The organism is Ralstonia sp. SET104, from assembly GCF_003851545.1.
In the GTDB taxonomy this organism is placed as follows: domain Bacteria; phylum Pseudomonadota; class Gammaproteobacteria; order Burkholderiales; family Burkholderiaceae; genus Ralstonia.
In genome coordinates this window covers 1-54,954 of sequence record NZ_BHVX01000017.1, presented here as the reverse complement: position 1 = coordinate 54,954, position 54,954 = coordinate 1, and the positions used below count along the sequence as shown (strand labels likewise).

56 protein-coding genes (1 of these 56 only partly in view) are annotated in these 54,954 nt (G+C 64.6%); 33 read left to right on the top strand and 23 right to left on the bottom strand.

Annotated elements, in window-relative coordinates:
• Positions 1-1,268 carry the 5' portion of a sensor histidine kinase gene (locus PSUB009319_RS19130; RefSeq protein ID WP_260393054.1) on the bottom strand. The gene continues 652 nt to the left of window position 1, outside the view, so only the first 1,268 of its 1,920 coding nucleotides appear in the window; its start codon is at positions 1,266-1,268; its stop codon lies off the left edge, out of view.
• 433 nt (positions 1,269-1,701) lie between these two features.
• Between PSUB009319_RS19130 and PSUB009319_RS19125 the strand changes: the two genes are divergently transcribed.
• Entirely contained in the window at positions 1,702-2,091 is a 390-nt protein-coding gene (locus PSUB009319_RS19125; protein WP_124383780.1) for a hypothetical protein, read from the top strand.
• Between the two features lie 46 nt (positions 2,092-2,137).
• On the opposite strand, the gene PSUB009319_RS19120 is transcribed toward PSUB009319_RS19125, so the two are convergent.
• Entirely contained in the window at positions 2,138-3,424 is a 1,287-nt protein-coding gene (locus PSUB009319_RS19120) for a dicarboxylate/amino acid:cation symporter (RefSeq protein WP_124383779.1), read from the bottom strand.
• A 449-nt stretch (positions 3,425-3,873) separates the two neighbouring features.
• Between PSUB009319_RS19120 and PSUB009319_RS19115 the strand changes: the two genes are divergently transcribed.
• From PSUB009319_RS19115 to PSUB009319_RS19100, 4 genes are all read left to right on the top strand, one after another.
• The gene (locus PSUB009319_RS19115) at positions 3,874-4,203 is read left to right on the top strand and encodes a ferredoxin (protein WP_027678378.1); all 330 of its coding nucleotides are present in this window, start codon (positions 3,874-3,876) and stop codon (positions 4,201-4,203) included.
• A 28-nt stretch (positions 4,204-4,231) separates the two neighbouring features.
• Positions 4,232-4,879: an alpha/beta hydrolase gene (locus PSUB009319_RS19110; RefSeq protein WP_124383778.1), complete on the top strand. Its 648-nt coding sequence runs from the start codon at positions 4,232-4,234 to the stop codon at positions 4,877-4,879.
• 94 nt (positions 4,880-4,973) lie between these two features.
• The gene (locus tag PSUB009319_RS19105; RefSeq protein ID WP_124383777.1) at positions 4,974-6,176 is read left to right on the top strand and encodes a D-alanyl-D-alanine carboxypeptidase family protein; all 1,203 of its coding nucleotides are present in this window, start codon (positions 4,974-4,976) and stop codon (positions 6,174-6,176) included.
• A gap of 20 nt (positions 6,177-6,196) precedes the next feature.
• On the top strand, positions 6,197-6,496 hold the full coding sequence (locus PSUB009319_RS19100) for a YbeD family protein (protein ID WP_124383776.1): 300 nt from the start codon (positions 6,197-6,199) through the stop codon (positions 6,494-6,496).
• Positions 6,497-6,565: 69 nt separating this feature from the next.
• On the opposite strand, the gene PSUB009319_RS19095 is transcribed toward PSUB009319_RS19100, so the two are convergent.
• The gene (locus PSUB009319_RS19095; RefSeq protein WP_124383775.1) at positions 6,566-7,528 is read right to left on the bottom strand and encodes a transcriptional regulator GcvA; all 963 of its coding nucleotides are present in this window, start codon (positions 7,526-7,528) and stop codon (positions 6,566-6,568) included.
• A 151-nt stretch (positions 7,529-7,679) separates the two neighbouring features.
• On the opposite strand from PSUB009319_RS19095, the gene PSUB009319_RS19090 reads away from it, so the two are divergent.
• From PSUB009319_RS19090 to lipA, 3 genes are all read left to right on the top strand, one after another.
• Entirely contained in the window at positions 7,680-8,039 is a 360-nt protein-coding gene (locus PSUB009319_RS19090; RefSeq protein WP_124383774.1) for a DUF2917 domain-containing protein, read from the top strand.
• Between the two features lie 165 nt (positions 8,040-8,204).
• Positions 8,205-8,894 carry a lipoyl(octanoyl) transferase LipB gene (gene lipB, locus PSUB009319_RS19085; protein WP_124383773.1) on the top strand — a complete coding sequence of 230 codons (690 nt, stop codon included), beginning with the start codon at positions 8,205-8,207 and terminating at the stop codon, positions 8,892-8,894.
• A gap of 54 nt (positions 8,895-8,948) precedes the next feature.
• Positions 8,949-9,953: a lipoyl synthase gene (gene lipA / locus PSUB009319_RS19080; protein WP_124383772.1), complete on the top strand. Its 1,005-nt coding sequence runs from the start codon at positions 8,949-8,951 to the stop codon at positions 9,951-9,953.
• 91 nt (positions 9,954-10,044) lie between these two features.
• Here the strand turns inward: lipA and PSUB009319_RS19075 are convergent, their stop codons facing one another.
• The 3 genes from PSUB009319_RS19075 to PSUB009319_RS19065 all read right to left on the bottom strand — a co-directional run bounded on the left by PSUB009319_RS19075 (position 10,045) and on the right by PSUB009319_RS19065 (position 13,214).
• Positions 10,045-10,491 (bottom strand): hypothetical protein, encoded by a 447-nt coding sequence (locus PSUB009319_RS19075; RefSeq protein ID WP_124383771.1) that lies wholly within the window; start codon positions 10,489-10,491, stop codon positions 10,045-10,047.
• A 206-nt stretch (positions 10,492-10,697) separates the two neighbouring features.
• Positions 10,698-10,913 carry a zinc-binding dehydrogenase gene (locus PSUB009319_RS19070; RefSeq protein WP_260393051.1) on the bottom strand — a complete coding sequence of 72 codons (216 nt, stop codon included), beginning with the start codon at positions 10,911-10,913 and terminating at the stop codon, positions 10,698-10,700.
• A gap of 198 nt (positions 10,914-11,111) precedes the next feature.
• Positions 11,112-13,214, bottom strand: coding sequence for a phosphocholine-specific phospholipase C (locus tag PSUB009319_RS19065; protein ID WP_124383769.1), 2,103 nt, complete (start codon positions 13,212-13,214; stop codon positions 11,112-11,114).
• 702 nt (positions 13,215-13,916) lie between these two features.
• Here PSUB009319_RS19065 and PSUB009319_RS19055 point away from each other — a divergent pair.
• Complete coding sequence (locus tag PSUB009319_RS19055; RefSeq protein WP_124383767.1) at positions 13,917-15,881, top strand: NRPS-independent rhizoferrin synthetase; 1,965 nt, start codon at positions 13,917-13,919, stop codon at positions 15,879-15,881.
• A complete protein-coding gene (locus PSUB009319_RS19050; protein WP_124383766.1) occupies positions 15,878-17,125 on the top strand; it encodes a rhizoferrin export MFS transporter in 1,248 nt (415 codons plus the stop codon). The genes PSUB009319_RS19055 and PSUB009319_RS19050 overlap by 4 nt, the downstream gene beginning before the upstream one ends.
• Here the strand turns inward: PSUB009319_RS19050 and PSUB009319_RS19045 are convergent.
• The 5 genes from PSUB009319_RS19045 to PSUB009319_RS19025 are packed head-to-tail and all read right to left on the bottom strand — an operon-like array spanning position 17,113 to position 22,072.
• Positions 17,113-18,399, bottom strand: coding sequence for a VanZ family protein (locus PSUB009319_RS19045; RefSeq protein WP_124383765.1), 1,287 nt, complete (start codon positions 18,397-18,399; stop codon positions 17,113-17,115). The genes PSUB009319_RS19050 and PSUB009319_RS19045 overlap by 13 nt on opposite strands.
• A 12-nt stretch (positions 18,400-18,411) precedes the next feature.
• Positions 18,412-19,089 carry an ABC-type transport auxiliary lipoprotein family protein gene (locus PSUB009319_RS19040; RefSeq protein WP_124383764.1) on the bottom strand — a complete coding sequence of 226 codons (678 nt, stop codon included), beginning with the start codon at positions 19,087-19,089 and terminating at the stop codon, positions 18,412-18,414.
• Between the two features lie 9 nt (positions 19,090-19,098).
• Positions 19,099-20,070, bottom strand: a complete 972-nt coding sequence (locus PSUB009319_RS19035) for an MlaD family protein (protein ID WP_124383763.1) — start codon at positions 20,068-20,070, stop codon at positions 19,099-19,101.
• Complete coding sequence (locus tag PSUB009319_RS19030) at positions 20,070-20,951, bottom strand: ABC transporter ATP-binding protein (RefSeq protein WP_124383762.1); 882 nt, start codon at positions 20,949-20,951, stop codon at positions 20,070-20,072. The genes PSUB009319_RS19035 and PSUB009319_RS19030 overlap by 1 nt, the downstream gene beginning before the upstream one ends.
• A complete protein-coding gene (locus PSUB009319_RS19025; protein WP_124383761.1) occupies positions 20,948-22,072 on the bottom strand; it encodes an ABC transporter permease in 1,125 nt (374 codons plus the stop codon). The genes PSUB009319_RS19030 and PSUB009319_RS19025 overlap by 4 nt, the downstream gene beginning before the upstream one ends.
• Before the next feature lie 182 nt (positions 22,073-22,254).
• Between PSUB009319_RS19025 and PSUB009319_RS19020 the strand changes: the two genes are divergently transcribed.
• The 3 genes from PSUB009319_RS19020 to PSUB009319_RS19010 all read left to right on the top strand — a co-directional run bounded on the left by PSUB009319_RS19020 (position 22,255) and on the right by PSUB009319_RS19010 (position 24,892).
• The gene (locus PSUB009319_RS19020; protein WP_124383760.1) at positions 22,255-23,136 is read left to right on the top strand and encodes a biotin--[acetyl-CoA-carboxylase] ligase; all 882 of its coding nucleotides are present in this window, start codon (positions 22,255-22,257) and stop codon (positions 23,134-23,136) included.
• Entirely contained in the window at positions 23,133-24,014 is an 882-nt protein-coding gene (locus PSUB009319_RS19015; RefSeq protein WP_124383759.1) for a type III pantothenate kinase, read from the top strand. The genes PSUB009319_RS19020 and PSUB009319_RS19015 overlap by 4 nt, the downstream gene beginning before the upstream one ends.
• A 101-nt stretch (positions 24,015-24,115) precedes the next feature.
• The gene (locus PSUB009319_RS19010) at positions 24,116-24,892 is read left to right on the top strand and encodes an SPOR domain-containing protein (RefSeq protein ID WP_124383758.1); all 777 of its coding nucleotides are present in this window, start codon (positions 24,116-24,118) and stop codon (positions 24,890-24,892) included.
• A 10-nt stretch (positions 24,893-24,902) separates the two neighbouring features.
• Here PSUB009319_RS19010 and rfaE2 read toward each other — a convergent pair whose 3' ends face one another.
• Entirely contained in the window at positions 24,903-25,400 is a 498-nt protein-coding gene (gene rfaE2 / locus PSUB009319_RS19005; protein WP_124383757.1) for a D-glycero-beta-D-manno-heptose 1-phosphate adenylyltransferase, read from the bottom strand.
• Positions 25,401-25,474: 74 nt separating this feature from the next.
• Complete coding sequence (locus PSUB009319_RS19000; protein ID WP_374704215.1) at positions 25,475-26,329, bottom strand: ferritin-like domain-containing protein; 855 nt, start codon at positions 26,327-26,329, stop codon at positions 25,475-25,477.
• 417 nt (positions 26,330-26,746) lie between these two features.
• Here PSUB009319_RS19000 and PSUB009319_RS18995 point away from each other — a divergent pair, with 417 nt between their 5' ends.
• Positions 26,747-27,430, top strand: a complete 684-nt coding sequence (locus PSUB009319_RS18995) for a glutathione peroxidase (RefSeq protein WP_124383755.1) — start codon at positions 26,747-26,749, stop codon at positions 27,428-27,430.
• Here the strand turns inward: PSUB009319_RS18995 and PSUB009319_RS18990 are convergent, their stop codons facing one another.
• The 5 genes from PSUB009319_RS18990 to PSUB009319_RS18970 form a co-directional block, all read right to left on the bottom strand.
• Positions 27,431-28,615, bottom strand: a complete 1,185-nt coding sequence (locus PSUB009319_RS18990) for a patatin-like phospholipase family protein (protein WP_185453503.1) — start codon at positions 28,613-28,615, stop codon at positions 27,431-27,433.
• Between the two features lie 3 nt (positions 28,616-28,618).
• Positions 28,619-29,470 (bottom strand): PhaM family polyhydroxyalkanoate granule multifunctional regulatory protein, encoded by an 852-nt coding sequence (locus PSUB009319_RS18985; RefSeq protein WP_124383754.1) that lies wholly within the window; start codon positions 29,468-29,470, stop codon positions 28,619-28,621.
• A 50-nt stretch (positions 29,471-29,520) separates the two neighbouring features.
• Positions 29,521-30,339 carry an enoyl-CoA hydratase/isomerase family protein gene (locus PSUB009319_RS18980; RefSeq protein WP_124383753.1) on the bottom strand — a complete coding sequence of 273 codons (819 nt, stop codon included), beginning with the start codon at positions 30,337-30,339 and terminating at the stop codon, positions 29,521-29,523.
• Positions 30,340-30,407: 68 nt separating this feature from the next.
• Positions 30,408-31,559: an ABC transporter substrate-binding protein gene (locus PSUB009319_RS18975; RefSeq protein ID WP_124383752.1), complete on the bottom strand. Its 1,152-nt coding sequence runs from the start codon at positions 31,557-31,559 to the stop codon at positions 30,408-30,410.
• Between the two features lie 85 nt (positions 31,560-31,644).
• Positions 31,645-32,649 (bottom strand): LLM class flavin-dependent oxidoreductase, encoded by a 1,005-nt coding sequence (locus PSUB009319_RS18970; RefSeq protein ID WP_124383751.1) that lies wholly within the window; start codon positions 32,647-32,649, stop codon positions 31,645-31,647.
• Positions 32,650-32,761: 112 nt separating this feature from the next.
• On the opposite strand from PSUB009319_RS18970, the gene PSUB009319_RS18965 reads away from it, so the two are divergent.
• Positions 32,762-33,670, top strand: a complete 909-nt coding sequence (locus tag PSUB009319_RS18965) for an IclR family transcriptional regulator (RefSeq protein ID WP_124383750.1) — start codon at positions 32,762-32,764, stop codon at positions 33,668-33,670.
• A 3-nt stretch (positions 33,671-33,673) separates the two neighbouring features.
• Here the strand turns inward: PSUB009319_RS18965 and PSUB009319_RS18960 are convergent, their stop codons facing one another.
• Positions 33,674-34,666 (bottom strand): fumarylacetoacetate hydrolase family protein, encoded by a 993-nt coding sequence (locus PSUB009319_RS18960; protein WP_124383749.1) that lies wholly within the window; start codon positions 34,664-34,666, stop codon positions 33,674-33,676.
• Between the two features lie 82 nt (positions 34,667-34,748).
• Between PSUB009319_RS18960 and PSUB009319_RS18955 the strand changes: the two genes are divergently transcribed.
• From PSUB009319_RS18955 to PSUB009319_RS18940, 4 genes are all read left to right on the top strand, one after another.
• The gene (locus PSUB009319_RS18955) at positions 34,749-35,621 is read left to right on the top strand and encodes an IclR family transcriptional regulator (protein ID WP_374704214.1); all 873 of its coding nucleotides are present in this window, start codon (positions 34,749-34,751) and stop codon (positions 35,619-35,621) included.
• Positions 35,587-36,735 (top strand): DUF3108 domain-containing protein, encoded by a 1,149-nt coding sequence (locus PSUB009319_RS18950; RefSeq protein WP_124383748.1) that lies wholly within the window; start codon positions 35,587-35,589, stop codon positions 36,733-36,735. The genes PSUB009319_RS18955 and PSUB009319_RS18950 overlap by 35 nt, the downstream gene beginning before the upstream one ends.
• Positions 36,736-36,737: 2 nt before the next feature.
• Entirely contained in the window at positions 36,738-37,577 is an 840-nt protein-coding gene (gene pcaD, locus PSUB009319_RS18945; RefSeq protein ID WP_124383747.1) for a 3-oxoadipate enol-lactonase, read from the top strand.
• 319 nt (positions 37,578-37,896) lie between these two features.
• Positions 37,897-38,154, top strand: coding sequence for a DUF3567 domain-containing protein (locus tag PSUB009319_RS18940; protein WP_012760982.1), 258 nt, complete (start codon positions 37,897-37,899; stop codon positions 38,152-38,154).
• A gap of 113 nt (positions 38,155-38,267) precedes the next feature.
• Here PSUB009319_RS18940 and PSUB009319_RS18935 read toward each other — a convergent pair whose 3' ends face one another.
• A complete protein-coding gene (locus PSUB009319_RS18935; RefSeq protein ID WP_124383746.1) occupies positions 38,268-38,660 on the bottom strand; it encodes a rhodanese-like domain-containing protein in 393 nt (130 codons plus the stop codon).
• A gap of 163 nt (positions 38,661-38,823) precedes the next feature.
• Between PSUB009319_RS18935 and PSUB009319_RS18930 the strand changes: the two genes are divergently transcribed.
• The 6 genes from PSUB009319_RS18930 to PSUB009319_RS18905 all read left to right on the top strand — a co-directional run bounded on the left by PSUB009319_RS18930 (position 38,824) and on the right by PSUB009319_RS18905 (position 44,994).
• The gene (locus PSUB009319_RS18930) at positions 38,824-39,864 is read left to right on the top strand and encodes a homocysteine S-methyltransferase family protein (RefSeq protein ID WP_124383745.1); all 1,041 of its coding nucleotides are present in this window, start codon (positions 38,824-38,826) and stop codon (positions 39,862-39,864) included.
• A gap of 50 nt (positions 39,865-39,914) precedes the next feature.
• On the top strand, positions 39,915-42,632 hold the full coding sequence (gene metH, locus PSUB009319_RS18925) for a methionine synthase (protein ID WP_124383744.1): 2,718 nt from the start codon (positions 39,915-39,917) through the stop codon (positions 42,630-42,632).
• Positions 42,633-42,870: 238 nt separating this feature from the next.
• Positions 42,871-43,302 (top strand): hypothetical protein, encoded by a 432-nt coding sequence (locus PSUB009319_RS18920; protein WP_124383743.1) that lies wholly within the window; start codon positions 42,871-42,873, stop codon positions 43,300-43,302.
• Between the two features lie 301 nt (positions 43,303-43,603).
• Positions 43,604-44,236, top strand: coding sequence for a response regulator transcription factor (locus PSUB009319_RS18915; protein ID WP_009277190.1), 633 nt, complete (start codon positions 43,604-43,606; stop codon positions 44,234-44,236).
• Positions 44,237-44,339: 103 nt separating this feature from the next.
• Complete coding sequence (locus tag PSUB009319_RS18910; protein ID WP_124383742.1) at positions 44,340-44,780, top strand: response regulator; 441 nt, start codon at positions 44,340-44,342, stop codon at positions 44,778-44,780.
• A 73-nt stretch (positions 44,781-44,853) separates the two neighbouring features.
• Entirely contained in the window at positions 44,854-44,994 is a 141-nt protein-coding gene (locus PSUB009319_RS18905; RefSeq protein WP_024976825.1) for an entericidin A/B family lipoprotein, read from the top strand.
• Positions 44,995-45,077: 83 nt separating this feature from the next.
• Here the strand turns inward: PSUB009319_RS18905 and PSUB009319_RS18900 are convergent, their stop codons facing one another.
• Positions 45,078-46,520, bottom strand: a complete 1,443-nt coding sequence (locus PSUB009319_RS18900) for a CHASE3 domain-containing protein (RefSeq protein WP_124383741.1) — start codon at positions 46,518-46,520, stop codon at positions 45,078-45,080.
• A gap of 228 nt (positions 46,521-46,748) precedes the next feature.
• Here PSUB009319_RS18900 and PSUB009319_RS18895 point away from each other — a divergent pair, with 228 nt between their 5' ends.
• From PSUB009319_RS18895 to PSUB009319_RS18885, 3 genes are all read left to right on the top strand, one after another.
• Positions 46,749-46,922, top strand: coding sequence for a DUF1328 family protein (locus PSUB009319_RS18895; protein ID WP_124383740.1), 174 nt, complete (start codon positions 46,749-46,751; stop codon positions 46,920-46,922).
• Positions 46,923-47,146: 224 nt separating this feature from the next.
• On the top strand, positions 47,147-47,506 hold the full coding sequence (locus tag PSUB009319_RS18890) for a hypothetical protein (protein ID WP_260393044.1): 360 nt from the start codon (positions 47,147-47,149) through the stop codon (positions 47,504-47,506).
• Between the two features lie 38 nt (positions 47,507-47,544).
• Complete coding sequence (locus PSUB009319_RS18885) at positions 47,545-48,108, top strand: bacterioferritin (RefSeq protein WP_124383738.1); 564 nt, start codon at positions 47,545-47,547, stop codon at positions 48,106-48,108.
• A 183-nt stretch (positions 48,109-48,291) separates the two neighbouring features.
• Here PSUB009319_RS18885 and PSUB009319_RS18880 read toward each other — a convergent pair whose 3' ends face one another.
• The gene (locus PSUB009319_RS18880) at positions 48,292-48,612 is read right to left on the bottom strand and encodes a DUF1840 domain-containing protein (protein ID WP_124383737.1); all 321 of its coding nucleotides are present in this window, start codon (positions 48,610-48,612) and stop codon (positions 48,292-48,294) included.
• 175 nt (positions 48,613-48,787) lie between these two features.
• Between PSUB009319_RS18880 and argS the strand changes: the two genes are divergently transcribed.
• The 5 genes from argS to PSUB009319_RS18855 all read left to right on the top strand — a co-directional run bounded on the left by argS (position 48,788) and on the right by PSUB009319_RS18855 (position 54,091).
• On the top strand, positions 48,788-50,578 hold the full coding sequence (gene argS / locus PSUB009319_RS18875) for an arginine--tRNA ligase (RefSeq protein WP_124383736.1): 1,791 nt from the start codon (positions 48,788-48,790) through the stop codon (positions 50,576-50,578).
• 221 nt (positions 50,579-50,799) lie between these two features.
• The gene (locus PSUB009319_RS18870; protein WP_124383735.1) at positions 50,800-51,510 is read left to right on the top strand and encodes an SPOR domain-containing protein; all 711 of its coding nucleotides are present in this window, start codon (positions 50,800-50,802) and stop codon (positions 51,508-51,510) included.
• Between the two features lie 161 nt (positions 51,511-51,671).
• Positions 51,672-52,328: a thiol:disulfide interchange protein DsbA/DsbL gene (locus PSUB009319_RS18865; RefSeq protein ID WP_124383734.1), complete on the top strand. Its 657-nt coding sequence runs from the start codon at positions 51,672-51,674 to the stop codon at positions 52,326-52,328.
• A gap of 111 nt (positions 52,329-52,439) precedes the next feature.
• Complete coding sequence (locus PSUB009319_RS18860; RefSeq protein ID WP_124383733.1) at positions 52,440-53,237, top strand: SDR family oxidoreductase; 798 nt, start codon at positions 52,440-52,442, stop codon at positions 53,235-53,237.
• Positions 53,237-54,091 carry a helical backbone metal receptor gene (locus tag PSUB009319_RS18855; protein WP_124383732.1) on the top strand — a complete coding sequence of 285 codons (855 nt, stop codon included), beginning with the start codon at positions 53,237-53,239 and terminating at the stop codon, positions 54,089-54,091. The genes PSUB009319_RS18860 and PSUB009319_RS18855 overlap by 1 nt, the downstream gene beginning before the upstream one ends.
• Positions 54,092-54,151: 60 nt before the next feature.
• Here the strand turns inward: PSUB009319_RS18855 and PSUB009319_RS18850 are convergent, their stop codons facing one another.
• Positions 54,152-54,403 (bottom strand): hypothetical protein, encoded by a 252-nt coding sequence (locus PSUB009319_RS18850; RefSeq protein ID WP_124383731.1) that lies wholly within the window; start codon positions 54,401-54,403, stop codon positions 54,152-54,154.
• Positions 54,404-54,954 lie beyond the last annotated feature (551 nt).

Below are 54,954 nucleotides of genomic sequence, written 5' to 3'. Positions count from 1 at the left end.
GCCAGTGGCTGGTTAAGTTCGTGCGTGATACCGGCAGCCATCTGGCCGAGCGCGGCGAGCTTGCTGGCCTGCACGAGTTCGTCCTGCGTGGCGCGCAGTTCAGCCTCGGCGCGCGAGCGGTCGACAATCTCATGCTGAAGCTGCTCATTGGTCGCCATCAGGTCGGCGGTGCGGTCTTCGACGCGGCGCTCGAGCTGGTCATAGGCGGTTTCGAGCATTCGGCGGCTGCGCAGCATTTCCATCATGCGCAAGCGGCGCTGGCGCCAGTAGAACAGCAGCAGACACGCAAACGCAAAGGCAAACGCCGCTGCCACGGTAGCGCTGCGCGCGGCGCTCATCACCGGGTCAACGGGGGTGAGGTACATCAACGTCCAGTCGGGTTCGACCAGATCGCGCGAGACCTGCAGATAACGCGTAGCGTTCGTGCGATCGCCCACGCGGATGAGCTCGGCGCCTTCCGGCAATTGACCGGTCAATCGCAGAAAGGCCGGCGTCTCGGGTTGCAGCGGCAGCGGCGTGATGTGCTTGCGGAAATATTGGCGCGTCGCTTTCAACTGCGCCTGCAGCCTGGGCGTGAGCGGCTCGACGGTGCGGTACTGCCAAGCGGGTACAGACGACAGGAAGATCACGCCGTTCTCGTCGGCCACCATCACGGGTTCGGATGCGTCGTGGCTCGCGCGGCCGAACCATTCGAGGTTGAGCTTGACGACTGTCACGCCGATCACGCGCCCATCCTGCATGACGGGCTGCGAGATGTAATAGCCCGGCTCTTCGCGCGTGATGCCGATGCCGTAGAAGCGCCCGACGTGGCCGTCCGCTGCCTGCTGGAAATACGGCCGGAACCGGTATTCTGCGCCGACAAAGCTGTCGGGCTGGTTGTAGTTGGATGCGGCCAGCGCCTTGCCGCTCGGGGCGATCACGTAGGTGGCGGTGGCGTGGGCGCGGTCGTTGACTTCACGCAGATAGCGGTTGGCGCGCTCGACGTTGGCGGGCGTCGGATCCGCCAGCAGATCGTGGATGAACGGATGCAGCGCCACCAGTGCCGGCAGGTATTCGTAGCGGTCGAGCGTGCTCTTGAGGTTGGCGGCATAGCGGTCGACACGTGCGCCGGCGGCCTGCTGCGCCTGCGCGAGCCCCCGGTTCCAGGCCACCACAAACGTGGCGGCGCATACCACGGCCATCACCGCCACGAGCCCGGCCGCCACCAGCCACCAGAACCCGCGTCGCGAGCCGGAGGCGCTGGAGAACGGGAAATCGGGATCGGACATCGGCTGGAAGTGGACGGCGGTGAGTGTCACCTTGCCTTCCGGGGCCGTCGTGCCGAGTTGCTTCACGAGGAAACGCCTCAAAAAGAAGCGGGGCCGTCCGGAAGGACTGGCTCCGCGATCATACGCTTTCCAAATTTGTTCACGATCGAACTGCGCAGCCCGACCTTGGTCTTGTCGCGCCGCCCGGAACCATCCAAGGCTGCACCACCCGTGCGCTATACTTCAACGGTCACGCAAACAACGTGACCCTGGATTGGCGTCCAGGATTGTCACAGGCGGGCAACCGCCGTTTGGCGGTTTTTTTACGCCCGTTCATCAAGCGCCTCTGCGGTCGGGCCTTGGTGAGGGAGCGCTTGCGCTCGCCGGTTGCCTGTGACGCCGGAACGCCAACCTTGCCTTGTGCCCGGCCACCCGATTGGCGTCGGGGGCGGGTATGTCAATCCTGTCACAGGAGGCCGCCACGATGCGCCATGCCCCTGCTCACCCCGAGCAAACGCCGTCACCAATCCACAAGACACACGCCACGATCAACCGCGAACGCGCATCGCTTGAACAGCAACGCGCCGATCTAGTGCGCGCGCTCGTGGCGGCTGAACAATCAGCGATGAGATCTCCGCCCGGCTCACAGGAACAAGGCAAGGCCAGGGCTCGCGTGACACGCCTGCAACAGGCATTGCGGCTGATCAAAGGGCGGCTCGGCATTGCCAGACAGCATCGCGACCTTGGCGACCTTCTGATCCAGATATGCAAGGAGCGCACGACCCGCTGCGAGTGGCAACGCATCGTCGCCGAGGCGCAGCGGCGTTATGAGGCGCAGGAGTAAACCGGTTTGATACGGCGGCGCACTCATCTGTACGCCGCCGCACCGGTCAAACCGCCGGGGTCGCCGGCACGTTCTCGCTGCGCTTGCCCGACATCACCTGGGCCAGCTTGCTGCGATCCAGCTCGCGTTCCCACGCCGAGATCACCACGCACGCCACACCGTTGCCGGTGATGTTGGTCAGGGCGCGGCACTCGCTCATGAAGCGGTCGATACCCAGGATCAGCACCATACCTGCCACCGGAATGTCCGGCACCACGGCCAGCGTGGCAGCCAGCGTGATGAAGCCCGCACCGGTGATGCCCGAAGCGCCCTTGGACGTCAGCATGGCGACGGCCAGGATGGTCAGTTGCTGGGTCCAGGTCAGCTCAATGTTCAGCGCCTGCGAGATGAAGATCACCGCCATCGTCATATAGATGTTGGTGCCGTCCAGGTTGAACGAGTAGCCGGTCGGCACAACCAGGCCCACCACCGACTTCGAGCAGCCCAGCTTCTCCATCTTCTCCATCAGGTGCGGCAGCGCCGATTCCGATGAGCTCGTGCCCAGCACGATCAGCAACTCTTCCTTGATGTACGCCACAAAACGGAAGATGTTGAAGCCCGTCAGCTTGGCAATGGTGCCGAGCACCACCACCACGAAGATGATGGCCGTCAGGTAGAACGTGCCGACCAGCTTGAGCAGCGGCACCAGCGAGATCACACCGTACTTGCCGATGGTGAAGGCCATCGCCCCGAAGGCACCGATCGGGGCCACGCGCGTGATGATGTGCACGATGCGGAAGAACACGTGCGCGATCTGGTCGATGAAGTCCGTCACGACCTGCGCGCGGCTACCCATGGCAGACAGCGCACCGCCAAACAACAGCGCGATCAGCAGGATCTGCAGGATGTCGCCCTTGGCAAAAGCCTCCACGACCGTGCTCGGGATGATGTTCAGCAGGAAGTCCACCGTGCTGGCCGAGTGCGCCTTGGCGGCGTATTGGGCGACGGCCTTGGCGTCGATGGTGTTCACATCAACGTTAAAGCCCGAGCCCGGGTTGAAGATGTGGCCCGCAGCCAGACCGATGATCAGCGCGAAAGTCGAGACGACCTCGAAGTAGAGCAGCGCCTTGCCGCCCACGCGGCCCACCTTCTTCATGTCGCGCATGCCGGCAATGCCGGAGACGACCGTACAGAAGATGATCGGCCCGATCACCATCTTGATCAGTTGGATGAAGCCATCGCCCAGCGGCTTCATCTGCACGGCCAGCTTGGGCGAGTAATGACCCAGCAGCACACCGATGACGATGGCGGCCAGCACCTGCACGTACAGGATTTTGTAGAACGGTTTTTTCATGTCTTCCTCGAGTGTCACAGACCGGCCGTGCGCTCGATTGCTCGCCCGGTCCGACCCGCCCTGGTGTGGTCTCTCTCCTGCCTCGATGCGCCAACGCTTCCGGCGTTTCCCGCAGCAGGTCGCTCCTTATTGCAAGGGCTATGCCAGTGTTAATTTTCCTTGCGGGCACCCGCCAACCCTTGTGCCAGCTTGGTGTGCTTACGATGGCACCCGGCCTATCCGTCGTCAATCCCGGAATCAGCGCTCGCCGGTGTCCAGACATTCGGAAAACATGCTGCAACGCAGCATGGCACCGTTGTTTCGCGCCCGCATTCAGAAGGAGGGGGCCCATCGGGGCCGTATAATGCCGGCTCGTTACGCAAATCCACATGCGTGCACGACGCCAGGAAGCCATTCACGCCCTGCCCGCGCACCGCATCACAGCCCGCGCCGCACCGCGCAGCCCGCCCATGAGCAGCCACTACCAGCACCACGTTTTCTTCTGCCTGAACGAACGCGAGGACGGCTCGCGCTGCTGTGCCGATTTTGGCGCCAAGGCCATGCAGGAATACGCCAAGAAGCGCTGCAAAGAACTCGGCATCAACGGCGAAGGCCGCGTACGTATCAACAAGGCAGGCTGCCTGGACCGCTGCGAACTCGGTCCGGTCATGGTGGTCTACCCCGAGGCTGTCTGGTACACCTTTGTCGACAAGGAAGACATCGACGAGATCATCCAGAGCCATCTGATTGAAGGCAAACCAGTCGAACGGCTGATGGTCGACCGTCCTGCCAACGCGTGAGCCAGCGCTTTACTGCATCTGCTTTTCCATGAACGTTCATACCGAAGAACGCCTGATTCCCGGCCCGGTCGGGCAGATCGACCTCTCGATTGATCTGCCGGACACCGCCCCGCGCGGCCTGGCGCTGATCGGCCATCCGCATCCGCTGTTTGGCGGCACCAAGGACAACAAGGTCGCGCAGACGTTGGCACGCACCTTCGTCGGCCTCGGCTATGCGACGGTGCGCCTGAACTTCCGCGGCGTGGGCAAGACCGAAGGCACGCACGATAACGGCATTGGCGAGCAAGACGACATGCTGGCCGTGATCGACTGGATGCGTGCGCAGACGGCGTGGTCCGCCAACGTGGCCACGCTGCCGTTGGCGCTGGGCGGTTTCTCGTTCGGCAGCTTTGTGGTGTCGCAGGTGGCGCGCCGCCTGGCCGAAGCCGGCAAACCCGCCGAGCGCCTGGCGCTGGTTGGCACGGCCACTTCGCGCTGGGATGTGGCACCTGTACCGGCCGATACCATCATCATCCACGGCGAGCAGGATGACACCGTGCCGCTCATCGACGTGCTCAACTGGGCGCGGCCGCAGGAGCTGCCCGTGATCGTCATCCCGGGCGCCGATCATTTCTTCCACCGCAAGCTGCACCTGATCAAGCAGCTCATTACCGGCGCCTGGGCGCCACAGCCGTAACACTGACCCGTTGATTTTCCGGACGCCACGCCTCCCCCCGCTTTTTTCTGGGCATGTGGCGTCATTGAACTCCAAGCAGACCGCAGGACCCGACATGCAGACCCGCTTCGCCCATTTCACGCCCCTCGCCTTCCAATCCGCCGCCGCTACCGTTGTGGCTGCCGCCGTGCTCGTCACGGCGCTGCCCGCAGCGGCGCAACCCGTGCCCGCGCCGCAAGTCGCGGCCCGCTCGTGGATGCTGACCGACGTGACAAGCGGACAGGTGCTTGGCGGCTCCAACATGGACGAGCGCATCGAGCCCGCCTCGCTCACCAAGCTGATGACGGCCTACCTGGTCTTCGAAGCCGTGCGCGACGGCAAGCTCAAGTACGACCAGATGATCACGCCCACCGAGACCGTGCGCGCCGTCAAGACCGACGAGTCGCGCATGTTCCTGCAAGCGGGCAAGCCCGCCTCGGTGCGCGAGATGACACAAGGGCTGATCATCCAGTCGGGCAACGACGCGGCACTTGTGCTCGCCGAAGCCGTGGGCGGCACCGAGACCAACTTCGTGATGCTGATGAACCGCGAAGCCGAACGCCTGGGCATGAAGAACACGCACTTCATGAACGCGGCTGGCCTGCCCGATCCAAACCACTACTCCACCGCACGTGATCTTTCGATCCTGACGGCGGCGCTGATCAAGAATTTCCCGCAGGACTACAAGTTCTACTCGCAGAAGGAATTCACCTATAACAACATCAAGCAGCCCAACCGCAACCGCCTGCTGTGGCTTGATCCGACCGTCGATGGCGGCAAGACGGGCCACACCAAGTCGGCCGGCTACTGCCTCGTCACATCGGCCAACCGCCCGCTGCCGGACGTGCCGGGCGCAAGCCGCCGCCTGCTGTCGGTCATCGTCGGCACCAAAAGCGACGCCATCCGCACGCAGGAAAGCCTGAAGGTCCTGAACTATGGCTACCAGTTCTTCGACACGGTGCGCCTGTATCAGGCCAAGGAAGCGTTGCAGACGCCCGATGTGTACAAGGGTCAGGCCAAGAGCGTGAAGCTGGGCGTGCTGGAAGAGAAGTGGATCACCGTGCCCAAGGGCGCCGGCTCCCGCCTGAAGCCGGTGCTTGAGCGCCGCGACCCGCTGATCGCCCCGATCGCGCAAGGCCAGCAGCTGGGCACGGTCAAGGTGATGGATGGCTCGACCGTGGTGTCGGAATTTCCTGTGGTGGCGCTGGAAGGCGTGCCCGAGGCCGGCTTTGTCGGCCGCACGATCGACGCGGTCAAGCTGTGGTTTAAAAAGAAGTAATCGCCCTCATTTACTTCGACATGACCTCCTCTCACACATCCCCGCCGGGCCACATCCCGCCCGAACAGTCGCTCATTGAGTACCCGAGCGATTTCCCCATCAAGGTGATGGGGCCGATGCACGACGACTTTGCCCAGACCATTGTCGAGGTCGTCCGCCTGCACGATCCGGAGTTCCACGAGGGACGCCTGGAAAAACGCCCGTCTTCCAGCGGCAACTATCTGGGTCTGACGGTGATCGTGCGTGCGACGAGCCGCGAACAGCTCGACGCGCTGTACCAGGCGCTGACAAGCCATCCGATGGTCAAGATCGTGCTGTAACGCACTGCTGCGCGACCAAGCAAACGCTCCGGTTCTGCCGGGGCGTTTTGTCTTGTACGACGCCAAGCCTCAGCCCTTGGGCACGTGCCCCAGACAGATCGTGTTGTCGTTCATCAGCCCCGCCAGTTTGAGCCTGAAGGCTGCGATCTCGGGCAGCAGCCACGTGCGGAACGCCTGCATCTTGGGTGTCTGCAGCACGCTGTGCGGGCACACGAAGTAGTAGTTCCACGGGCAGGGGATCGTCGTCTCGAACAGGCGTACCACGCGACCGGTCAGCAGGTCATTGAAGGCCAGCGTCGGGCGGATCAGCGCAATGCCCTGTCCGGCCGCCGCCGCCTGTAACAGCAGCGACGAATCCTGGAACATCAGCCCGCCGCGCGGCTCGACAAACCCCTCCACGCCGGCCGCATCAAACCACGGTTTCCACGCCTCGCCCTCGCTGCGCAGCAGGGTCATGCCGGCCATCTCGGCCAGCGTGCGCGGCAGGCGCCCGCCATTGAACGACGGACTGCAGATCGGGAAAAATACGTCGTCCAGCAGCTTTTCCACGTACAGGCCCGGATAGTTGCCCGACCCCATACGCAGCGCCACGTCCATCTCTTCACGCGCAAAGTCGACCAACGCAGGACTGGAGAACAGCTCCACCTCCAGCTCGGGATGGCGCTCGATGAAGGTACCGATATGCGGTGTCAGCCAGCGCGCCGCAAACGATGGCATTGTGCTGATAGCCAGACGGTTGTCGCGGTTGCCGGCGCGCAACTGGTGCGTGGCCTGGGCAATCTGATCGAGCGCCTCGCGCACCCGATCGGCATAGGCACGGCCCGCGTGCGTAAGCATGACGCGCTTGCCGCGCCGCTCGAACAGCGGCACCCCCAACTCCTCTTCCAGTGTGCGCATCTGGTGGCTGACGGCGCCGTGCGTGACAAACAACTCCGTCGCCGCACGCGAAAAACTCTCATAGCGGGCCGCCGCCTCGAACACCCGTAGCGCGCCAAGTGAAGGCAAGCGCATGGGTTCGCGGATTTCGGTCATCTTTCCCTCCGGATTTTCGTGGCGCTGTGCGCTTTCTTATGTGAACTGCACTATCAAGAAGCGCAATATATATCGTTTGGTACAAGGCAACCAAGCGCCTAGACTTCCTTCAACGGCAAGGCCCCGTCCCATTGCCGTGAAGGAGCCGATCATGAAAGCTGTACTAACAAAAATTGTATTCACTCTGCAGCCCGGCGAAGTCATGGCATTGCGCATGCCGGCCAACCAGAATCTGCGCGTCGAAGAAGCCTACGGGCACGACGTATGGATCACGCATGAGAACAAAGCCGGCGACGAATGGCTGCATGCGGGCGGCAGCGTTGCCGTCAAGCGCGGCGAGGAAATCGTCGTTTCGGTGGACCCGAAAGCCCTCGGCCCCGTCGCACTGGCCGTGGAAGCCACCGACGGCCACTTGCCGCGCAAACCGTGGCACGTCACGAATGGCTGGCGCCATACGCTCGCAGCGCTCGGCTGGAACGAGCACGCCGATACGCCCGTCGTAGCCGCCTGAGTCCCAAACCCGTTCCAGCCTCCTTTTGCGGCACCTGTCGCAAAAGCCCGATGCCGACGCCGATGCCTCTCATCGCGTCGGCATCGTTTTTTTTGGCCCGACCCTGCGAGCAAAGCGGGCAAAGGCGCCGGGCGGCTTGGGCGGCGCTGCGCTACACTCGCGGGCATGATTCCGATTGACATCGTCGAACGCGGTTTGCAGGACTATGCAGCCTGCTTCGACGCGATGCAGACGTTCACCGCTCAGCGCGGTCCCGACACCCCCGACACAATCTGGCTGGTCGAACACCCGCCGGTGTTCACGCTCGGGCTGGCCGGCGATCCGGCGCATCTGTTGGCGCCCGGCAACATTCCCCTGGTGAAAGTCGACCGTGGCGGACAGATCACTTATCACGGCCCCGGCCAAGTCGTTGCCTACCTTTTGCTGGATCTGCGCCGCCGCGGGCTGTTCGTCAAGGCGCTGGTTGACGCCATCGAGGCGGCCGTCATCGAGACGCTCGCCACGTATAATGTCGCCTCCGAACGCAAGGCTGGCGCCCCCGGCATCTACCTGTCGAGCGGGCCGCATGCTGGCGCCAAGATCGCCGCGCTAGGGCTGAAGATCCGTAACGGCTGCAGCTATCACGGCGTGAGCCTGAATCTGGCGATGGACCTGTCGCCCTTCACGCAGATCAATCCGTGTGGCTACGCCGGCCTGGAGACCGTCGACATGGTGACCGCCGGCGCCCGTGATGCGTCCGGGCAGGCGGTCGATGCGACCGACTGGCACACCGTTTCCCGCGTACTGGCCGATGCGCTGGTCGCCCAATTGCAACAACGCGCGCAAGCGCAACCCGCCGAGGCCGCTTTCAGCTAGCGACTGGCAAGCAGGACTGACAAGCGTGTGTCACAAGCGCACGCGGAGAACACGATGACCGATTCCGCCACTGGCGCCGCAGTTGACGCCTCCTCTGCCACAACCTTGTCGAACGAACCGTACGACGCCACCCGCAAGCAGAAGTCGCTCGACAAGACCGCGCGCATCCCCATCAAGATCGTGCCGGCTGAGAAGCTCAAGAAGCCGGACTGGATTCGCGTGCGCGCCGCCACCGGCAACTCGCGGTTCTATGAGATCAAGGACATCCTGCGCGCCAACAACCTCGTGACGGTGTGCGAAGAGGCAAGCTGCCCGAATATCGGTGAATGCTTCGGCAAGGGCACGGCCACATTCATGATCATGGGCGACAAGTGCACGCGCCGTTGCCCGTTCTGCGACGTCGGCCACGGCCGCCCCGACCCGCTCGACGTGAACGAGCCGGAGAACCTGGCCAAGACCATCGCCCAGCTCAAGCTCAACTACGTAGTCATCACCAGCGTCGACCGCGACGATCTGCGTGACGGCGGTGCCCAGCATTACGTCGATTGCATCTCCCGCACGCGCGCACTGTCGCCCGCCACGCGCATCGAAGTGCTGGTGCCGGACTTCCGCGGCCGCCTGGAGAAAGCGCTGGACATCCTTCAGGAATGCCCGCCCGACGTGATGAACCACAACCTCGAAACCGTGCCGCGCCTGTACAAGCAGGCCCGCCCGGGTGCGGACTACGCGCATTCACTCAAGCTGCTGAAGGATTTCAAGGCCCGCAACCCGAACGTGCCGACCAAATCCGGCCTGATGGTCGGCCTGGGCGAGACGGACGAGGAAATCCTGGAAGTCATGCGCGACATGCGCGAGCACGACATCGACATGTTGACCATCGGCCAGTATCTGGCTCCGTCGGGTCACCATCTGCCGGTGCTGCGCTACGTGCACCCGGACACTTTCAAGATGTTCGAAGAGAAGGCCTACGAAATGGGCTTCACGCACGCCGCCGTGGGCGCGATGGTGCGCAGCTCGTACCACGCCGATCAGCAAGCACACGAAGCCGGCGTGGTCTGATCGAACAGCGAAAACGCCGCACAAGCAAAAAGGGCCTTGGGTTTAACCTCAAGGCCCTTTTGCTTTGGTGCGGCTTGATCCGGCGCGCAGATCAGGCACGTGAAGCGGCATTCGTCGGATAGGTGGCATCACCGTTCCACGACAGATAGCCGTAGGTGTCAGCCTGACGGTCGGCACCTTGCGTATAGACGTCGTACTTGGCGGCGGCGCCGTCGGTGTACGGATCGGCCTTGGCCAGTGCACCGTCGGTGTACGGGTCAGCCTTGCCGACGGCACCTTGAGTGTACGGGTCGAAGCGGTCGTTCTTCCACGACAGATAGCCGTAGGTATCGGCTTGGCGATCCGCGCCTTGGGTGTAGACGTCGAACTTGGCGGCGGCGCCCTGGGTGTACGGATCAGCCTGGGTCACGGCCTGACCGTTGGTGTACGGCTCTTGAGCCTGCGCGGCGGCCGCCGGAGAGGCCGACAACAGTGCTGCAGAAGCAGAAACAGCGGCCACGGTGGCCAGGAAGATACGACGGGAGAATGCGGTGTTCATGATCGGCTCCTTATTTGCCTGGATGTTCGGTTGCGCTCAGTTCGTTGCGCTTGAGACCAGAATAGATCGTTGCCTCACATGGATAAATGTTAATTACGCGAAAAAACTGTTCTCTGCATATCAACAATCAGTCACTGAACGATTCAGTCGTTTCAAAATGTGTGTCAATCGCCACATAAAGGCGTCTTGCGTGACGGCGCTTGGCTTCACACCGCAACGACGATCCTGCCGAACTGCGGGTTCGATTCCAGGTAATGGTGGGGATCTACGATCGGGTCCAGCGCAAATACGCGGTCAATGACCGGCGTGAGCGCACCCGAGGCCAGCATGGGAAACAACGGGAACAGGGTCGCTCCAGTGCTCAGTGCGCCGTGCTCAATGAGGATGCCGTCTTCCGCCAGCGTCTCTGCAAGCTGCTGCAAGACGCAGCCGGCAATCGGATCCGCCAGTCCAACGCTGCCCGATGTGCTGGCAATCGCGGGGATCGTCGGGTTGAGCGCACTCGCGCTGTATCAGGCGCGCGCGTATACAAAGCAAAGCAGCCCTGACGCAGAGCGTCGAGCCATGAAAACGGCCCGCCGGCAGACTACGCCAGCGGGCCGTTTTTGCTCGGGTACGACTTACGCGCTCAGTGCCGGATCAGACGCGCTGACGCGACCGGTCTCAACGTGGCCGGCGAGGCGGCGCTCGAAACCGGCATCGGTACTGGCCGTGACGCTCAGGTCGTACCAGGCGTGCTGGCCGCGCAGGTCCAGGTACACCGAGGCATCGTCACCGCCACGCACTTCACGCTGAACGCTCTCGCCCGTGTAGGCGCTCTTGATCGTGAAGACGGTGGGCACGCGGCCGTGGTTGATGAGGCGCAACTGCAGGTTGCCGTTGGCAACGTCATAGCCTTCCTTCACCTCCAACGCGCGGCCGTGCGGACGCAGCAGGCCCGACAACGTGAGCTTGCCGACAAAGCGGCGCAGGAAGCCATTCGGGCCGTGCACCGTGAAGTCGTACGCGCCCCCGGCGTTCACGCTCACCTTGTCCGACAGGCGCTTGCCCGCCTCCACCGTGTAGGTGCGCGGTGCGTCCGCGCTGCCTGCGGTGTAGACGATGAAGGCGGCGCCCAGGTCTCCGGTGTTCACGAAATCGAGCTCGAACTTGCCGGCGGCTTCGTCCTGACGGCCACGCACGAACAGTTCGTACGGCAGCGCACGCGACGGACGCATACCGCTCTCTTGCTTCGGCACCGCCTGCACCAGCGGCGGCAGCGGCACGTAGCTGGCGTGACGCAGTTTGTCCTTCGGCACGTAGGCTGTGGTGCTCGGCAGCGTGGGCACGACCTCGTTGGGCGTGGCGAAGTTGAACGCCGATGTCAGATCGCCGCACACCGCGCGACGCCACTTCGAGATGTTCGGCGACTTGACGTTGTGCGTGCGCTTAAAACGCTGCTCGATGAAGCGGATGATTGATGTGTGATCGAACGTTTCCGAGCACACGAAACCGCCCTTGGACCACGGCGACACCACCAGCATCGGCACGCGCTGGCCCAGGCCGTAGCTGCCGGCGCCGTAGGTGCTGTTGCCCGGGAAGTATTCGCCCGTGGTGTCGACCGTCGACAGCCCATTGCTGCCCGACGATGCGAACGGCGGCACAAGGTGATCGAAGAAGCCGTCGTTCTCGTCGTAGGTGACGAACACGGCGGTCTTGCTCCACACCTCCGGGTTGGAGGTCAGAATCTGCAGGACCTGGTCGATGTACCAAGCGCCATAGTTGGCTGGCCAGTTCGGGTGCTCGGAGAACGCCTCCGGCGCGGCGATCCACGACACCTGCGGCAGCGTGCCGTTCTGCACATCGCGCTTCAGGATGTCGAAGTAGCCGTCGCCGGCTGATACGTTGGTGCCGGTGCGCGCCTTGTCGTACAGCGGGGTGCCGGGCTGCGCGTTCTGATACTGCTTGAAGTACAGCAGCGCGTTGTCGCCGTAGTTGCCGATGTAGGCATCGCTCGTCCAGCCCCAGGAGCCATTCGCATCGAGACCCGTGCCGATGTCCTGATAGATCTTCCACGAGATGCCAGCCGCCTCGAGCACCTCGGGATACGTCGACCAGCCGTAACCGGCTTCGGCGTTATCGATCACGGGGCCGCCACCGACGTTGTCGTTGCCGACATAGCCCGTCCACATGTAGTAGCGGTTCGGGTCGGTCGAGGTGGGCGTGGAGCAGTGGTAGGCGTCGCAGATGGTAAAGGCATCGGCCAGCGCGTAGTGGAACGGAATGTCCTGACGCGTGAGATACGCCATCGTCGTGGTGCCCTTGTGCGGGACCCAGCCATCGTAGCGGCCGCCGTTGACGGCGGCGTGCGTGTCGTTCCAGCCGTGCGGCAGGTCTTGCAGGAACTGCATGCCGAGGTCCGGCGCGCTCGGGCGAAACGGCAGCACTTCGCCTGCGCCCGCTGCAACCGGCTGATGCCACACGCTCTTGCCGGTGGGCAGCGTGACAGTGCGCGTATCACCGTACCCGCGCACGCCCTTGAGCGTGCCGAAGTAGTGGTCGAACGAGCGATTTTCCTGCATGAGGATCACGATGTGCTGCACGTCCTCGATATTGCGATGCGCGTTATGGGCGGGAATCGCCAGCGCCTGACGAATGCCTTCGGGCACCGCGCCCATGGCTGCAGATGCAGCAGCCATCTGAACGGTGGAACGGAGAAAACCACGGCGGCTCTTGGAGGTCATGTTCTCTACCTGTCTGTGTTTGTGCTTTGGGGGGTTGGGGGGGGAACAACACGGGGCAGCACCGGACTGACGGAAACAGGGTCAGTCGACGGTATGCATCACGGGTGGCGCCAGACCGTTCTGCACAGCAGCGGCCTGGGTAGAAGACGGCGAGGATGGAGATGGAGATAACGGAGAAGCCGGCGCCCGCACCACTGCAGGCACATGCGGATCAGCCGCATTGCAGCCGTTCAGCGCAAGCACGAACATCGCCACGAGGAGAATGGCGGCGTGAAACGGCAGTCGACTGGCAGCGTGGCGCCTACACATGGATGGCCTCCTGTGACAGGCCAATGCAAGCGGCGCCCGTCAGCAATCAGGGGCTAAGGTAGAAAGAATTCGTGTCGGGCGCGTGACGCTGCAGTACGCGGTGGCTGTTTGCACTGCGCTCACACTCTGAGGCCATTTTGTTGCAAATGAGACGAATTCTCATTTACACTGCAGCGCACCAAATCGTGGTGCGGCGGGGCGTTCAGTCTGATTGACTGGTGCTTCTGCGCTCACATACCGACAACAATTACCCTGTCCTCTGCGGCCCGCGACCCAAGTGTGCTGCATTGTCCGCCTGCGTGCCGACGCATCAGCGGCCCCTACATCAGATCCCTGTGCTGCAAGGTCGAGCCCCCGCTCGCCTGCACATGCCCATGCCCTGTAGGAGCCCTCGTGCAACGTCAAGCTGATTCCGCCGTAGAAACATCCGCCAACGCGTCCCTTGCCGCCACGGCCGGCACCCTGTCGATCGACGCGATTCTTGCGCTGGCCGAAGCCGGTGTCGATGCCAACCATTGGTCTGCCGCGCGGCAGATGGCACGCCGCCGCGTGCTATCGCGCCTGCTGCAGGCGCTGTTTCGCGAAGCGCTGCTCGACCCCGGCCAGTTGATTGCCGACACCCGCCCCGATGTGACGCTGCTGCCGATTTGGCAACAGCGGGTGCTGTTGCGTTTCACCAGCTTGCAACCAGGTGCGCTGGGCAGTTGGACGCTGACGGGTGACGTCACCGTGCTCGCGCATGACGAACCGCCCAGGCCAGTTGAGCGCCCCTCCGCCCTGCTCCATTGGCTCACGCCAATCCTGCACACGCGCGACGACAGTGGTCAGCATCTGGCCGCCATCGCGCGCTTGTCAGCGGAACTCGATAACAGCCAGGACAACGACATGCTGTGCCAAGCGTATCGGCTTGCGTGGGGCGAGCGCCTCGCCACCGAGCACCGCGCAGCAGCATCGCAAGACGCATTGGCTCACCTGGTGGGCGACGGCACGCCGCACGCCCTGGCCCGCACCGAGCAATGGGGCACGGGCGGCCACCCGTGGCATCCGGCCTACAAGACGCGGTTGGGACTCACACCAGCGCAGGTGATTACGCTATCACCGGAATTTGAGGCCGACGTGCCGATCGGTCTGGCGGCCGTGGCCGCGCACCGTCTGCAGGTCACGACGATCAATGGCGCACAGCCCTATGCGGCCTGGTTTGCTGCGACCTTTCCCGAAGCGATGGCCGCGTTCCGCAAGGCATTGCTGGCACGCCAGCTCGCCCCCGAGGCGTGGCTGCCGCTGCCGGTGCACCCATGGCAGCGCGAAGCGACACTCGGCACGACCTTCGCCGCCGAATTTGCCGCTGGGGAATTGATCATCCTGCCCGGGATCACCATCACCGCGCAGCCGACCATGTCGTTCCGCACCGTAGCCGCTACGGACGCTCCAGGCGGCCCGATGCTCAAATTGCCCGTGAGCATGCGGCTGACCAGCGTGGAACGCACCGTATCGCCCAAGTCCGCTGTGATGGGACCGCGTGTGAGCGCGCTGCTGGAGGGCATCCTCGCCTCCGACGCGGCGCTGGCCAACGTGCTGTCCATTGTGCCCGAGCGCCATGGCATGTATCTGGCCGGCACCGACGACGAACGCGCCCGCCACCTCTCGATGATCGTGCGCGACAGCCCGACCACGCGCATTGCCAACAACGCGCGGTTGTTGCCCGTCGGCGCGCTATTCACGCCGGACTTCACTGCCGACATGACGCAGGCGGGCGCGCCTATGCTGCTTGACACAGTGCTTGCGCGCCAGGGCGGCGGCTCCCGGCCCGAACGCGCCGCCCGCTTCTTCGACGCTTACCTGCGCGTGGCGATTCCGGCCGTCGTCGGGCTGTACCTGCGCTACGGCATTGCACTGGAGGCACATCAGCAGAACACCTTCGTCGTCATCGACGCGGCCGGCATGCCGCAACGGCTGGTGGTGCGCGACTTTGGCGACGTGAAGATCGCGTTGCCGGCGCTGCAAGCACAGGGCTTCTCCATCGAGCCGTTCCGCGCCGGGCACACGACGTATCCCGACCGCGACATCCCGCGCAAGAAACTGATCCATGCCTTCCTGCTGTGTCACATCGGCGAACTCGCGCTCGCGCTATTTCCCGAAGACGACAGCGTGACAGGCCGGCGCCAGTGGCGCGACGCCATGCACGACGTGTTCGAACAGCAGCGGACTGCGCTGGATACCGATGCATGGGCGCACGAGCGCAACATGCTCCTCGAAGCGCCGTGGACCTTCAAGACCTTCGTTCGCATGCGCTTGCGCGATCAATCCGACGACATGCACGCCACGTTGCCCAACCCGTTAGCGACGGTGCCGGCATGACCGGCGCAACAAGCGCGCACGCGTGGCGCGGGGCAATCCGCTGGCTGCTCGTCATCCAGGCGCTATCGATGGGTGCGATGGAAATGACGGGGCCGTTCTGGCCACTGTTCCTGCGTGATCTGACGCCCATCCCGCACGTGCCGTTTGCGTGGGTTGCCAGCGCGGCGTACTTTGCGCCCATGGCTGCCACGCTGCTGACGGCGCCCTGGTGGGGCCGTCTGGCCGACCGCACTGGCGCTAAGCCGATGATCCTGCGGGCGCTGGTCGCGCTGGCAGCGTCGCAGTTGTGGACGGCCTATGCCGATTCGGCGGCCAGCGTACTGCTGGCGCGCACGGTGCAGGGTGGGCTGGCAGGCTTCCTGGCGGCCGCGCAGATCTATGCGATGCGCGTGGCGCCGGCCGACGCACGCCGTCGCGTTTTTGCCGATCTGCAAACCGTGACTGCGTGCGGCAGCCTCATGGCACCGCCCATCGGGGCGTGGCTGGTCAGCTCGATGGGCTTCCGGCTGACCAACACCGCAGGCGCGGTCGTCATCCTGGCGTGCATTCCACTGGCAATGCTGTTCTTGCCGTCGATCAAACCGGCGCCCCGCCCCGCATCAGCGGCGCCGCGCTCGTCCACCAAAGCGGTTGCCGGTACGCCGCTGGGCGGACTGGTCATCGGCCTGCTGCTTGGCACAGTGGCAGTGCAGGCAGCGCGCATCATGCCGCAGGGCTTTCTTGCACCGTACGTCACCGAGACATTGCATGGTTCGGTCATGCTGGCAGGCCTTGCTTACAGCGCTACGGCGGCCACGCTGGCGCTGTCGGCGCGCTGGTGGGCGAAGCGCCTCTCCGGGCTATCGACGCAGTCGACGCTGGGCCGCATCTGCGCCTTGACCGCCGCATGTGGGCTCATTGCGCTGTGGCAAGGCTATGCGCAGGGGGAGGTGGGCTTCATTGCCGCGCGGCTGGCGTGGGGACTTTGCCTGGGTGGGCTGCTGCCAGTGCTCAACAGCCTGGTCGCAGAGGTCAGCCCGCAAGATCGACAGGGCTTTGTGCTGGGGTTGTGCAGCAGCGCAGCCAAGGGTGGCGCGCTTATTGGTCTGAGCGTGGCGGCGGTTTCCACGGGACTGTTCGGTTGGCGGGCGGGCTTTGTCGCCATGGCAGCGGTGTATGGCGCGGCGCTCCTGGCGTTACTGGTTGTGCGACGGGCAGCCTCGCCGCCGGGCGTTTCACCGGTCGCGCAGGCTCAGCGGGCCTGACGTCCGGCGCGTCGTTGCAGTTGCGTCTGCTCGGCACGCCAGGCGAGGTAGCCGAGGCCCAGAAACGGCCACAGCCAGCCGATCCACTGCGACAGGCTGTTGAAATGGACGAAGCGCCCCAGCCGCCAGCTCTGCGCCGACACCCACGAATACGGGCTCGGCGGCAGCACGTTGGACAGGATGATCAGCGCGATCAGCAGCGTCATCGCCAGCGCGCCGCGCAGCCAGCGCGGCAGGCGCACCAGCAGCACCAGCACCAGCGAGCCGACGACCAACCCGAAGCGCGCGCCGGACGACAGCCAATCCCACGCGCCGCCCAGCGGAAACTGCAACACCGTCGCCCCCGCCTTCACCAGCAGCGCGCCTGCCAGCAATGCCACCAGCAGGCGCAGCACGGGCGCGCCACGGCGCATGGCCACGGTGGCCAGCAGCCCCGTGCCGATCCAACTGCAGGCGGTGATGAGCGCTTCCAGCAATTCCTGGCGCTGCAGAGCTTCCGGGTGTGCCGTCAGCTTGTCGTGCCAGTCGAACAACTCGGGAAACCAGCCGCTGACGAGGTTGACCACAAACGCATCCGGCGACGGATCGAGCAGGATGCTGCGGATCACCCCGCCCATGCTGAAAAGGAATTCCTGCGGAAAAATCTGCGCAAACGGCCACACCAGCAGCAACAGAATTGCAAAGGTGGCATGTGGCTCGAACCAGCGGCGGCGCAGGCGACGCAGCCCGCCTCGATCAATCAGCCGCGCAGCAAACGGCACCATGAGGACGCCGCCCAGCAACGCGCCCAGCGTGTTGGTCGCCAGATCGACGTTGGAGGAGACGCGCGTGGGCAGATAGGTCTGGATCGCCTCCATGGCGCCCGATAGCAGCAGCCCGGCCAGCAGCGCGACGAGCACCGCCCGCCAGCCCGTGATGCGCGGATGCAGCGCCAGTACCGTCAGCATGCCCAGCGGCATGTAGCCCCACACGTTGGTGAGTATGTCGAAGCCGGTGTTGTAACGCGGCAGCGGCGCCGTCAGGAAGGCAAATGGCGACACACCGGTGTCCGTCCAGCCCGCAAACGGGTACAGGCTTGCGTAGATGACCAGCAGCACAAACCACCCGAGCCCGGCGCGTGCAAGCGGCGAGTGGCGATGCGCGGTGAGTGCGGCGGGTTGCGAGTGGAAGTCCGTCACCGGAAGGAGCAGCAATCTAAAAGGAGGAGCGGACGTGCTCGGAAGAAGCCGCCCATGATAGCGTCCGATGCCGCGCGCCACGGATGGTTCCTCCATCCGGTCGATGGATTAGCGCCGGCGCGTGCCAAATGCGGCGCCTGGGGTTGCTGGGGTTGCTGGGGTTGCCGATGCCCCCGAAGCCCCCAGTGGCAAGCCCGCCACCCAGTCGAGCACCTCCCCGATGGCCTGGTCCGACGCCCGCGTCAGTGCCGCCACACCCCCTGCCGCATCAGGGCTGGGTGCGGGCGCATCCGCCTGCACCACGCGCTGATCGATCACGCCGCGCGCGAGTGACACCGTCGCCCGCAGCCGCACCACGCCGCGGCTGGCTTCGGGCCGGTCGAACACCTGCGAGAAATCGACCAGTTCAACGCGCAGGCTGGGCACATCGGGCGTGGGGTAGCCGACGACGTGGCCGCGCGCGGCCGCCGCGTTGCGCAGGCGTGCATCGAACAGATTCACGGGCGATTCCACCCAGCGGCTATTGGCATACGCATCGGTGCGCTGGCTTTGCGCATAGGCGAGACGGTAGTAGATGGCGTTGCCGTCCATCCAGCCGGGGCCGGCCACGTCGGCCACGCGCAAGGCAGTCGGCAGGCGGGCGCCGGCGGTGGCGGCCGGGGCGAGCCCAAAATCGTACAGGGCAGTCGGCGCGACAGGGGCGCTGGAGCAAGCCGCCAAGAGCGACAGCACCGCCACCGCAAACAGCGCAGGCGCACGTTCGAACACAGCAGACAACATCGGCATGGAATCTCCTCAAGGCTGGCGGGCTGCGGGCGCGGTGAAGCCGGTCTCACCGGGGCCGGGCACACCGGGTGCGGGGCCAAACAGCACGCTCTGCGGCCGGGCGTTGAAATCGGTCACGGCGTGATCGAAGCCACGAACAGCCTGGCGGGCTTCGCGTGCGAAGCCGTTGAGCTGTGGCAGCGTTTCGTAAGTCAGCACATTGGCGGCGGATTGCATCGACTGCGTGGCCGCGGTCAGGTCCGTCCCGGCGCCGGCCAGCGTGCCCATCAGCGGCCCCTTCGGATCAGCCAGCGATTGCGTCAGGTTGCGCGTGGCCACCAGCGTGGAATCAAGGTTGTCGGCAATTTGGGGCAGGCGGCGCATGGTCGGCTCGGCCTGCTGCGCGAGCGTGCTGTAAGCGTCCATCGTCTTCTGGAACGATTGCAGCGACGCCGTGATCTGCAGGCGGTGTTCGTCGTCAAACATGATCGACAGCGAATTCAACGTCTGATCCAGCTTGGAGAGCATCTGGTCGCCGCGCTTGTCCAGCTCGTCAAGGAAGCCGGCTTCCATACGGATGCGCGCGGGGTTCTTGTCCGACGTGGCCAGGTGCATGGGGTTCGGCACGCGCTTGCTGCCGCCGCTGGCCTGATCGAAGCCGCGATCGTCGAGCTGCACGTAGGCGAGGCCCGTCACGCCTTGATAAGCGAGCCGGCCATATGTGGTGGTGGTGATGGGCGCGTCCTTATCGACAAGCACGCGCACCACGATCTGCCCCGGCACCTTGTCGTCAAAGCGGATGCTGTCGACCTTGCCGACGTCCAGGCCGCGGTATTTCACGGCGGCCTGCGGGTTCAGCCCGTTGACGGTCGAAAGCGTGACCACCTCGTACGGCACGCGCACGGTCTGGTCGCGGTTGAACCACATCACCGCCAGCCCGATGAAGATCACCAGCCCGATCGTGAACAGCCCGGCCAGGAATGCGTGGGCTTTGTTTTCCATCAATCCTCCTGCACTGCAAGCGTGGCGGCCGCCACTGCCTCGATCATCTGCGGGCCCAGAGCCATCAGGGCCCGTTTGCCCCGCTCACCCAGGAAGTACTCCTTGATGAACGGATGATCGATCTGAATGATCTGCTCCAGCGGCTTGGCCGCCACGACCTTGCGATCTGCCAGCACGGCAATGCGGTCGGACAGCGCCACCAGGGTGTCCAGATCGTGCGTCACCATCACCACGGTCAAGCCCAGCTCCTGGCGCAACTCGCGGATGAGCGCGACGTAATCGTCCGAGGCGCGCGGGTCCAGCCCGGCGGTTGGCTCATCAAGGAACACAAGCTCCGGCTCCAGCGACAACGCGCGCGCCAGCGCCACGCGCTTGATCATGCCGCCAGACAGGTCCGACGGCATCTTGTCGGCATCGGTGGACTTGAGCCCGACCATCTGCAGCTTGAGCATCGCCACCCGCTGGACAAACGCATCGGGCAGCGTACGCAACTCGCGCATCGGCAAGGCCACGTTGTCGATCACGGAGAGCGCCGAGAACAGCGCGCCGTGCTGGAACTGCATGCCCCAGCGGTTGCGCATCGACTGCAGATCGTTGCCAACCTGGCAGGTCAGCTCTTCGCCAAAGATGTGAATCGTGCCCGAGGTCGGCTTCTCCAGCCCGACCACCTGGCGCAGCAGCGTGGTCTTGCCGCTGCCCGAGCCACCGACGATGGAAAGCACCTCGCCGCGAAACACATCCAGATCGATGCTGTCGAGCACCGTCACCTTGCCGTAGCGCTTGGTGACGTTGCGCACTTCGATCACGCGTTCGCGCGCGGGCGTGATCGCCTCCGACGGCGCCCCGGCGTGCTCGAAATGCGGATGACGGGGCCGCGTCATATTCCGACGTCCTTGAAGAGGATGGCGAACACCGCGTCAGCCAGGATCACGATCGTGATTGCCACCACCACCGAAGTGGTCGTGCCTTCGCCCAGGCTCTGGGTGTTGGGCTGGATGCGCAAGCCGAAGTGGCACGCCACCAGCGCAATCAGCATGCCAAACACCACGCCCTTGCCGATACCGAGCCACAGATTGGCCACCGGCACCGCATCGGGCAGCGAGGTGATGAAATACGTCGGGCTGATGTCGAGTTGAAACTTGGCCGCCAGAATGCCGCCACCCAGAGCGAGCAGATCCGTCCAGGCCACCAGCAGCGGCATGGCGATTGCGAGCGCAATCACCTTGGGCAGGATCAGCCGGAAACCGTGCGAGATACCCATCACGCGCATCGCATCGAGTTCTTCCGTCACCCGCATCACCCCGATCTGTGCGGTGATGGCCGAGCCCGATCGCCCAGCTACCAGGATGGCCGCCAGCACCGGCCCCAGCTCGCGGATGATGGCCATCCCCAAAATGTTGACGATGAAGATGCTGGCCCCGAACACGCGTAACTGGTTGGCCGACAGATAGCTCAACACAATGCCAATCAGAAAGCCCACCAGCGCCGTGATGCCGAGCGCCTTGTAACCCGTGCTGTAGATGTTGGCGGAAATCTCACGCCACGGGCCGCGATGCGGCGCACGCAGGAACCTGCCGAAATCAAACACGAGTTGGCCGACCATGGCGATGCCGTTGCGGGCGTGGTCGAAGAAATCGAGCATGCCTTCGCCCAGGATCGCCACCGGGTTGATGCGCGGCGCCAGGTGCTGCTTCCAGCCGCCGGGGTCGAGCCTGGCAACGCGGTCGATCATGCGGCGCTGGTCGGGGCGGGCGTCGAGGTGCTCGGGCCATTGATTGCCCCAGGCGCGCCAGAGCAGTTGGGCGCCAAAGTGGTCGATGCGGCCGACTTCGGTCAGGCACCACGCGTTGGCATTGTCCAGCCCCGCACGAATCTGCTGGCGCGCGCCGCGCACGCCAGCGCGTTCGGCCAGGGCAAGCGTGGTCCAGTCGCCGGAGAGAAAGGCGACGGAGCGTCCATCGACAACGCGCACCTCAAGCTGCGGTGTACGGCAGGTGATCAAACGGTTCTCCGTAAGCGGTGATGCCGGATATCGGTCGAATTGTAGCCAACGCGCCGCCAAACACTGCCACACTGTGAGGCCCGCGCCCCTTTTAGGCCGCTTGAAACAAGCGCTGGGCCCCTGTTTGCCGCCCCGCTCGTACAATGCGCGCATTCTTAGCGCGAACCTGATCGCCCGCTTTTATGTCTTTTGCCGAACCCTCCGCGCGCTGGCGCCTGGCGCGCGAGCGCATCCAGCCCAGCGGCCCGGCTGCCGGCTGGCCCGTCGATGTGGTCGAGGCCACCGGCTCCACCAACGCCGATCTGATGGCCGCCGTGCGCAATGCCGCCTGGCCTGACAACGCGCCGACTCCCGCCTGGCCTGACGCCGCGCCCCTGCTGGGCGCACGCGTACTGGCCGCCCAGCACCAGACCGCCGGACGCGGCCGCCGGGGTCGCCCATGGAGCGGCGACCACGGCCTCACCTTCTCGATCGCCTGTGCCTTTGCTGGCGAACCAGTACTGCTCGGCGGCCTGAGTCTGGCCGTCGGTGTGGCCGTGGCCGATGCCGTGGCCGGATACGCACAAGCCCGTGGCGGCAGCGCGCACGCCCTCAGCCTCAAATGGCCCAACGATGTGCAGATTGCGGGGCGCAAGCTGGCCGGCATCCTGGTCGAGACCGTGCGGACCGCGCCCGGCCGAACCTGGGCTGTCATCGGCATCGGCCTGAATCTGGAACGACCGCATGAGCTGGAGACCACCTTGGGCCGCAGCCTGTCGGGCGTGGAAGAACTGGTGGATGCGCCGGAGCCGAACGCCGTGTTCTCAGCGCTGCTCACGTCGCTGGGGGAACACCTGCAGCGCTTCGGCACACAGGGCCTGGCGCCCTTCGTCGCACCGTTTGCCGCCCGCGACGCCTTTGCCGGCGAACGCGTGCGCCTGTGGCAAGACGGCACCGTGGTGCTCGAAGGCGTGGCGCACGGCATCGACGCACAAGGCCGCCTGGCGATCGAATCGGGCGGACGGGTGCAGTGGATCCACAGCGGTGAGGTTTCGCTGCGCAGTGCAGACGCGGAGCAACCATGACGCGCCTGAAGGCCTCCCCCGCGCACGCGGCCCCCGCCCGCCCGTTGTTGCTGATCGACGCCGGTAACACACGCATCAAATGGGCGTGGATCGCCGGTGGCGCCGATGCCGAACTCGCCCTGCCCGAAGAGCCGGGCGGCACATCGTGGCAGCACGCCGGCGCGCGAGCGCATGATCGATTGGCGGAGCTGGTGGAAGATTGGCGCGATTGCCACGCTCGCGGCGTCGCCCCGCCCGAGGTGTGGATCAGCGCGGTGGCCGGCCCGGCACTGCGCGATGCGCTCACCGCACGCATCGCCCGCGTATTCGACGGCGCGCGCGTATGCATTGCGGCATCGGAAGATGCCACCGCCGGCCTGCGCAATGGATATCGCGACCCCACGCAGTTGGGCACCGACCGGTGGGTCGGCGCGGTCGGCGCGCACCATCTGTGGCCCGACACCGCGCTGCTGCTGGTGACGGCAGGCACCGCCACCACACTCGACATCGTCACGCCCGACGGGTTGTTTGCCGGCGGCCTGATCCTGCCCGGCCTCACGCTGATGATGCGTTCGCTGTCACGCAACACGGCGCAGTTGCCCGAAGTGGATGCCAGCCACCTGAGCGCAGATGATGTAGTCGCGCCGCCTTGGGCCGACAACACGCAGGATGCCATCGCGCTGGGCTGCGTCATCGCCCAGGCGGGCGCGATTGCGCAAACGTGGATGGCGCTGCAGAAGCAACATCCCGGCCCGGCACGCTGCGTGCTGAGCGGCGGGGCGCGCGCGGCGCTCGGGCCGCATCTGCGCATGCCGTTCCAGATGCACGATAATCTCGTGCTGCTCGGCCTGCAGGTGCTGGCGCGCGCGCACCGGAACGGCGCCGCGACGCTGGCCTAAACGCAGTCGACCGGGTTGCTTCCGTCTTACGTTCTACCGTTGTTGCTGTCGCCGTGTTCCTGCATTCCGAGCCACCGTCCGAATCCACGTCCGTTCGCACCATGACGCTTCGTCTCGCCCTGCTGCTTCTGCTGCTCGTCAACGGCGTTCTGCTCGCGGCCAATACTGGCGTGTTTGGGCCAGAGGTGTCGAAGGCCTGGTTCGAGAGCGAGCGCGAGCCGGATCGCATGCGCCGCCAAATCCGCACCGAAGAGATCCGCATACTCGAACCGGCGCCGGCATCATCGCCGGCCGTACCCAGACCAGCGCCAGGATCGGCACCGGAATCAGCCCGTGCTGCATCCGGCGCGCAGGCCAGCGTCGAACGCACGGCCCTGAGCGCCGCCGACACAATCGCCAACAAAGGCAGTTGCACCGAACTCGGCGGCCTGACCGAAGCGCAGGCCACACGCGGCCTCGACCAGATCAAGCAACTGGCCGGCGTGCAGGTTGAGCGCGTCACGCGCCAGGAAGACAACCGCTGGTGGGTCCACATGCCGGCCCGCGACACGCGCGACGATGCCGAGCGCAAGGTAGCCGAGCTCAAGCGCCGCAACGTGGCCGACTCGGCCATCGTGCAGGAAGGTAATACGTTTGTGGTGTCGCTGGGCCTGTTCCGCGACAAGGAGCGTGCGCAGCAGCTTCTGGACGAACTGCGCGCCAAGGACGTGCGCACCGCCGTGGTAACGCAAACGCGCCGGCTCGGCTCGCAGACGACGCTGCGTGTGACTGCCACCGCCGATGCGGCCTCGGGCGTTGCGACACAATTGGCCGCCCTCAAGAAGACACTCGGCGCCGAAGACCTGCACGCTTGCGCGGCGGTCACGGCAGCACGCTAACCACGCAGGATCAGGACGTCGCGCGCACGCGCTTGAGCAGCGCCGTCGTCGAGCGGTCGTGCTCGAATGGAATCGCCAGCGCTGTGCCGCCCCAGCCGCGTACGACGCGCGTTTCTTCGAGCGCATCGATGTCGTAGTCGCCGCCCTTGACGTAGATGTCGGGGCGCACGCGTTGGATCAGCTCGACCGGCGTGCGCTCGGCAAACAGCACCACCAGACTCACCGCTTCAAGCGCGGCCAGAACGGCCAAGCGATCGTCCTGCGTGTTGAGTGGGCGATCGTCGCCCTTGCCCAGCATGCGCACCGACGCATCGGTGTTCACACCCACCACAAGTGAAGCCCCCAAGGCACGCGCCTGCGCCAGGTATGTCGCGTGACCGCGATGCAGGATGTCGAACACGCCGTTGGTAAACACCAGCGGACGCGGCAAGGCACGCACGCGGGCTTGCACATCGGCGGAGTCGCAGATCTTCTGTTCAAAGGCGGGCGCGGGCTGGCGAGCGGTCATGGCGGAAACGAAATCGGAGTGGAAAACAAAACGGCCCATCGAATCGATGGGCCGCTCACTGCCAGTGGCAAGGATCAGGCAGCTTGTTCGGCCGAGCCGAGCAGACGAGCGTTGAGTTCCTTGCGGTAGCGGTTCAGGTCTTGCACGGTTTCAAAAGTGCGCTCGAACAGCAGACCCATGTTGTGCAGGATGCGCTCGATGACCTTCTTTTCCCAGCCGGCGTCGAACTTGATCTGCTCGTCCAGCCAGTGCTCCAGCCAATCCGGGTTCGGCAAGCGCGACTGCACCGTGTCTTGCGGGAACAGCGCCTTGTTCACGTGCAGGTTGGTCGGGTGCAGCGGCTTTTCGGTGCGGCGGGCCGAAGCCATCAGCACGCCGATCTTGGCGAATGCGCTGCGGGCGTTGTCGCCAAACGTGCCCAGGTACTTCTTCATGTAGCGCAGATAGGCGCCGCCGTGGCGGGCTTCGTCCTGCGACAGGTGCTTGTAGATCGCCTTGATGACCGGCTCGGTGTGCCATTCGGAGGCGCGGCGGTACCAGTGGTTCAGGCGGATTTCGCCGCAGAAGTGCAGCATCAGCGTTTCCAGCGGCGGGGCCGGATCGAACTCGAAGCGCACGTTGTGCAGCTCTTCTTCTGTCGGCACGAGGTCCGGGCGGAAGCGGCGCAGATATTCCATCAGCACCAGCGAGTGCTTCTGCTCTTCAAAGAACCACACGCTCATGAACGCCGAAAAATCGGAGTCGTGGCGATTGTCACGCAGGAACATCTCGGTGGCCGGCAGGGCGGACCACTCGGTGATGGCATTCATCTTGATGGTCTGCGCTTGCGCGTCGGTCAGTAGCGACGCATCGAACGTGTCCCACGGAATATCCTTTTCCATATTCCAGCGGACCGCTTCCAACGACTTGAACAATTCGGGATAGAGCATGGTAAGCCTTTGAATTTGCAGGCGGATTCTAGCAGACATGCTTGACCGGCCCCGGTTTTTCATGGTTGCCGCGACAAAGTTCCGTGTCTGCCCGTTTCCTCGTGACAACAGGCCTGCCGGTGCCACAACTGCAACGTGGCTTGGCGACCCCCTCGTGCGCAATGCTGGTGCGCGTTGTCTGCGCGTTGTCTCGCGGTACGCCGCGATGTGATCGTCGGCACGCTGGCCGCCGTCTTTTGTGTGGGATCGGGCCCGCCGCCCGGCGAAGTCTTCAGTATAGGAAGCGCTGCAAACCGTGCGGCGAATCGCGTGCAATGCATGCCGCACATTTCGCAGGGCGCGGCCCCGCAGCGTTATACCCTAGACTGAAGACAAACCTCGGCTCGCCAGCTGAGTGCCCGCTTTTGGAGATTCGCCATGTCGTTTTCTGCCATCGTTTTCACGCGTCGCTCGCGTCTGCAGTTGCACGCGTCGGGCGTTCTGCGTCGGCACCATTTGCTGATGATCGCTATTGCGATTGCCATTGCCATCATCGCGTTGCTGCTGCCACGCACAGGCCACGCTGCCGCGCCCACTGCACACATGCCGGCTGTAACGGGCACTTGCCCCGCCAGCCTGAATTTTCGCGTCAAGCGCCTGCAGGATGATGCGCCGCAAGACCTTTGCCAGTACGCCGGGCGCGTCGTGCTGGTGGTCAACACCGCCAGCTATTGCGGCTACACGCATCAATACGAAGGGCTGGAAGCGCTGTACGCGAAGTACCGTGACAAGGGCCTGACCGTGCTCGGTTTTCCGTCCAACGACTTTCAGCAGGAGCCCGGCAACAGCAAGCAGATCGCCGACTTTTGCTACAACACGTACGGCGTGAAATTCCCAATGTTCTCGAAGACGGCGGTGGTGGGCGCGGGTGCGTCACCACTGTATTCGTGGCTGGCGACGCAGACGGGCCAGCCGCCCAAGTGGAACTTCCATAAATACCTGCTGGACCGCACCGGCCGTGTGGCAGCGGTGTTCCCGAGCAGCATCGAGCCGAACGACCCGACACTCATCAAGCGCATTGATGCACTGCTGGCTGAACCTTCGACACAATCGTCGCGCTGATTACGCAGCGCGCATCGTGTCCGGAATCACGCCGTACAGGAACGCGGCCAGCTCATCGCGGCGGGCTTGTACATCGCGCTCGCCCAGGTCGATCAACTCCTGCGTGAACTCGGGTTCAAACAGCAGGTAGCTCGCGAATGCCGCGCCGCGTGCTTCGGTACCGCCCAAGGGCTTGAGCAACGCCCGCACAGTGCCCGGCAGGCGCTGCACGTGGCGCGAGGCCATCAGTTCGATGCGCTCGGACGGCGCCATCACCAGCACTTCGATCTTGCGCCAGCCATCGCGCGCGTCGGCAATCTCGGGGTTGCGGGCCACCATGGCGTTGACGTGCTGCAGCCGCTCAATATCCGCCGAGAGCCCGTCAAGAAAGATACTCGCCAGCGCCTGCCCGGCAATCTGCGCAAGTGACGGATAGCCCGATGCCGGCACCGTGTCGTACCAGCCCGGCTGCGAGCGCGATGCAGCACCGACCACCAGAATGCGATTCGCGCCCAGATGAATGGCCGGGCTCAATGGCGACATCTGGCGCATCGTGCCGTCGCCGAACCATTCGTCGTTGCCTTCAAGCTGTACCGGCTCGGCCGGAAACACGAACGGGATGCTCGACGACGCCAGCATGTGCGACACGCCGATCTCGTCCGACACCGCAATCCGCTGCGAACGCCGCCACGGCAGCACGAGGTGCGGCGACTGATAAAACGTGACGTGGCGCCCGGTGGTGTACGACAGCGCCGTGATGGCGAGCGCGCGCAACGCGCCCGCATCGAAGGCGGCCTGCACCTGCTGGCCATCGTGCTGAGATTCCAGCAGTTCGCGCAGCGGCGTGTTGTCGAACAGTGCGCGCGGTGTGTGGCCGGTCATCCAGCCGAACGCCAGTGCGGTCAGCCAGCGCGCGCCGCTGGAACCCACGCGGCCGACGTCCGTGCGATAGACGCGATCGGCATGCAGGCCGCCCCAAAGCTGCGTGAGCGCCTCGGTGGCAAGCGTGAAATCCTGTGCGCCGCGGGCCAGACCCAAACTGTTGATCGCCCCCGCCGAGGTGCCGCAGATAACGTCGAACGGCGTACGTGCCACATCCGGCGCATAGTCGCGCGCCAACCGTGCGATGCCGCGCAGCACACCCACCTGATAGGCGGCACGCGCGCCGCCGCCCATCATCAATAGCGCCGTACAGTCTGTCGACATCGATCAAGGCGTGTCGTTGGCGGGCTTGCGCGGCGCTGACTTCGCCGGCGCTTTTTTGGCAGCCGCCTTCTTGGTGGCCGGCTTGGCCGTGCTGCCTGCTGATGCCTTGGCGGCCGGCTTCGGTGCCGGCTTGGCGGCAGCGCGCTTCGGTTTGGCCGGTGCCGTCTTTTCTTCAATGTCTTCCGGCGCGGCATCCAGCCCTTCTGCACCCGGCGCGCCACCAAACCCTGGGAACCCGCTCGGGAAACCCGGCATCAGGTTCTGCGGCATCGGCATGGCAGCGGCAGCGGAACTGGCGATCTGGTTGAACTGCTGCTGCAGCATGTTCCACCAAGGCGCAGGGTCCAGTGCGGCGGCGGCGGCGCGTGCGGCTGCCTGGGCCTGCGCAGCGGCCTGCGCCTGAGCGTTCTCGGCGCGGGCTTCGGCTTGGTCGTCGTCGGTATCTTCTGCTGCTTCGGCTTCGTCTTCGGGCGGCGGTTCGGCGGCAGTGTGCGGCCAGGCAGGCTTGGATCCTTCGTCAGGCTTGGAGGCGGCCGGTGTCAGGCCATCAAACGCGGACTTCATGGCATCCGGCGTCAGCGCGGAGCCGAAGGTCTGCAAGGCCACCAGCGTCGCGCGCTGCACTTCCAGGCCCTGGATGGCGGTGCGCAGCAGGCTGGCGTTCAGTTGCAGCCAACTCTCCACGGCGCGCAGGTCGTGAATGCGCTTGTCGATTTCCTCGAGGTCCATCGGCGGCGCGGCAAAACTGGCCACATTGGGCAGGGCACCGCCGGCCATCCCCGCAAAGCCGCCGCCCCACAGCTTGCGCAGAAAATCAAAACCGCCTTCGGCAAAATTGGGCATCTGGGTAAACATGGTGTCTCCTACAAATCGGTCTTGGGTCGGGCGCGCTCGCGTGTCTGCAATCAGGTGCCGTTGAACGTGGGCGGACGCTTCTGGCGCAGGCTCGCAATGCCTTCGCGCACATCCGGGCCGGCAAAGCCCACGAATTCCAGCGCCAGCGATGTATCAAAACTCGGGCCCGCCAGGCGCAGCCAGTTATTCAGCGCGTACTTGGTCCAGCGGATGGCCGTTTGCGAACCGGCTGCCAGACGCTCGGCAACCTCGAACGCGCGGTTGACGAGCTCCGATTCCGGCACCGCCAGCGAGACCAGGCCGATGCGCTCGGCTTCTTCCCCGGTCATGGATTCGCACAGCAGCAGGTAGTACTTGGCGCGAGCCATGCCGCACAGCAGCGGCCAGACAATCGCCGCGTGGTCGCCTGCCGCCACACCCAGGCGCGTGTGGCCGTCGACGATGCGTGCATCCTTGGCGGCGATGGAAATATCGGCCAGCAATCCGGCCACCAGCCCCGCGCCCACGGCCGGGCCGTGCATGGCGCTGACGATGGGCTTGTCGCAGTTGATGACGTTGTAGACGAGGTCGCGCGCCTCGTGCCAGACGCGCGTGCGCACGTCGAAGTCTTCAGCCATCTGTTCGACGAGGTGCAGATCACCGCCAGCCGAGAAGCCCTTGCCCTCGCCGCGGATGAGTGCGACGCGCACCGAGGGCTCGGCGGACACATCGCGCCAGATCTCCGCCAGTTCACGGTGCAGGCCGGCATCGGCAGTGGACAGCTTGCGATTGGCCGACTGCGCCGCCCCCATCACGATTTCGAGGATGGGGCCGTGCTGCACGAGCGTCAGCGCCTGGTAGCGGGCAAAGCGGGGGGCGAGCGAGGTCATGGCGTCTGAGGTTATGGGTCAAGCATAGCGGATGAGATCGGGCGTGCAACGCAGGATGTGCCCCACGGTCACTTCGCGGTATCGGCCAAGTGCCATTGGCTCCGGCGGATCTGCGCCATCACACGGGCGCGCTGGTCCAGCCCCACGTGGTCTTGCGGGCTCATGCTGACCACGCCGGTGCTGGTGGGCAGGTCGCGCACCTGCTCCAGTGCATCACGCAAGGCTTCCCGAAAGGCTGGTGTGCCGGGCCTGGCACGCTTGAGCGCCACCGGCGCCGCGCGCTGCAACAGCAGGCCAATGTCACCCGTATAGGCCGCGAAAATCGACACGCTGCCCTTGCCGAAGGCCGCCTCGTAGCGCCGCGCGAAATCCAGCGCCTGTTTCTTTGCTGGGTTGGTGTCGGGCAGTTCGGCAGCGACCATCACAGGGCCGGTCGGCACGTAAGCGCCTTCGCAATCCTTGCCGCACAGCTTGACGAAATCGTTGTTGGAAACGCCGTGGTTGAAATAGATCTTGCCGATATAGCCGCGCTCGGCCAGCGCGCGGGCTGGCAGCGCCGCAGGCGTGCCGGAGCCCCCAACCACCACCGCGTCGGGCTTGTTGGCCAGCAGGCGCAGCACCTGCGCGGTCACGCTGTTGTCGGTAGGCGAAAAACGTTCGGTATCGGTAATGCGAATGTGCTTGAGGTCGGCAAATCGCTGCACCTCCGCCAGGAAGGCCTCGCCCAGCGCGTTGGCAAAGCCGATGTAGGCGATGGTCTTCACGCCGTGCGCTGCTGCGTGCTCGGCAATGAGCGACGCCATGTGCGAGTCCGAATGCGGCGTCTTGAAGATCCAGCGGCGCCGCGCATCCATCGGCTCTATCAGCCGGGCGGATGAGGCCAGCGAGATCACCGGCGTCTTGCCCTCGGCCGCCGCGTCGATCATCGCCAGCGTATTTGGCGTGGTGGAAGAGCCGACGATGACATCCACGTTGGACTCGCTCATCAGCTTGCGCGTGTTGGTGACAGCGCGCGTGGTGTCGGACGCATCGTCCAGCACGATCACATCGACCCGCTCGCCACCGATCTCGCGCGGCCACAGCGTGGTGGCGTTCTTCTCGGGCTGCCCCAGCGAGGCCTGCGGCCCGGTGGCCGACACCGTGACCCCGATGCGAATATCCGCCAGCGCGGCGGAAGACAGCAAAGCCAGACCAACCAGTACGCCAGCACGTCGCTGCATGGGGGGTTTCCTCCCGTGGTTTGGCAAAGAGCGTAGCGGTTTTGCGGCGGTTTGGCGATGCGGGGCGACCCAGCTTCGCCAGAATTCAGGCGGCGAGCGCGGTGATACCGGCCCGCGGCAACGCATCTTCGGTCAGCGCGCGCATCGATTCGAGCACGGCCGCTTGCGGCATCAACCCGAAGTTATGTAGCGCCATCACGTGATCGACGCCCATGTCGGACAGCCGCGCGAGCTTCTCGGCCACCGCGTCGGGTGTACCGAACAACGACAGGCCGCTGGCCAGCACATCGTCGTACGTTTGCCGGCGCGCATAGAGCCGCGTGGCGACGTACAGGTCGAACGGCGCAGCAGCAGTTGCACGCACGGCGGCTTCGGTCGGGCCCACATGCGTGTGCAGCGCGACGGCCGCCATGCCGCGCGTGTCGGCAATGCCCGCTTCTGCCAAGCCGCGCCGGTAGTCGTCCATCAGTGTGCGGATGTCGTCAAAGCGCTCCACCGAGGCATACGGCACGAACAGCATGCGACGCCCCTGCCGGCCGATGTGATACGCCGCCTCGCGCCGCAGGATCGCCACGTGGATTGGCACCCGGGCCTGCACCGGCTGCACGTTCAGGCGCACGTCGCGCAACGCGTGGAACCGGCCTTCGTAATGCACGCGTTCACCGGAAAGCAAACGTTCGACCAGCATCAGCGCTTCGTCAAAGCGCTCGCGCTTGAGGGCGGGGTCAACGTCGTAGCCCTCGAACTCGTGCTTGAGATAGCCAGAGCCCACGCCAAGCGAAAGCCGCCCGCCCGAGAGCGCATCGACCATCGCGTAGTTCTCGGCCACGGTGGCCGGGTGGTGGAAAGTCAGGATCGAAATGGCCGTGCCCAGCCGCAGCCGCTGTGTCTGTGCAGCCAGGTGCGAGAGAAAGACCGCCGGATTGGGTACGGCGCCGTATTCATGAAAGTGATGCTCGGCGACCCAAAAGGTGTCGTAGCCGAGCGCCTCTGCGTGGCGGGCCTGAGCGATGACGTCTGCGTAGAGTTGCGGCAGACTGCGGGGCCGGTCGGGATAGTGGTCCTGCACGGAAAAGATCGACAGCTTCATGGCGTCTCCGGGTTCTCGGTGTCCAGTGTCTTTTCCAGCGCGCAAGGCCGCCGCGCCGGTTGTATCTTTTTGCGTAACGCGTATCTTATAAAGCGACACCCGAGACTTCAAGATGCCCATCGACGACAGCCTGCCGCCGGACGAACCGCCTGCCCAACTGAGCGCGGAAGACACCACCCCCGAACGCACGAGCGCCGGCATCCAATCCGCCGAGATCGCGCTGACCGTGCTTTCGGCGATGGCGCACGCGGGTGGCGCGCACGCCGTCTCCGAATTGGGCCGGCAGCTCGGCATGCCGCGCGCGAAAGTGCACCGCTACCTCGTGTCGCTGGAACGCATGGGCTTTGTGGAGCAGGATCCCGCCTCCGCCCGCTATCGGCTGGGCGCGCAGGCGCTGCAGGTGGGGCTGTCGGCGTTGTCCGATGTGGACTTTGTGCGCGAAGGCAGCAACCTGCTGCCCAAGCTGGCCGAGCGGCTGAACGAGAGCGTGTTCCTGTCGATCTGGACAACGCGCGGTCCGGTCATCGTGCGCTGGGAAGACGGTGGTCGGCCGGTGGCTGTGAATGTGCGGGTGGGCTCGGTCATGCCGCTGCTGAATTCGGCCACGGGTCAGGCGTGCGCTGCGTGGATGCCCGAAATCCAGATCGTCTCGCTCATCGACCGCGAACTGCGCGGCCCCGGCGCCGGCAAGGCCGGCCTGACCGACTGGCTGAACTGCCGCGCGCGCTGGCAGGCGGTCCGCCAGGAAGGCGTGGCGCGCATCGGCGGGACACTGGTGCACGGCATCGACTCCGTGGCCGTGCCGGTGCTGGATGCGCAGGGCAGGCTGGCAGGCGCGATTACGGCGCTGGGGCTGTCCAGCGTGTTCGATTCCAGCCTGGAGGGGCCTGCCTCGCGGCTGCTGCGCGAGGCGGGGCGAACGCTGTCGCTGCGCCTGGGGTATCACGGGCAGGCGCTGGCAGGGGGTGCTGCGGCACCCAAGCGCGGGCGCCGCCAGAGGCCCGCACCCGAATCCGCGTAAGTCTTACGCTTGCGTGCCCGGCGCGACGACTTCCTGGTCGATCGCCCCGAAAATCGACACGCCGTTCGCGTCGAACATCTCGATCTTCACCGTATCGCCGTAGCGCATGTATTCGGTGGTGGGCGCGCCGGATTCGATGGTCTCCAGCATGCGTTTCTCGGCAATGCACGCGTACCCCTTGCTGCGGTCCACGTTGGAGATCGTGCCCGAACCGACGATGCTGCCCGCACGCACGTTGCGCGTCTTGCAGATATGCGCAATCAGTTGGCCGAAGTCGAACACCATATCGGTGCCGCACTCGGGCTGGCCAACCTTTTTGTTGTTCCAGCGCACGGTCATCGGCAGATGCACCTTGCGCTCGCGCCAGGCGTCGCCCAACTCGTCGGGCGTGATGGCCACGGGCGAAAACGCCGTCGCCGGCTTGCTCTGGAAGAAGCCGAACCCTTTGCCCAACTCCGCCGGAATCAGGTTGCGCAGCGATACATCGTTGGCCAGCACGATCAGGCGGATGCCATCGGCGGCGGCGGCGGCATCGCTGCCCATCGGCACGTCGCCGGTGATGACGGCCACTTCGGCCTCGAAGTCGATGCCGAATGCTTCACTGCGGCAGACGATGGGGTCATGCGCACCGGCCAGGTCATCCGAGCCGCCCTGGTACATCAACGGGTCGGTCCAGAACTCGGGGGGCATCTCGGCGCCACGGGCGCGGCGCACCAACTCGACATGGTTCACATACGCTGAGCCGTCGGCCCACTGGTAGGCGCGCGGCAGCGGCGCCATGCAGTTGGCTGCGTCGAACGCAAACGGGTGACGCGCACGGCCCGCGTTGAGCTGGTCGTAAAGATCCTGCAGTTGCGGCGCGTGGAATGCCCAGTCGTCCAGCGCGCGCTGCAGCGTGCCGGCGATGTGCGTGGCGAAGTGAGCGGTCTTCAGGTCGCGCGAGACCACGGCCAACTGGCCGTCGCGCGAGCCATCCTTGAGGGTGGCGAGTTTCATGTGCGTTGTGTGGAAAAAGGCTGCGCGGATGGTACACCTTGCATCAGCTAAACTGGCCCGAACTGATCCATCCCCCATCACCATGTCTTCGCTGCCCGCTGACACTGATCTCGATCTGGAGTCCGATGCCGATGGCGAGCTGGATGCGCCAGCCCGCTCGGGCATCCAGTCCATCGAAGTCGGCTTTCGGCTGCTGGAAGTGCTCACGCATGCCAACGGCCCGATGATGTTGCGCGACCTGGCGCGTGCCGCACCCATGAACCCCGCCAAGGCGCACCGTTATCTGGTGAGCTTTGCACGCCTGGGGCTCGTCACGCAGACGCCTGAAGGCCACTACGACCTGGGCCCCTTTGCGCTGGAAATGGGCCTGGTGAGCCTGAACCGGCAAGACCCGATGCGCCGCGCCCGGCCCGCCGCTGCCGCACTGCGCGACGAGATCGATCACACCATCGGCCTGGCCGTGTGGGGTAACCAGGGGCCGGCCATCGTCCACTGGGAAGAGGCCAGCCACCCCGTGACAGTCAGCCTGCGCCTGGGCGACGTGATGCCGATGCTGAACTCGGCCACCGGCCGCGTGTTCGGTGCCTACTTGCCGCGGGCGCAGACGCTCTTGTTCATCGAGCGCGAACTCGACCGCGTTGCGGCCAAGGGGGATATCCCCGGCGCCGAGAACCCCGAGCTGCCACAAACGCTCGAAGCCTACGACGCCATCTGCGCCGATGTCCGTCTGCGTGGCGCCTCGCGCATCCACGGCGGCGTGCTGCCCGGCATCAACGCGATGTCGCTGCCGGTATTCGACGCCAACGGCCAGTTGTGCCTCGTGCTGATCGCCCTGGGCGCGCAAAGCACTTTCGACACCACTTGGAGCAGCCCGCTGGAGCGGCGCTTGCGGCTGGCCGCACAACAGCTTTCCTCCGATCTTGGATACGTTGCACCCACCCCGCCCCAATCCTGACGAACGAAATACCGACCGCGCGCAAACTCGCCTGCGTGGTATTGGTCGCTTTCGTCGGCTCAGCCGATTCGGGCTCGTGCTGCTGGCCGTGCTCGTACTCCACGTCATCGCCGTCGTGTGGATTGCGCGCAGCCATCAGGTGACGTGGCCACCCGCGCCGGAGCAGATCATCCCCGCGCTGCTGCTCCAACCCGCACCGGTCCAGCCTACGCCACCCCCGGCCACCGCGCCAAAACCACGGGCCGTCTCGCCGCATCCGCATCCTCGGGCGGCACCCGCCCCGGCGCTGGCGCCGACCCCGTCTGCGCCTGACCTGGCAACCATGGACCCCTCCGAGTTCAACAGCGCCGGCGCTCAAGCCTCGGCCGATACCGGCGTGATTACCGATCTCAGCGGCGAAGGCCCCAGCGTGCCGCCTGCGCCGCCCGGCGATGGCTTCTCGCTGCCGCCATCGGCCACGCTGCGGTACGCCACCTACGTCAACGGCGTACGCAACGAGGACGGTGTGATCCGCTGGGCAACCGATGGCAAAACTTACACGCTCGCCGTTGAAATTCCGCTGCCATTGTTCTTCGGCACGCTCGCTTTCCGCAGCGCCGGGACCATCGGCGCGTATGGCCTGACCCCCGCTCGCTATGAAGAAGTGCGCGGGCGCAGACAACCCGACGTGACGACCTTCCACTACGCCGTCGATCGTGCCCTTGCCTCAGGCGTTCAGAGCGCACCCACCGTCACTTTCACGCGCACACCTGCCGTGCTGCCACTGCCTGAAGGCACGCAGGATCGCTTCAGCGTCTTCCTGCAATTGACGGGATTGGCGCGTGGCGGACCCAAGCGCATCGCCAGCCCCGGCCTGACGCTGGAATTCCCGATCGCCGATACCGACAGCGTGGAGGTCGCCCGCGTTCAGCACGTCGGCGAAGAGACCATCGACACCCCGAACGGCACGATTCGTGCGCAACACTTCATACGGCTGCCGCGCCGTGCAGATGACAAACGGCGCGTAGAAATCTGGCTGTCCGCCGACCACGGTTGGCTGCCAGTACGCCTGCGCCAGACCGAGCCCAACGGCATGCAGTTCGACCTGGTCTACCAGTCCCAGGAAGGAGGCTGACCATGAACGCCAACGCCCTCCCCAACACCGGCGCAGTGCGCGCCAACGGCATCGACATCCATTACCGCATCGACGGTGCTGATGGCGCGTGGGTCGTGCTTGCGCATGCGCTTGGCGTGGATCACCAGCTATGGGACGGCATCGCCCAGCGCTTGGCGACCCGCTACCGCGTCCTGCGCTACGACGCGCGCGGCCACGGCAAAACCAGCGCCCCCCACGGCGCCTACACGCTGTTCCAGATGGCCGACGATGTGGCCGGCCTGCTCGATGCACTGTCGATTGAACGGGCGCATTTCGTCGGCCTGTCGATGGGCGGCATGGTCGGGCAGGTGCTGGGCGTGCGGCACGCGCAGCGGCTGCTCTCGCTCGCCCTCTGCGACACCGTGTGCCACACGCCGATTTCAGCGCACGCCATGTGGGACGAACGCATCGGCCAGGTCCAAGCGCACGGCATGAGCGGCATCGTCGAACCTACGATGCAGCGCTGGCTGACCACACCGTTTCGCGAAGCCCATCCCGACGCTGTTGAACGCATCCGCGAGTTGCTGCGTGCCACGCCGCCGCACGGCTATGTGGGTGCCTGCACCGCCATCAAGGCGCTCGACACGCGCAATTCGCTCGCGCGCATCGCCTGCCCAACGCTTGTCGTGACCGGCGAACACGACACCGGCGCCCCGGTGGAAGTGGCGCGCGAGATCACCGCGCACATTCCCGACGCGCGTTTGAAAGTGATTCCGCACGCAGCCCACCTGTCCCCCATCGAACAGGAGGAGGTCTTCCTCACCGATCTGGATGAGTTCCTCGGGCACGCAGGATGCGGGAGTCAATGTGACACGCCATGAAACCTGCTTGCCCTGCCGATAGTTGCAAGCGCCCCGCACACGGCACGTCGTCTACCCGTCGAATGGCGGAAGGCGGCTTGCTTCTTTCGATGCAGGAACGGAAAGGTCTTGTTACGCGATCACAACGCACGTCACACATTTCGCCTCGCATTTGCGAACTTTGTGGCCAATCATGAAGCCCAAGGAACAGATGGGGCAGAGCGATCATGAGGCGGGAGTTGATCGGCCCTTGAAGTCATGATCGTGGGCCCCATCTACCCGGTGCAGCAGTAGAGCAGTCCCCACAACAGCAAGACGATTGACGCCTCGGAGGTGCACCATGCAAATGATCTACAACAGCGACAACTACTGTGTTGTCGAGTTCGGTGTAGACGGCCAACACGCCATGCTGGCAGCGGGCGGCTACGAGATCGTGGACAAGAACCTCAAGCGTGAAATTTTCCTCGGCGGCGAGCTGGCCGAGCACTTCCGCGAGGACGTGAAAAAGCTGATCGCCAGCGAACCCACGGTCGAAGAAGTCGACGACTTCCTTGGCAAATTCGATACGGTGATGACGCAGCCGGTCACGATGCACTGAAGTGCCGCGCGGGCAAAGCTGCCCGCCAGACGGATCAACAAGAAACGCCCGGAGCGTGGCGCCGCCGGGCGTTTTTTCATGTGTCGATCAACTATCGCGCCGATAGTTTTGGCCTAGCACTGCTCCCACGGCAGGCCAGCATGGCGCCAGCCATTGAGCGTGTTGCGATGGCGCGTGCCGTCCAGGTCGCCCTCGAAACCGTGGCGCACGACGTAGACGTCACGAAAACCGGCTTCTTCCAGAGCATGCGCGGCCGCCGCCGAGCGATTGCCGCTGCGACAGATCAGCACGATCGGCCGTTCAATGCCGTGGCCGGTCAGCTTGCGCACCGTCGGCACGAATTCCGGGTTCACCTCCCAGTGCGGGCCGTCGTTCCAGGAGACGTGATGGGCGCCGGCCGGATGACCGACAAACAGGTGTTCCATTTCGCTGCGACAGTCGACAAAAAGCGCGGCGGGCGTGCGTTGCAGGAAAGCGTGGGCGTCGGTCGGATCAAGCAGTTGCATGGCGGGCGTCAGCGCGGGGCGAATGGCGTGATGTGGATTATAGGAGCGCGATTGCCCAAAACGGCGGCAAGTCATTGATGCGACTGGTAAAATTCCGCCTCGGCCGTCAATCCTGCCGCAAATTTTGAATATCTGACCGGCTGCCGCACCTCGGAGTCTCCTCATGACCGCGCCCCTGCCCTACACCCGTGCCGCCAACCTGCCCGCGCTGCTGCGCGAGCGCATCCTCATCCTGGACGGCGCGATGGGCACCATGATCCAGCGCTACAAGCTGAACGAGGCGCAATACCGCGGCGAGCGCTTTGCCGACCACCCGATCGACGTGAAGGGCAACAACGAGTTGCTGGTGCTCACGCGTCCCGAGGTCATCCGTGAGATCCACGAGCAGTATTTGGCCGCCGGTGCGGACCTGATCGAAACCAACACCTTCGGCGCGACGACCATCGCGCAGGAAGACTACAAAATGGCCGACCTGGCCTACGAGATGAACGTGGTGGCCGCCCGCCTTGCGCGCGAGGCCTGCGACAAATACAGCACGCCCGAGAAGCCGCGCTTCGTGGCCGGCGCCTTCGGCCCCACGCCCAAGACCGCCAGCATCTCGCCCGATGTGAACGACCCCGGCGCGCGCAACGTCAGCTTCGACCTGCTGCGCGATGCGTACTACGAGCAAGGCAAGGCGCTGCTCGAAGGCGGCGCGGATGTGTTCCTGGTCGAAACCATTTTCGACACGCTCAACGCCAAGGCCGCGCTGTTCGCCATCGACCAGCTCTTTGAAGACACCGGCGAGCGCGTGCCCGTGATGATCTCCGGCACCGTGACGGATGCCTCGGGCCGCATCCTTTCGGGCCAGACGGTTGAGGCCTTCTGGAACAGCCTGCGCCACGCCAAGCCGATCACCTTCGGTCTGAACTGCGCGCTGGGCGCGGCGCTGATGCGCCCGTACATTGCCGAGTTGGCGAAGATTTGCGACACCGCCGTCTCGTGCTACCCGAACGCTGGCCTGCCCAACCCGATGAGCGACACCGGCTTTGACGAGACGCCCGAAGTCACCTCCAGCCTGGTCGACGAATTTGCCGGCGCCGGTCTGGTGAATCTGGTGGGCGGCTGCTGCGGCACCACGCCCGAGCACATCAAGGCGATTGCTGACCGCGTTGCCAACCGCAAGCCGCGCGCTTGGCCGGGCCAGTACAAAGAAGCCGCCTGAGCCCTGACAGAACGCCCGCACACTGCCGTCCCCATTTGCATCAGAAGATCATGACCGACCACCCCATGCGCCTCTCTGGCCTCGAACCGTTCAACATCGGCGAGAGCACGCTGTTCGTCAACGTTGGGGAACGCACCAACGTCACCGGGTCCAAGGCGTTCGCGCGCATGATCCTGAACAGCCAGTTCGACGAGGCACTGGCCGTGGCGCGCCAGCAGGTCGAAAACGGCGCGCAGGTCATCGACATCAACATGGATGAGGCGATGCTCGATTCCAAGGCAGCGATGGTGCGCTTCCTGAATCTGATTGCATCGGAGCCCGATATCGCGCGCGTGCCGATCATGATCGACTCGTCCAAGTGGGACGTGATCGAGGCGGGCCTGAAGTGCGTGCAGGGCAAGGCGATCGTGAACTCGATCTCGCTCAAGGAAGGCGAGGAACAATTCGCCCACCACGCGAAGCTGATCAAGCGCTATGGCGCCGCCGCCGTGGTGATGGCGTTCGACGAGCAAGGTCAGGCCGACACGTACCAGCGCAAGACCGAAATCTGCAAGCGCAGCTATGACTTCCTGGTGAACGAAGTCGGCTTTGCGCCGGAAGACATCATCTTCGATCCGAACATCTTCGCGGTGGCCACCGGCATCGAAGAGCACAACAACTACGCGGTCGACTTCATTGAAGCGACGCGCTGGATCAAAGAGAACCTGCCGTATGCCAAGGTCAGCGGCGGCGTGTCGAACGTGTCGTTCTCGTTCCGCGGCAACGACGTGGTGCGCGAGGCGATCCACACCGTGTTCCTGTACTACGCGATCCAAGCGGGCATGGACATGGGCATCGTCAATGCGGGCCAGCTCGGTGTGTACGAGAACCTCGACCCCGAACTGCGCGACCGCGTGGAAGACGTGGTGCTCAACCGCCGCCCCGATGCCACCGACCGCTTGCTCGAAATTGCCGACCGCTACAAGGGCGGCGGCACGAAGCGTGAAGAAAACCTCGCCTGGCGCCAGGAGCCGGTGGAAAAACGCCTCGCCCACGCGCTCGTGCATGGCATCAACGACTACGTGGTCGAAGACACCGAAGAAGTCCGCCAGAAAATCTTCGCAGCCGGCGGCCGTCCGATCCAGGTGATCGAGGGCCCGCTGATGGACGGCATGAACATCGTGGGTGACCTGTTCGGCGCCGGGAAGATGTTTCTGCCGCAGGTGGTGAAGTCCGCCCGCGTGATGAAGCAAGCGGTGGCGCACCTGATTCCGTTCATCGAAGAAGAAAAGCGCCAGATTGCAGCCGCCGGCGGCGACGTGCGCTCGCGCGGCAAGATCGTCATCGCCACGGTCAAGGGTGATGTGCACGACATCGGCAAAAACATCGTCACCGTCGTGCTCCAGTGCAACAACTTTGAAGTGGTCAACATGGGCGTGATGGTCCCGTGCAACGAGATTCTGGCCAAGGCCAAGGTCGAGGGCGCGGACATCATCGGCCTGTCGGGCCTGATCACGCCGTCGCTCGAAGAGATGGCGTACGTGGCCTCCGAGATGCAGCGCGACGAATACTTCCGCGTGAAAAAGATCCCGCTGCTGATTGGCGGCGCGACCACGAGCCGCGTGCACACCGCCGTGAAGATCGCGCCCAATTACGAGGGCCCGGTGGTGTATGTGCCCGACGCGTCGCGCTCGGTGAGTGTGGCGTCGAGCCTGCTGTCGGATGAAGGCGCTGCGCGCTACGTTGAAGAGCTGCATGCGGATTACGACCGCATCCGCACTCAGCACGCCAACAAGAAGGCGCAGCCGATGGTGTCGCTGGCCGCCGCGCGCGCCAACAAGACCAAGATCGACTGGTCCAACTACACGCCGCCCAAGCCCAAGTTCATCGGCCGCCGCGTGTTCCGCAATTACGACCTGAACGAACTTGCGCAGTACATCGACTGGGGCCCGTTCTTCCAGACGTGGGATCTGGCCGGCAAATTTCCGGACATCCTCAACGACGAGATCGTGGGCGAATCGGCCCGCCGCGTGTTCTCCGACGGCAAGAGCATGCTCGCGCGCCTGATCGCCGGACGTTGGCTGACGGCCAACGGCGTGATCGCGCTGCTGCCCGCCAACACCGTCAACGACGACGACATCGAGATCTATACCGACGAATCGCGCTCCGAAGTTGCGCTCACGTGGCGCAACATCCGCCAGCAGAGCGAGCGCCCGATCATTGACGGCGTGATGCGCCCGAACCGCTGCCTGGCGGACTTTGTCGCGCCCAAGAGCACCGGCATTGCCGATTACATCGGCCTGTTTGCCGTCACTGGCGGCATCGGGGTGGAAAAGCGCGAGAAGCAGTTCGAGGCCGACAACGACGACTACAGCGCGATCATGCTCAAGGCCCTGGCCGACCGCTTTGCCGAAGCCTTTGCCGAATGCCTGCACACCCGCGTGCGCCGCGACCTGTGGGGCTACGCGCCGGATGAAACCCTCGACAACGACGCGCTCATCCGCGAAGAGTACAAAGGCATCCGCCCCGCGCCGGGCTACCCGGCCTGCCCGGAGCACACCGTCAAGCGCGACATGTTCCGCGTGCTCGACGCGCAGGAGATCGGTATGAACCTGACCGACGCACTGGCCATGACGCCAGCCGCTTCCGTGTCGGGCTTCTACCTGTCGCACCCGGACAGCACGTACTTCACGCTGGGCAAGATCGGCCAGGATCAGGTAGACGATATGGTCGCCCGCAGCGGTGAAGACCGCGCCTTTGTTGAACGCGCCCTCGCCCCGAATCTCTGATTCTGTGACAAGACGTTTAAGACATAGTGTGTACCGCACTGTGTCTTGCGTCCGCAAACCGTTATCAGCATTGGCTCTGCCGGCGTTTCAAGAGGGGCGATCCTTACATTACAAAGGCTTACACCCCCTAACAGTCGTAACCGGAAGGGCTCCCTAGACTGAAGCCTCACTCACCACACATCGAGTGATGCCGCGACGAATTCCTCGCGTGGCCGTTCAGAACGAAAGGAGTCTCTCCATGAACAAGCTGCTGATCTCCCTGTCCGCCATCGCCATCGCTGCTGCTTCGGCCTACGCCAATGCACAAACCCCGTCGGTCGGCGCATCGCTGCAAACCAACGGCACGGCTGCCGTCGCACCGGCGCAGGGCAACGCAGGCGCTGGTGTAGGCCTGAAGGCCGATACTGGCGCAATTACGGGCGCCAAACTGGACACCGAGTCCGCCAAGAGCCAACTGAACAGCAAGGCCGAGCACGGCACCAAGGCCGCCCACGAACACAAGGCCAAGGCCGAAGCCGGCATCGACAAGACCGCCGACAAAGTCGGCAAGTCGGTGGGCAAGACGGAAAAGTCGGCAGAGAAGTCGGGCAAGGCTGCCAAGGCTGACACCGCCGCTGGCCTCAGCGCCGACGCCAGCATGAACGGCACGGCCACCACGCAAAGCAAGTAACACCTCACGCCTGAGCGCCGGGTCTCGCCCGGTGCACTCTGGCCATCACGGGGCGGACATCTTCCGCCCCGTTTTCTTTTGTCCTGCGCACTCAGGCACGCCATTTGCGCTCTGTTGGCACTCACCAACATGTTGATAAAAGCGCACATCTGCGAGGCTTCCCATGGAAACCCACCCAACAACGCCTGACACCAGCACGAGAGGTGCCGGTTTCGCACCACAGTCCGATACAATCGCTGTCGTACCGAACCAACAAGCGCAGCGCGCGGACAGCCCGCTCAGCGCGCCCATAAGGAGCAGCATGATTCGCGTCCTGATTGCGGATGATCACGAGATCGTCCGCGCCGGTCTTCGGCAGTTCCTGTCCGAAGAGCGGGACATCGAAGTCGCGGGGGAAGCGGCCAGCGGGGAAGAGGTGATGGAGCAACTTCGCACCGGCGCCTTTGACGTGGTGGTGCTGGACATCTCCATGCCCGATCGCAACGGCATCGACACCCTCAAGCTGGCGCGCCAGCGCCATCCGGATCTGCCGGTGCTGATCCTGTCCACCTTTCCCGAGGATCAGTACGCCATCAACCTGATCCGCGCGGGCGCATCGGGCTATCTGACCAAGGAAAGTGCGCCGGATGAACTGGTGAAAGCCATTCGTACGGTGTCGCAAGGCCGTCGCTATGTCAGCCCGACCGTGGCAGAACTGCTGATTGGCGGCCTGGAAAAGCCGACCGACCAGCCGCTGCACCAAACGCTGTCCAAACGGGAGTTTCAAATCTTCTGCAAGCTCGCACGCGGACAATCGGTGTCGATCATCGCTGAAGAGCTGTTCCTGAGCGTCAAAACGGTCAGCACGTATCGCACGCGGATTCTGGAAAAAATGGGCATGAAATCCAATGCCGATCTCACGTATTACGCCATCAAAAACGGCTTGGTTGAGTAACACCCGGTGGGGCGCCAAAACCCCTCCGGCGCGCCGCAAACCCAGCTGCCATGTAGGACAACGCCCGATACCACCCCGGCAACCCGCTGGCTAACATCAACCCATGCTGGATCAAGCCGTCACCCTCTCCACCCGAGGCCTGCGCGTCCTCCTGATTGAGGATTCCCCCGTGCTTCGCGGCATGGTGCTGGAATACCTCAAGGCCTCCGCCTTCGTGGCGACGGTCGAATGGGCGGACACTGAAGATTTGGCGCTGAGCCTACTCGAACAGGGCCTCTATGACGTCGTGATCGTTGACCTGCAATTGCGGCAGGGCAATGGCTTCAAGGTCCTTCAAACGTTGCGTGATCAAGCGTCGCCCAGCGTGCGCATCGTCTACACCAACCACGCGCAGGTGCCGACTTATCGGCAGCGCTGCTTTGAAGCCGGCGCCAACTATTTCTTCGACAAGTCGCTCGAACTCGACAAGGTGTTCGAAGTGATCGAAGAGCGCGCCGGCGTGGGCCGCCCCCGCCAGCAAGCCGCGCGGCATTTCCACCCCTGAGATTTTTCGCGCCTGCCGCGCCCTCTGTCGTGCTGCGGGCCCAACGTCATTTCTCACCCCCAAGGAGCGTTTGATGAAGACCTTGTGTGCCGCACTTGCACTGACGTGCGTTTTCCTGGCTGGCTGCAACACCATGGCCGGTGCCGGCAAGGACCTCCAGACTGGGGGGCAGAAGCTGGAGAACTCGGCCGACAACGCCAAGCAGAAGATGTAACGCCAGCGTCAGCTACACCGGCATCAAAAACAAAAGCCCCGCGATGGGGCTTTTTGTTTGGGCGGTGACATCGCAATGGCGGCTTACACCGCCGCGCCACCGTGGCCCGGCGCGGGCGTGATACCGCCGGTCAGCGCCCGCATGCCCGACGGTTCGTCTGCGCCAGCATGGTCGAACACGGCATCGTTCGGGGGCAGCTCGACGATGATCGTCACGCCGCCGCCAGGCACGGAATCGATGACGAGCGTGCCGCCCAGCGCAATAGCGCGCTGCTCCATGCCCAGCAGGCCGTGATGACCCACCATGCGGCGCCGCTCAATGTCGGCAGGGAAACCGCGGCCGTTGTCACGCACACGCAGGCGCACGCCCTCTTCACTCACATCGAGCGCCACCGACACCGTGGTCGCATGCGCGTACTTTGAAGCGTTGGTGAGCGATTCCTGCACGATGCGATACAGCGCGATGGCCGCATCATCGGTCAGCTTGGGCATGTCATCGGGCAGGCTCACCTCGGTATGCCAGCCGTTGCGCGTGCCGACGTCGTCTGTCAATTGCGAGAGCGCCTCCACCAGGCCAAGGTTGAGCAGGATCGTGGGGCGCAGGTCTTCGATCAGGCGGCGCTTGATCTGGATACCCTGATCGACGTGGGCCATTACGCGCGTGATCTTCTCGCTGACGGCCGGCTCGCTGGCGTGGATGCGTGAGCGCAGCCAGTGCAGATCCATCTTGGTGGCCGTGAGGATGGCGCCCAGCTCGTCGTGCAGCTCGCGCGCGAGGCGCGTCTTTTCGTCTTCGGTCACGCGCTGCAAGTGGGCGGCCAAGTCGGACAACTGCCGCGTGCGCTCACGCACCATGCGATCGAGCTTCTGGCTTTCTTCTTCCGCCATGTCGCGCTCACGCTCCGTCACGGCGAGGCGCTTGGCATGCTGCATGCCAAGCACCACCAGCAAAATGATGTTGACCGCCGTGATGAGCGCAATGCCGTAGCGCGACAGTGCCAGATCGCGCTCGGCGTGCTCAAGGCTGCGGGCCACGGTGGCAATCTCGCGCTGGCGCAGGCGGTCCAAACCTTGCCGCACGGCTTCCATGGAAGCCTTGCCGAAATCGGTACGCACCAAATCGAGCGCCACTTCAAGATCACGCTTGCCGTAGATCAGCGTGAGTTCCATCTCAGTGAGCTTGCGACTGACCTGCAGCGCCGTTTCCGAGAACAGCTTGAGCGCGTCCGGATCGTTGGCGTAGTGGTCGCGGATCTCCGCCATCAGCGCGTGGATATGCGGGATGGCCTTGTTGTACGGATCAAGGTATTCGTCTTTGCCCGTGAGCAGGAAACCGCGCTGCCCTGCCTCGGCGTTGACCAGCTCGGCGAGCAGTTCATTGATGGCGGTTTCAGCCTGCTGCGACTGGATCACCTGCCGGTAGCCCTGGCTCAGGCGGATGTTGCCCGTCTCCGAGGCAATCAGCACCCCGAGCGTCAGCAGAATGCCGCCTGCGAGCAGCAGAGTGGAGCGCAAGGATGACCGCATGGCATGCAGACCCATAGGAAACGCGTCAGCCCGCTCGACGCGGCGCGCGTTGCGATTGTGTTTTTTTGGCACTTGGCATGATACCCCGTGGGCGCCCCTGGCGACACTTGGGACACACCCCCGCTTCAGGCACGTTGTGTGCGTCGGTGTACGCCAGCAGGGCACTTGCACGGGCGCAAGGCCGCGCGAGCGTCCTGTCTCCCAACCATCCGACTTGGAGACGACAACATGCTGAAATGGGCATTGATCTTCGCCATCATTTCTTTGGTGGCCGGCGTGCTGGGCTTTACCGGCATTGCCGCAGGAGCGGCGGGCATCGCCAAGGTCCTGTTCTTCATCTTTGTGGTGCTGTTCGTACTGTTCCTCGTGCTGGGCGTCACGGTCTTTAAGGCCGTCGATTAGCACAGGCAGTTTCGGCGGGAGCGCGGCCCGTGTCTTGCTACGTGACTTGGCAGACGGTGCGCTTTCGCACGAGCCGAAATGGCATCCAAACCACCCGCGCCGCCGGTGTGTGCTTCCCGCGGCGCCACCGCGTCACAACGATAGGGAACTTCACCATGTCACTCTTTGCCAGCCAACGCGTCCGCAGCCGAATTGATGATGTTAATGACCGCGCGCACCGCGCCATGGACAGCGCCAGCGACGCTGTGGACCACGCCCGCCACGCTGCGCGCCCCGCCGTGGAAGACGTGCAGAGCCTGCTGCGCTCGCTCGAAAACGCCATTCATACCCTGACCGACGAGGGCAGCGCAGAAGCCAACCGCGCCAGCCGTACGTTGCATGCGCGCGCAGACCAACTGCGCCGCGCCACCGAAGACCGCGCCCATCAGGCCCGCGAACGCATGGACTGGGCGCTTGATCGCACCGAAGAAACCATTACGGGGGCGCCGTTCAAATCGGTGGGCGTGGCCGTGGTGATTGGCGCGGCGATCGGGCTGGTCGTGGCGCTGGCCGGCGGCGGCAGCCGGCGCGACGCCAGCGAATGAACCCACCCCACGCCAATCCACCCCGCAGGAGCCTTCATATGAGCCGGACCAACGTCGCCGCCGCCCCGCCCGCGGAAAGCGGCTTCCTCACCGACATCAAAACTTTGCGCGAACGTGCCCGCAAGCACATCGAGGCAGGCGCGGTGACCGAAGACTACAAAGCTGATCGAGAAACCGTGCTGCGGCTGCTGAACGAGGCGCTGGCCACGGAACTGATCTGCGTGCTGCGCTACCGGCGCCACCACTTCATGGCCAAGGGCATCAATGCCGAACCCATCGCCGCAGAATTTCTGGTGCACGCCAATGAAGAGCAGCAGCATGCCGACAGCATCGCCACGCGCATCGTGCAACTGGGCGGCGAGCCCAACTTCAACCCCGAAGGGCTATCCACGCGCAGCCATTCGGAATACGTGGAAGCCAACGGCCTGGTCGACATGATCAAAGAGAACCTGGTGGCCGAGCGCATCGCCATCGACAGCTACCTGGAGATGGTCCGCTACATCGGGGACCGAGACCCCACCACGCGGCGCGTGCTGGAAGAGATTCTGGCCGTGGAGGAAGAACACGCGGACGAGCTGTCTGACATGCTGCACGACCAATAACGCAATTGCAAAGACAGGCCACCGGCACGACATACCAGCACCCGCGCCAGCCCCCCTCCCCGCTCCCGGCCCTTGTGGCCGGATGCCCGGACCACCCTTGAGGTGCCCGGGCATTTTTTTTATTGGAGCACGCTGACTGAGCGGGGCGTGAACAGGTTCTCGTGCGGTCAGACGGTCAGACGGTCAGACGCCCCAGAGTACGCTGGATTTTTCGACCAGCGATTCTTCCAGCATGTGCAGCAACGGGTACGCTCGCTGACCGAGATGCGGCGGTTCTTCCTCGCTGTCGTCATCTTCCTTGAGGGTCAGCTCGGCCACCTTGATGTGTGCCTGGTGCGTGTCGTCCTTGATGGCGCGCTTGAGCCGGTCGATAGCGTGGGGCATTTCTTCGGGCGTGATGACACCGCGCTCGCCCAGCGTCTTGCCAATCACGCCCAACAGCACCATGGCGAGATCCTTCTGCATCGAGAACTTTTGCGAAGCGTGCGAAGTAAAGGTGATCATGATTTCCTGGTTTCCCTTGGTTGGGTGGGGGCCGCAGATTGCCATGACTGGGGGCGGATACCTCTGAGACCGCGGCTCACCTGATAAAATTTCGTACTTTTCCCCGAACAACGCAACTGGCCGCGCCAGAACTGGATTTCAATCCATTTCAGCACTGCCGGCGTCATGGTTTCTTATGCTGCCCTCCCACAAACAGACGATCGCCCAATTGTTGTCCGACGCCGTCGGCACCCTGCTACCCCAGGGCCACGCTCGACCGGAGATCGTCCTGGAGCGCCCCAAGCAGGCCGCGCACGGCGACATCGCCTGCAACGTCGCGCTGCAGCTCGCCAAGCCCCTGGGCACCAACCCGCGCGAGCTGGCCGGCAAGATCGCCGATGCCATCCGCGCCGATGCTCGCGGCCAGCGCCTGGTTTCCGCCGTGGAAATCGCCGGCCCTGGCTTCATCAACCTGCGCCTGTCGGCCGCCGCGCGGGCCGACGTGATTGCCGCCGTGTTTGCCGAGGGCGATCGCTATGGCGCCGCCAACGCCCATGACGGCGCCCCGGTGCTGGTGGAATTCGTCTCCGCCAACCCGACCGGGCCGCTGCACGTGGGCCACGGCCGCCAAGCGGCGCTGGGCGATGCGTTGGCCAGCCTGCTGGACTGGCAAGGCCACAAGGTGCACCGCGAGTTCTACTACAACGACGCCGGCGTGCAGATCCACAACCTCGCGGTCTCCGTGCAGGCCCGCGCGCGCGGCTTCAAACCCGGTGACGCCAACTGGCCCGAAGCCGCCTACAACGGCGACTACATCGCCGACATCGCCGCCGATTACCTGGCCGGCAAGACCGTGCGCGCTTCCGACGGCGAACCCGTGACGGGCGCCGGCGACGTGGAAAATATCGAAGCCATCCGCCGCTTTGCCGTCACGTACCTGCGCAACGAGCAGGACATCGACCTGCAGGCGTTCGGCGTGAAATTCGATCGCTATTACCTGGAATCATCCCTCTACACCGAGGGCAAGGTGCAGCACACGGTAGACGCGCTCGTTGCCGCAGGCAAGACCTATGAACAGGAAGGCGCGCTGTGGCTGCGCACGACCGATGACGGCGACGACAAGGACCGCGTCATGCGCAAGTCCGACGGCGCCTACACCTACTTCGTGCCCGACGTGGCGTACCACACCACCAAATGGGGGCGCGGCTTCACGCAGGTCATCAACGTGCAGGGCAGCGACCACCACGGCACCATCGCCCGCGTGCGCGCCGGTCTGCAAGGTTTGAACATCGGCATTCCCAAGGGCTATCCCGACTACGTTCTGCACAAGATGGTCACGGTGATGAAGGACGGCGCCGAGGTGAAGATCTCCAAGCGCGCGGGCTCCTACGTGACCGTGCGCGACCTGATCGAATGGTCCAACGGCGACGCTGAGAGCGAATCCGGCGTCGACACCATCCGCGCCTGCGTGGAAGCCGGTGAACCGAACTGGCCGTCGCATTTCACGCGCGGGCGCGATGCGGTGCGCTTCTTCCTGTTGTCGCGCAAGGCCGATACCGAGTTCGTTTTTGACGTGGATCTGGCGCTGAAGCAAAACGACGAGAACCCGGTGTACTACGTGCAGTACGCCCACGCGCGCATCTGCTCGGTGTTCGAGCGCGCAGGCGTTGATGCTGCCTCGCTGGCGGATGCCGATCTGGCTGCGGTCACCGGCGCGGACGTCAGCCCGCAGGCAACGGCCCTGGTGCAGCGTCTGGCGGCCTTCCCCGACATGCTGGCCGACGCCGCGCGCGAACTGGCCCCGCACGCCGTGGCCTTCTACCTGCGCGATCTGGCGGGCGATTTCCACGCGTTCTACAACGCCGATCGCGTGCTTGTTGACGACGAGGCCGTCAAGCGTGCCCGCCTGGCGCTGCTGGCCGCCACACGTCAGGTGCTGCGCAACGGGTTGGCGGTGATCGGCGTATCAGCGCCACAGAAGATGTAAGAGCGTACGACTTGGCATCGCACGGCGCTCTTATAATCGGGCGCTGACAGTGTCTTATTCCGCAAATGCCTTTGCTATGAAATCACCCAGTTGCCCGCCATGCGTCGTTGTTCGCCGTTGCCATAGCCCCAGCTATGGCGCCTCCTCTCGCCTAGCCTGACAGTCAACTGGGCAATTTCATGACGCAAAACATGCACGGAACAGGACACAGAAGGATCGACATGGCACGCAATACGCAATCTTCCCGTGTCCGCTCGCAAAGGGGCGGCACGTTTCTGGGTCTGGTGCTTGGCCTGATCGTCGGTTTGGCGATCGCCGTGGTGGTGGCGGTGTACATCACCAAGGCGCCGGTGCCGTTCGTCTCGCGCAACGGCGCCCAGCCCAAGCCGACCGAAGCAGGCAACGTGGTCAACACGCTGCCGACGCCGGCGCAACCCGCACCGCAAGCCAGCGCCCCGCAGGCCGCTGACCCGAACGCACCGCTGTGGAGCCGCTCGCCAGCCAAGCCCGTCGACCAGGCTGCCGAGCAGAACAACCCGCCGCCGGGCATTACCATCCATCCGGCCCAACCGGGTTCGAACCCGCAAGCAGCGAGCACCCCGGCGGCCAAGCCGCCCAAGCCGCCGGTCACCGCCAACAACGAGAAGCCGGTCGCAGACCCGATCGCCGAAATCGCCCGCCAGGATGCCGCCAAGACGGGCTATTTCCTGCAAGTTGGTGCTTACAAATCGGCCGAAGATGCCGATCGCCAGAAGGGCAATCTGGCCATGCAGGGCTTCGAGGCCAAGGTGACGCAGCGTGAAGTGAACGGCGCCACCATGTATCGGGTGCGCCTGGGGCCGTTCAACTCGCTGGACGATATGACCGCCGTGCGCACCCGCCTGCAGGCCAGCGGGGTGGAATCGTCGGTCATCCGCTTTGCCCGCCAGTAATGTGAAGTCATGCAGCCCGCTTGAACCCGGCGGGCTGTGATCGGTCAGAAACCTGAGATTCAGTTACGCTGACACCCGCCCCGGATTGCTCAGACCTCAATTTCACTGGTTTTCCAGCCAGGTTTGCCCAACTCGTCGTCTAATTCGTCGTCCATCCACCCATGAAAAAACTCGCTGCCTTCCTGATTGCACTGGCCACCGGCGCCGGCCTCTTGATGACTGCGCCGGCCAACGCTGCGCCCACCGCCGGCAAGGAATACAAAGTGCTGCAAACGCCGCAGCCGGTGCCTGCGGGCAAGATCGAAGTGACGGAGTTCTTCTGGTACGGCTGCCCGCACTGCTACGACTTTGAAAACACCTGGACGGGCTGGGTGGCCAAGCAAGGCAAGGATGTGGTGATCAAGCGCGTGCCGGTGGCCTTCAATGCCAAGCTGGAGCCGCATACCCGCATCTACTACACGCTGGAAGCGCTGGGCAAGCTCGACGCCAAGGACGCCAGCGGCAAGACGCTGCATGACCGCGTGTTTGATCAACTGCACAAGAACTACCGCTCGATGTCGGAACTGGACGACATTGCCAAGTTCATGGCAGCCAACGGCGTGGACGAAAAGCAGTTCCGCGACACCTACAACTCGTTCAGCGTGAACGCCAATACCAAACGCGCCGCGCAACTGGCTGATCAGTACAAGATCGAAGGTGTGCCGACCGTGGTGGTGCAGGGCAAGTACACCACCTCGCCGGCGGACGCAGGCAGCAATGCGGGCGCAGCCCAGACGCTGGACTACCTCGTCGACCAGGTGCGCAACCGCAAGATGTGACGGATTGCCGCGTTGCCGGGCACGCGCCCGGACGTGACACCGCCATCGACGCCCGCCCCTGTGCGGGCGTTTTTTGTGCGTCGGCTTTCTTCACACCCACAGGACATCGACATGAGCCAGACCGTCTTCATTACCGGCGCCTCCAGCGGGATCGGCCAAGCGCTGGCACGTCAGTACGCAGCCCAGGGCGCCACGCTCGGGCTGGTGGCGCGGCGTGTCGACGTGCTCCATGCATTTGTGCAGACGCTGCCGGCCGGCATCCAAGCGCACTGCCATTGCTACGCCGCCGATGTGCGCAGCGCTGAATCCGTGCGCGAGGCAGCCAATGCCTTCATCGCCGCGGCCGGCCTGCCCGACGTGGTGATCGCCAACGCCGGCATTTCAGTCGGCACCGATCTGCGCGAACCCGGGGATCTGAAAGCCTTTGCCGCTGTGATGGACACCAATTGGATGCGCGTGCTCCACACGTTCCAGCCGTTCGTCGTGCCGATGCTGGCTCGCGCCAAGCCGGGGCAGCCGGGCGGCACGCTGGTCGGTATTGCCAGCGTGGCGGGCGTGCGCGGGCTGCCCGGTGCAGCGGCATACAGCGCCTCCAAATCGGCAGTGATCAAGCTGATGGAAAGCCTGCGCGTGGAGTTTGGCCAGCTTGGCCTGCGCGTGGTGACGATCGCCCCCGGCTACATTCGCACGCCGATGACTGAACACAATCCATATCCGATGCCCTTCCTGATGCCGGTGGACCGCTTCGCGCAGAAGGCCGTGAATGCCATCGACCGCGGCGCGCGCTTCACCGTACTGCCGTGGCAGATGGGCATCGTCGCCAAGCTGCTGCATGTGCTGCCGCGCGGGCTCTATGACATGGCGTTTGCGCGCGCCCGACGCAAACCCCGCAACCCCGAGATTTCGTAATGACGTACACCGATGCGCTAGGTCTTGCGCACGCCCCTGTCGACACCACGCCGCGCATCGCCAGCCTGGTGCCATCGATTACTGACCTGCTGTTCTCGCTCGACCTGGGCGACCAGCTTGTTGCCCGCACCGGCTTCTGCATCCACCCGCGCGAGGCAGTGCGCAACGTGCCCAAGGTGGGCGGCACCAAGACCGTCAAGCTGGACAAACTGCGCGAGCTGGCGCCCACGCACGTCATCGTCAACATTGACGAAAACACGCGCCCGACCGTCGACAAGCTGCGCGAGTTCATCCCCAACATCATCGTCACGCACCCGTGCGCACCGGAAGACAACCTGGCGCTGTACCAGTTGCTGGGCGGCATCTTCCGCCGCGAGGCGCAGGCGCAGAAGCTGTCCGATGCGCTCAAGCAGGAGCTTGAGGCATTGCGCGGCCGCCACTTCCTGCCGCATCGCGTGCTGTACGCCATCTGGCAAGACCCGTGGATGACGGTATCGCGCGACACATACATCTCGCGCATGCTCAAGCTCGTCAATTGCCACACGTGGCCGGAAGGCCCGGCGCCCGTGCAATGCGGCACCGAGAAGAGCGGTGCGAGTGGTGACTGTGCCCGCCCTAACCGGCCTGACACGCGCTACCCAACATTTCGCTGGAGCGGCGAGGTGGTCCGCAGCATCGACTGCGTGTTGCTTTCCACCGAGCCCTACAGCTTTGCCGAAGAGCACGTGGACGCGTTGGAAAAGCAGATCGGCAAGCCGGTCTATCTGGTGAATGGCGAGATGGTGTCGTGGTACGGCAGCCGCGCGATCGAGGGCGTGCGGTATCTGGGGCAGTTTGCGAAGACGCTGCGCTAAACGCCAATCGCGCCATGGCGGGCATCCCCGGCCCGTCTCCGAGGACGCGTCTTGCTGTGGTTACTGGCGTTCGCCAGCCCGCTCTACGGCGGTGAGCACGGTGAGCACGTCCCACGTTTCTGGGTTGATCTGACAGCCCTCCAGCACCATCGACACAAACGCGCCGATGCCATCCAGAAAGCCCCGCCGATATTCCGGTGGATGGATGTTGGTGTAGGCCAGCTCCCAACGCAGTGCATCTGCCCGGAAGCAACGAGGCATGCGCAAGGCCAGTGCGCCCGTCAGGTAAATGCGGTGTTTGGCTGCGGTCATTGATCGCCTCCTGATCGGCTGAAACGGGGGCGATGCGTGGGCGGGGACGGATAAGACGTGATTCTCCGCGCCATCTGCTTGGTAGACAAAGACCTCTCGGAGATAGATGAAAGGCCCGTCTTTCGTCGCTAAACGAGGGAGGCGGGCCCGACGATGGGGTTAGCGATCCGGCTCTCCGAGAAAACCGGTAGACCCGAAGGTCTCCCCACCCGGCCCGCCATAGAAAGCGCGCGAGTGTGCCAAGGCCTGCCGCTTATACGGCGACCTCATCGGAGAGTTACGGATCGCTAAACCCGTGCTGCCGTTGTTGCGGCAGCGGGTGAATGATAACGACGAGGATGCGCGTCGGATTCCGATTCTCAGGAGCCGCCCTCCGGCACCGTTGGTAATCACACAGTGCCAAGCCGCATCACTCAAGCGCCGTAGACGAAAAAAAAGCCGCCTCTTGTGAAGGCGGCCTTTTCATTGGTGCAGGCCGCAGGTGGCCGACCGGGGTTAGTGGTACGACACCGTAAAGGTGGCCGAACCATCCAGCGGCACGCTGTTGATCA

Coding starts and splice junctions, on each gene's coding strand:
- PSUB009319_RS19125 (WP_124383780.1), top strand. CDS start 1,702: ATGTCAATCCTGTCACAGGAGGCCGCCACGATGCGCCATGCCCCTGCT.
- PSUB009319_RS19120 (WP_124383779.1), bottom strand. CDS start 3,424: ATGAAAAAACCGTTCTACAAAATCCTGTACGTGCAGGTGCTGGCCGCC.
- PSUB009319_RS19115 (WP_027678378.1), top strand. CDS start 3,874: ATGAGCAGCCACTACCAGCACCACGTTTTCTTCTGCCTGAACGAACGC.
- PSUB009319_RS19110 (WP_124383778.1), top strand. CDS start 4,232: ATGAACGTTCATACCGAAGAACGCCTGATTCCCGGCCCGGTCGGGCAG.
- PSUB009319_RS19105 (WP_124383777.1), top strand. CDS start 4,974: ATGCAGACCCGCTTCGCCCATTTCACGCCCCTCGCCTTCCAATCCGCC.
- PSUB009319_RS19100 (WP_124383776.1), top strand. CDS start 6,197: ATGACCTCCTCTCACACATCCCCGCCGGGCCACATCCCGCCCGAACAG.
- PSUB009319_RS19095 (WP_124383775.1), bottom strand. CDS start 7,528: ATGACCGAAATCCGCGAACCCATGCGCTTGCCTTCACTTGGCGCGCTA.
- PSUB009319_RS19090 (WP_124383774.1), top strand. CDS start 7,680: ATGAAAGCTGTACTAACAAAAATTGTATTCACTCTGCAGCCCGGCGAA.
- lipB (WP_124383773.1), top strand. CDS start 8,205: ATGATTCCGATTGACATCGTCGAACGCGGTTTGCAGGACTATGCAGCC.
- lipA (WP_124383772.1), top strand. CDS start 8,949: ATGACCGATTCCGCCACTGGCGCCGCAGTTGACGCCTCCTCTGCCACA.
- PSUB009319_RS19075 (WP_124383771.1), bottom strand. CDS start 10,491: ATGAACACCGCATTCTCCCGTCGTATCTTCCTGGCCACCGTGGCCGCT.
- PSUB009319_RS19065 (WP_124383769.1), bottom strand. CDS start 13,214: ATGACCTCCAAGAGCCGCCGTGGTTTTCTCCGTTCCACCGTTCAGATG.
- PSUB009319_RS19050 (WP_124383766.1), top strand. CDS start 15,878: ATGACCGGCGCAACAAGCGCGCACGCGTGGCGCGGGGCAATCCGCTGG.
- PSUB009319_RS19045 (WP_124383765.1), bottom strand. CDS start 18,399: ATGGAGGAACCATCCGTGGCGCGCGGCATCGGACGCTATCATGGGCGG.
- PSUB009319_RS19040 (WP_124383764.1), bottom strand. CDS start 19,089: ATGCCGATGTTGTCTGCTGTGTTCGAACGTGCGCCTGCGCTGTTTGCG.
- PSUB009319_RS19035 (WP_124383763.1), bottom strand. CDS start 20,070: ATGGAAAACAAAGCCCACGCATTCCTGGCCGGGCTGTTCACGATCGGG.
- PSUB009319_RS19030 (WP_124383762.1), bottom strand. CDS start 20,951: ATGACGCGGCCCCGTCATCCGCATTTCGAGCACGCCGGGGCGCCGTCG.
- PSUB009319_RS19020 (WP_124383760.1), top strand. CDS start 22,255: ATGTCTTTTGCCGAACCCTCCGCGCGCTGGCGCCTGGCGCGCGAGCGC.
- PSUB009319_RS19015 (WP_124383759.1), top strand. CDS start 23,133: ATGACGCGCCTGAAGGCCTCCCCCGCGCACGCGGCCCCCGCCCGCCCG.
- PSUB009319_RS19010 (WP_124383758.1), top strand. CDS start 24,116: ATGACGCTTCGTCTCGCCCTGCTGCTTCTGCTGCTCGTCAACGGCGTT.
- rfaE2 (WP_124383757.1), bottom strand. CDS start 25,400: ATGACCGCTCGCCAGCCCGCGCCCGCCTTTGAACAGAAGATCTGCGAC.
- PSUB009319_RS19000 (WP_374704215.1), bottom strand. CDS start 26,329: ATGCTCTATCCCGAATTGTTCAAGTCGTTGGAAGCGGTCCGCTGGAAT.
- PSUB009319_RS18995 (WP_124383755.1), top strand. CDS start 26,747: ATGTCGTTTTCTGCCATCGTTTTCACGCGTCGCTCGCGTCTGCAGTTG.
- PSUB009319_RS18990 (WP_185453503.1), bottom strand. CDS start 28,615: ATGTCGACAGACTGTACGGCGCTATTGATGATGGGCGGCGGCGCGCGT.
- PSUB009319_RS18985 (WP_124383754.1), bottom strand. CDS start 29,470: ATGTTTACCCAGATGCCCAATTTTGCCGAAGGCGGTTTTGATTTTCTG.
- PSUB009319_RS18980 (WP_124383753.1), bottom strand. CDS start 30,339: ATGACCTCGCTCGCCCCCCGCTTTGCCCGCTACCAGGCGCTGACGCTC.
- PSUB009319_RS18975 (WP_124383752.1), bottom strand. CDS start 31,559: ATGCAGCGACGTGCTGGCGTACTGGTTGGTCTGGCTTTGCTGTCTTCC.
- PSUB009319_RS18970 (WP_124383751.1), bottom strand. CDS start 32,649: ATGAAGCTGTCGATCTTTTCCGTGCAGGACCACTATCCCGACCGGCCC.
- PSUB009319_RS18965 (WP_124383750.1), top strand. CDS start 32,762: ATGCCCATCGACGACAGCCTGCCGCCGGACGAACCGCCTGCCCAACTG.
- PSUB009319_RS18960 (WP_124383749.1), bottom strand. CDS start 34,666: ATGAAACTCGCCACCCTCAAGGATGGCTCGCGCGACGGCCAGTTGGCC.
- PSUB009319_RS18955 (WP_374704214.1), top strand. CDS start 34,749: ATGTCTTCGCTGCCCGCTGACACTGATCTCGATCTGGAGTCCGATGCC.
- pcaD (WP_124383747.1), top strand. CDS start 36,738: ATGAACGCCAACGCCCTCCCCAACACCGGCGCAGTGCGCGCCAACGGC.
- PSUB009319_RS18940 (WP_012760982.1), top strand. CDS start 37,897: ATGCAAATGATCTACAACAGCGACAACTACTGTGTTGTCGAGTTCGGT.
- PSUB009319_RS18935 (WP_124383746.1), bottom strand. CDS start 38,660: ATGCAACTGCTTGATCCGACCGACGCCCACGCTTTCCTGCAACGCACG.
- PSUB009319_RS18930 (WP_124383745.1), top strand. CDS start 38,824: ATGACCGCGCCCCTGCCCTACACCCGTGCCGCCAACCTGCCCGCGCTG.
- metH (WP_124383744.1), top strand. CDS start 39,915: ATGACCGACCACCCCATGCGCCTCTCTGGCCTCGAACCGTTCAACATC.
- PSUB009319_RS18920 (WP_124383743.1), top strand. CDS start 42,871: ATGAACAAGCTGCTGATCTCCCTGTCCGCCATCGCCATCGCTGCTGCT.
- PSUB009319_RS18915 (WP_009277190.1), top strand. CDS start 43,604: ATGATTCGCGTCCTGATTGCGGATGATCACGAGATCGTCCGCGCCGGT.
- PSUB009319_RS18910 (WP_124383742.1), top strand. CDS start 44,340: ATGCTGGATCAAGCCGTCACCCTCTCCACCCGAGGCCTGCGCGTCCTC.
- PSUB009319_RS18905 (WP_024976825.1), top strand. CDS start 44,854: ATGAAGACCTTGTGTGCCGCACTTGCACTGACGTGCGTTTTCCTGGCT.
- PSUB009319_RS18900 (WP_124383741.1), bottom strand. CDS start 46,520: ATGCGGTCATCCTTGCGCTCCACTCTGCTGCTCGCAGGCGGCATTCTG.
- PSUB009319_RS18895 (WP_124383740.1), top strand. CDS start 46,749: ATGCTGAAATGGGCATTGATCTTCGCCATCATTTCTTTGGTGGCCGGC.
- PSUB009319_RS18890 (WP_260393044.1), top strand. CDS start 47,147: ATGGACAGCGCCAGCGACGCTGTGGACCACGCCCGCCACGCTGCGCGC.
- PSUB009319_RS18885 (WP_124383738.1), top strand. CDS start 47,545: ATGAGCCGGACCAACGTCGCCGCCGCCCCGCCCGCGGAAAGCGGCTTC.
- PSUB009319_RS18880 (WP_124383737.1), bottom strand. CDS start 48,612: ATGATCACCTTTACTTCGCACGCTTCGCAAAAGTTCTCGATGCAGAAG.
- argS (WP_124383736.1), top strand. CDS start 48,788: ATGCTGCCCTCCCACAAACAGACGATCGCCCAATTGTTGTCCGACGCC.
- PSUB009319_RS18870 (WP_124383735.1), top strand. CDS start 50,800: ATGGCACGCAATACGCAATCTTCCCGTGTCCGCTCGCAAAGGGGCGGC.
- PSUB009319_RS18865 (WP_124383734.1), top strand. CDS start 51,672: ATGAAAAAACTCGCTGCCTTCCTGATTGCACTGGCCACCGGCGCCGGC.
- PSUB009319_RS18860 (WP_124383733.1), top strand. CDS start 52,440: ATGAGCCAGACCGTCTTCATTACCGGCGCCTCCAGCGGGATCGGCCAA.
- PSUB009319_RS18855 (WP_124383732.1), top strand. CDS start 53,237: ATGACGTACACCGATGCGCTAGGTCTTGCGCACGCCCCTGTCGACACC.
- PSUB009319_RS18850 (WP_124383731.1), bottom strand. CDS start 54,403: ATGACCGCAGCCAAACACCGCATTTACCTGACGGGCGCACTGGCCTTG.